Source organism: Halomonas sp. CKK8 (assembly GCF_029625235.1).
GTDB lineage: Bacteria > Pseudomonadota > Gammaproteobacteria > Pseudomonadales > Halomonadaceae > Halomonas > Halomonas ventosae.
In genome coordinates this window covers 3161052-3217833 of the sequence record NZ_CP121193.1, presented here as the reverse complement: position 1 = coordinate 3217833, position 56782 = coordinate 3161052, and the positions used below count along the sequence as shown (strand labels likewise).

General features: G+C 70.4%; 47 protein-coding genes and 1 tRNA gene (2 of these 48 only partly in view). 21 read left to right on the top strand and 27 right to left on the bottom strand.

Annotation, left to right across the window (positions count from 1 at the left end; all coding sequences use genetic code 11):
* The 4 genes in view from hypF to P8934_RS15160 are tightly spaced (at most 13 nt apart) and all read right to left on the bottom strand, a layout consistent with a single transcriptional unit that may run on beyond the window.
* Positions 1-3257, bottom strand: partial view of a carbamoyltransferase HypF gene (gene hypF, locus P8934_RS15175; RefSeq protein WP_278031787.1) — the 5' portion only. The gene continues 286 nt to the left of window position 1, outside the view; 3257 of the gene's 3543 nt are visible here — the first part of the coding sequence; it begins with the start codon at positions 3255-3257; its stop codon lies off the left edge, out of view.
* 3 nt (positions 3258-3260) lie between these two features.
* Positions 3261-4049, bottom strand: coding sequence for a hydrogenase nickel incorporation protein HypB (gene hypB / locus P8934_RS15170; RefSeq protein ID WP_278031786.1), 789 nt, complete (start codon positions 4047-4049; stop codon positions 3261-3263).
* A gap of 13 nt (positions 4050-4062) precedes the next feature.
* Positions 4063-4428: a hydrogenase maturation nickel metallochaperone HypA gene (locus P8934_RS15165; RefSeq protein WP_278031785.1), complete on the bottom strand. Its 366-nt coding sequence runs from the start codon at positions 4426-4428 to the stop codon at positions 4063-4065.
* Positions 4421-4657, bottom strand: a complete 237-nt coding sequence (locus P8934_RS15160; protein ID WP_278031784.1) for a HypC/HybG/HupF family hydrogenase formation chaperone — start codon at positions 4655-4657, stop codon at positions 4421-4423. Before P8934_RS15160 ends, P8934_RS15165 begins: the two co-directional genes overlap by 8 nt.
* A 296-nt stretch (positions 4658-4953) precedes the next feature.
* Here P8934_RS15160 and dbpA point away from each other — a divergent pair, with 296 nt between their 5' ends.
* The 5 genes from dbpA to P8934_RS15135 all read left to right on the top strand — a co-directional run bounded on the left by dbpA (position 4954) and on the right by P8934_RS15135 (position 10807).
* Positions 4954-6348 (top strand): ATP-dependent RNA helicase DbpA, encoded by a 1395-nt coding sequence (dbpA, locus tag P8934_RS15155; RefSeq protein ID WP_278031783.1) that lies wholly within the window; start codon positions 4954-4956, stop codon positions 6346-6348.
* Positions 6349-6413: 65 nt separating this feature from the next.
* Complete coding sequence (locus tag P8934_RS15150; RefSeq protein WP_278031782.1) at positions 6414-7316, top strand: PA4780 family RIO1-like protein kinase; 903 nt, start codon at positions 6414-6416, stop codon at positions 7314-7316.
* 163 nt (positions 7317-7479) lie between these two features.
* Entirely contained in the window at positions 7480-9441 is a 1962-nt protein-coding gene (gene ftsH / locus P8934_RS15145) for an ATP-dependent zinc metalloprotease FtsH (protein WP_278031781.1), read from the top strand.
* 104 nt (positions 9442-9545) lie between these two features.
* Positions 9546-9980, top strand: coding sequence for a DUF4399 domain-containing protein (locus tag P8934_RS15140; protein WP_278031780.1), 435 nt, complete (start codon positions 9546-9548; stop codon positions 9978-9980).
* A gap of 275 nt (positions 9981-10255) precedes the next feature.
* A complete protein-coding gene (locus P8934_RS15135; protein ID WP_278031779.1) occupies positions 10256-10807 on the top strand; it encodes a hypothetical protein in 552 nt (183 codons plus the stop codon).
* A gap of 103 nt (positions 10808-10910) precedes the next feature.
* Here the strand turns inward: P8934_RS15135 and P8934_RS15130 are convergent, their stop codons facing one another.
* Complete coding sequence (locus tag P8934_RS15130) at positions 10911-11639, bottom strand: YebC/PmpR family DNA-binding transcriptional regulator (protein ID WP_278031778.1); 729 nt, start codon at positions 11637-11639, stop codon at positions 10911-10913.
* A gap of 150 nt (positions 11640-11789) precedes the next feature.
* Between P8934_RS15130 and P8934_RS15125 the strand changes: the two genes are divergently transcribed.
* Positions 11790-12980 carry a Xaa-Pro peptidase family protein gene (locus P8934_RS15125; protein ID WP_278031777.1) on the top strand — a complete coding sequence of 397 codons (1191 nt, stop codon included), beginning with the start codon at positions 11790-11792 and terminating at the stop codon, positions 12978-12980.
* A gap of 29 nt (positions 12981-13009) precedes the next feature.
* Here P8934_RS15125 and P8934_RS15120 read toward each other — a convergent pair whose 3' ends face one another.
* From P8934_RS15120 to acsA, 5 genes are read right to left on the bottom strand one after another with little or no spacing between them, the layout of a single operon-like run.
* Positions 13010-13267, bottom strand: coding sequence for an acyl carrier protein (locus tag P8934_RS15120; protein ID WP_278031776.1), 258 nt, complete (start codon positions 13265-13267; stop codon positions 13010-13012).
* Positions 13255-14508, bottom strand: a complete 1254-nt coding sequence (locus tag P8934_RS15115; protein WP_278031775.1) for a dihydrolipoamide acetyltransferase family protein — start codon at positions 14506-14508, stop codon at positions 13255-13257. The genes P8934_RS15120 and P8934_RS15115 overlap by 13 nt, the downstream gene beginning before the upstream one ends.
* The gene (locus P8934_RS15110) at positions 14505-15509 is read right to left on the bottom strand and encodes an alpha-ketoacid dehydrogenase subunit beta (RefSeq protein WP_278031774.1); all 1005 of its coding nucleotides are present in this window, start codon (positions 15507-15509) and stop codon (positions 14505-14507) included. Before P8934_RS15110 ends, P8934_RS15115 begins: the two co-directional genes overlap by 4 nt.
* The gene (gene pdhA / locus P8934_RS15105) at positions 15506-16537 is read right to left on the bottom strand and encodes a pyruvate dehydrogenase (acetyl-transferring) E1 component subunit alpha (RefSeq protein ID WP_278031773.1); all 1032 of its coding nucleotides are present in this window, start codon (positions 16535-16537) and stop codon (positions 15506-15508) included. The genes P8934_RS15110 and pdhA overlap by 4 nt, the downstream gene beginning before the upstream one ends.
* On the bottom strand, positions 16534-18288 hold the full coding sequence (gene acsA / locus P8934_RS15100) for an acetate--CoA ligase (RefSeq protein WP_278031772.1): 1755 nt from the start codon (positions 18286-18288) through the stop codon (positions 16534-16536). Before acsA ends, pdhA begins: the two co-directional genes overlap by 4 nt.
* Before the next feature lie 228 nt (positions 18289-18516).
* Here acsA and P8934_RS15095 point away from each other — a divergent pair, with 228 nt between their 5' ends.
* Complete coding sequence (locus P8934_RS15095; protein ID WP_278031771.1) at positions 18517-18738, top strand: hypothetical protein; 222 nt, start codon at positions 18517-18519, stop codon at positions 18736-18738.
* Positions 18739-18798: 60 nt separating this feature from the next.
* On the top strand, positions 18799-23049 hold the full coding sequence (locus P8934_RS15090) for a TIR domain-containing protein (RefSeq protein ID WP_278031770.1): 4251 nt from the start codon (positions 18799-18801) through the stop codon (positions 23047-23049).
* A 26-nt stretch (positions 23050-23075) separates the two neighbouring features.
* Here P8934_RS15090 and P8934_RS15085 read toward each other — a convergent pair whose 3' ends face one another.
* Together P8934_RS15085 and P8934_RS15080 are read right to left on the bottom strand one after the other, a co-directional pair.
* On the bottom strand, positions 23076-24107 hold the full coding sequence (locus P8934_RS15085) for a hypothetical protein (protein ID WP_278031769.1): 1032 nt from the start codon (positions 24105-24107) through the stop codon (positions 23076-23078).
* Between the two features lie 10 nt (positions 24108-24117).
* The gene (locus tag P8934_RS15080; RefSeq protein WP_278031768.1) at positions 24118-24594 is read right to left on the bottom strand and encodes a glycine zipper 2TM domain-containing protein; all 477 of its coding nucleotides are present in this window, start codon (positions 24592-24594) and stop codon (positions 24118-24120) included.
* A gap of 197 nt (positions 24595-24791) precedes the next feature.
* On the opposite strand from P8934_RS15080, the gene P8934_RS15075 reads away from it, so the two are divergent.
* Both P8934_RS15075 and P8934_RS15070 read left to right on the top strand, forming a co-directional pair.
* Positions 24792-25325: a DUF4231 domain-containing protein gene (locus P8934_RS15075; protein ID WP_278031767.1), complete on the top strand. Its 534-nt coding sequence runs from the start codon at positions 24792-24794 to the stop codon at positions 25323-25325.
* Positions 25326-25349: 24 nt separating this feature from the next.
* Positions 25350-27218, top strand: a complete 1869-nt coding sequence (locus tag P8934_RS15070; protein ID WP_278031766.1) for an ABC transporter ATP-binding protein — start codon at positions 25350-25352, stop codon at positions 27216-27218.
* Between the two features lie 8 nt (positions 27219-27226).
* On the opposite strand, the gene P8934_RS15065 is transcribed toward P8934_RS15070, so the two are convergent.
* Entirely contained in the window at positions 27227-27838 is a 612-nt protein-coding gene (locus P8934_RS15065; protein WP_278031765.1) for a cell wall hydrolase, read from the bottom strand.
* A 156-nt stretch (positions 27839-27994) separates the two neighbouring features.
* Positions 27995-29434 carry an FAD-binding oxidoreductase gene (locus P8934_RS15060; RefSeq protein ID WP_278031764.1) on the bottom strand — a complete coding sequence of 480 codons (1440 nt, stop codon included), beginning with the start codon at positions 29432-29434 and terminating at the stop codon, positions 27995-27997.
* A gap of 193 nt (positions 29435-29627) precedes the next feature.
* On the opposite strand from P8934_RS15060, the gene P8934_RS15055 reads away from it, so the two are divergent.
* Genes P8934_RS15055 through P8934_RS15045 form a run of 3 tightly spaced genes read left to right on the top strand, consistent with a single transcriptional unit; the run spans position 29628 to position 31804 of the window.
* Positions 29628-30650 (top strand): AraC family transcriptional regulator, encoded by a 1023-nt coding sequence (locus P8934_RS15055; protein ID WP_278031763.1) that lies wholly within the window; start codon positions 29628-29630, stop codon positions 30648-30650.
* A 19-nt stretch (positions 30651-30669) separates the two neighbouring features.
* Positions 30670-31293: a sigma-E factor regulatory protein RseB domain-containing protein gene (locus P8934_RS15050; RefSeq protein WP_278031762.1), complete on the top strand. Its 624-nt coding sequence runs from the start codon at positions 30670-30672 to the stop codon at positions 31291-31293.
* A gap of 31 nt (positions 31294-31324) precedes the next feature.
* Positions 31325-31804 carry an SRPBCC family protein gene (locus tag P8934_RS15045; RefSeq protein ID WP_278031761.1) on the top strand — a complete coding sequence of 160 codons (480 nt, stop codon included), beginning with the start codon at positions 31325-31327 and terminating at the stop codon, positions 31802-31804.
* A gap of 9 nt (positions 31805-31813) precedes the next feature.
* On the opposite strand, the gene P8934_RS15040 is transcribed toward P8934_RS15045, so the two are convergent.
* Positions 31814-33094: an MgtC/SapB family protein gene (locus tag P8934_RS15040; RefSeq protein ID WP_278031760.1), complete on the bottom strand. Its 1281-nt coding sequence runs from the start codon at positions 33092-33094 to the stop codon at positions 31814-31816.
* Positions 33095-33267: 173 nt separating this feature from the next.
* On the opposite strand from P8934_RS15040, the gene P8934_RS15035 reads away from it, so the two are divergent.
* The 3 genes from P8934_RS15035 to P8934_RS15025 all read left to right on the top strand — a co-directional run bounded on the left by P8934_RS15035 (position 33268) and on the right by P8934_RS15025 (position 39516).
* Positions 33268-36360, top strand: a complete 3093-nt coding sequence (locus P8934_RS15035) for an EAL domain-containing protein (RefSeq protein ID WP_278031759.1) — start codon at positions 33268-33270, stop codon at positions 36358-36360.
* A gap of 138 nt (positions 36361-36498) precedes the next feature.
* A complete protein-coding gene (locus tag P8934_RS15030; protein WP_278031758.1) occupies positions 36499-36984 on the top strand; it encodes a hypothetical protein in 486 nt (161 codons plus the stop codon).
* A gap of 201 nt (positions 36985-37185) precedes the next feature.
* Positions 37186-39516 carry a choice-of-anchor F family protein gene (locus tag P8934_RS15025; protein ID WP_278031757.1) on the top strand — a complete coding sequence of 777 codons (2331 nt, stop codon included), beginning with the start codon at positions 37186-37188 and terminating at the stop codon, positions 39514-39516.
* Positions 39517-39584: 68 nt separating this feature from the next.
* Here P8934_RS15025 and P8934_RS15020 read toward each other — a convergent pair whose 3' ends face one another.
* Positions 39585-41549, bottom strand: coding sequence for an acyl CoA:acetate/3-ketoacid CoA transferase (locus tag P8934_RS15020; protein WP_278031756.1), 1965 nt, complete (start codon positions 41547-41549; stop codon positions 39585-39587).
* Between the two features lie 160 nt (positions 41550-41709).
* Here P8934_RS15020 and umuD point away from each other — a divergent pair, with 160 nt between their 5' ends.
* The 4 genes from umuD to P8934_RS15000 all read left to right on the top strand — a co-directional run bounded on the left by umuD (position 41710) and on the right by P8934_RS15000 (position 45175).
* Positions 41710-42168 carry a translesion error-prone DNA polymerase V autoproteolytic subunit gene (gene umuD, locus P8934_RS15015; RefSeq protein ID WP_133635802.1) on the top strand — a complete coding sequence of 153 codons (459 nt, stop codon included), beginning with the start codon at positions 41710-41712 and terminating at the stop codon, positions 42166-42168.
* The gene (locus P8934_RS15010; protein ID WP_278031755.1) at positions 42165-43439 is read left to right on the top strand and encodes a Y-family DNA polymerase; all 1275 of its coding nucleotides are present in this window, start codon (positions 42165-42167) and stop codon (positions 43437-43439) included. The genes umuD and P8934_RS15010 overlap by 4 nt, the downstream gene beginning before the upstream one ends.
* Positions 43440-43555: 116 nt before the next feature.
* Positions 43556-44308 carry an SDR family NAD(P)-dependent oxidoreductase gene (locus P8934_RS15005; RefSeq protein WP_278031754.1) on the top strand — a complete coding sequence of 251 codons (753 nt, stop codon included), beginning with the start codon at positions 43556-43558 and terminating at the stop codon, positions 44306-44308.
* A 156-nt stretch (positions 44309-44464) separates the two neighbouring features.
* Positions 44465-45175, top strand: a complete 711-nt coding sequence (locus P8934_RS15000; protein WP_278031753.1) for a bifunctional nuclease family protein — start codon at positions 44465-44467, stop codon at positions 45173-45175.
* Position 45176: 1 nt separating this feature from the next.
* Here the strand turns inward: P8934_RS15000 and P8934_RS14995 are convergent, their stop codons facing one another.
* The 10 genes from P8934_RS14995 to P8934_RS14950 all read right to left on the bottom strand — a co-directional run bounded on the left by P8934_RS14995 (position 45177) and on the right by P8934_RS14950 (position 55417).
* A complete protein-coding gene (locus tag P8934_RS14995; protein WP_278031752.1) occupies positions 45177-46400 on the bottom strand; it encodes an MFS transporter in 1224 nt (407 codons plus the stop codon).
* Positions 46401-46406: 6 nt separating this feature from the next.
* Complete coding sequence (locus P8934_RS14990; RefSeq protein WP_278031751.1) at positions 46407-47339, bottom strand: hydroxymethylglutaryl-CoA lyase; 933 nt, start codon at positions 47337-47339, stop codon at positions 46407-46409.
* Positions 47340-47356: 17 nt separating this feature from the next.
* Positions 47357-49303: an aconitate hydratase gene (locus tag P8934_RS14985; RefSeq protein WP_278031750.1), complete on the bottom strand. Its 1947-nt coding sequence runs from the start codon at positions 49301-49303 to the stop codon at positions 47357-47359.
* Positions 49296-49817 carry a TRAP transporter small permease gene (locus tag P8934_RS14980; protein ID WP_278031749.1) on the bottom strand — a complete coding sequence of 174 codons (522 nt, stop codon included), beginning with the start codon at positions 49815-49817 and terminating at the stop codon, positions 49296-49298. The genes P8934_RS14985 and P8934_RS14980 overlap by 8 nt, the downstream gene beginning before the upstream one ends.
* 11 nt (positions 49818-49828) lie before the next feature.
* Entirely contained in the window at positions 49829-50875 is a 1047-nt protein-coding gene (gene dctP, locus P8934_RS14975; protein WP_278031748.1) for a TRAP transporter substrate-binding protein DctP, read from the bottom strand.
* Between the two features lie 110 nt (positions 50876-50985).
* Positions 50986-52275, bottom strand: coding sequence for a TRAP transporter large permease (locus P8934_RS14970; RefSeq protein ID WP_278031747.1), 1290 nt, complete (start codon positions 52273-52275; stop codon positions 50986-50988).
* Positions 52276-52287: 12 nt separating this feature from the next.
* Positions 52288-53505, bottom strand: a complete 1218-nt coding sequence (locus tag P8934_RS14965) for a CoA transferase (RefSeq protein ID WP_278031746.1) — start codon at positions 53503-53505, stop codon at positions 52288-52290.
* Between the two features lie 24 nt (positions 53506-53529).
* Positions 53530-54249, bottom strand: coding sequence for a GntR family transcriptional regulator (locus tag P8934_RS14960; RefSeq protein WP_278031745.1), 720 nt, complete (start codon positions 54247-54249; stop codon positions 53530-53532).
* 235 nt (positions 54250-54484) lie between these two features.
* Positions 54485-54560, bottom strand: a tRNA-Thr gene (locus P8934_RS14955).
* A 41-nt stretch (positions 54561-54601) separates the two neighbouring features.
* Positions 54602-55417, bottom strand: a complete 816-nt coding sequence (locus P8934_RS14950; protein ID WP_278031744.1) for an acyl-CoA thioesterase II — start codon at positions 55415-55417, stop codon at positions 54602-54604.
* Positions 55418-55501: 84 nt separating this feature from the next.
* Between P8934_RS14950 and tadA the strand changes: the two genes are divergently transcribed.
* The gene (tadA, locus tag P8934_RS14945) at positions 55502-55987 is read left to right on the top strand and encodes a tRNA adenosine(34) deaminase TadA (RefSeq protein WP_278034048.1); all 486 of its coding nucleotides are present in this window, start codon (positions 55502-55504) and stop codon (positions 55985-55987) included.
* Here the strand turns inward: tadA and mltF are convergent, their stop codons facing one another.
* Positions 55988-56782: the 3' portion of a membrane-bound lytic murein transglycosylase MltF gene (mltF, locus tag P8934_RS14940; protein WP_278031743.1), read on the bottom strand. It continues 669 nt past the right edge of the window; only the last 795 of its 1464 coding nucleotides appear in the window; the start codon falls outside the window, past its right edge; the stop codon is at positions 55988-55990.

The window sequence follows — 56782 nt, the reverse complement described above, 5'->3', positions numbered from 1 at the left end:
TCATGTAGGTGACGGATCAGCGGGCGCCAGTCACAGCGTAGCACCCCGTCCGGGTCGCGTCGGTGGGGAAGCTCGAGCGGCTGGCCGTCGCCCTCGGCCAGCGCCTCGAGCCGCATGGCGGCCTGGGCCTCGTGGCTGACCCGGGGCATCGGGACGAGCAGGGCCGCGGCGGCATCGAACAGCCGTCCCACGGCGGAACAGGCGGAGGCGTTGAGGCGCCGCTCCCAGGCCGCTCGCAGCAGGGCCAGCTCCTCGCCGGTGCCCTCGGCGACCGGCCCCTCGAGGCCGCTCTGCCAGCCCAGGGTGGTGGCCAGGCGCCAGGGCTCCCGGATGGCCGCCTCCCCGCCGGGCAGGGCAAAGGGCGCGAACGACGCATGGCGTTGCCAGTGGCCGGGGCGGCCGAGCAGGGCCTCGCCACCCCACAGGGTGCCGTCCGGGCCCAGCCCGGTGCCGTCCCAGGTGAACACCAGGGTCGGTTCCCGGAAGCGGCCGTGCTCCCCGCACAGGGCGGCGGCATGGGCGTGGTGGTGGGCGACCTCCCGGCACGCCAGGCCGCTGTCGCGCGCCCAGCGGGTGCTGTGGTAGCCACGGTGGGCATCATGCAGGACGAGCTCGGGGCGCACGCCATACAGCCCGGCCAGGGTCTCGATCTGCCGCGCGAAGGCCTGCTGGGTGCGCAGCGCCGACAGCTCGCCGATGTGCGGCGACAGCACCAGCCGCGCCTCCCAGGCCAGGCAGGCCGTGCTCTTCTGCTGGGCACCCACGGCGAGCACGGCCCGGGGCAGGCGCCAGGGCAGCTCGAGCTCGAGCGGGCTGCTGCCCCGCCCCGGACGCAGCGGGCTCGCCCTGCCGGCGATGGGCCGCCGGATGCCGTCATCCACAGGGTGCAGGATGGGGCGGTCATGGTGCAGGAAGGCATCGGCCACCCGGCCCAGGCGCTGCTCCGCCATGGCCCGGTCGGCGATGATCGGCTCGCCGGCGACATTGGCCGAGGTGGCGACCAGCGGGCGCGCCAGGGCCTCCAGCAGAAGGTGGTGCAGGGGCGCATAGGGCAGCAGTACGCCAATCTCGTCGAGCCCGGGGGCGAGGCCCGCCTCGAGCCCGTGGTCGGCCCGCAGCGGGAGCAGCACCACCGGCCGCTCGTCGGCGAGCAGGGCCTCGGCGGCTGCCGGGTCCAGCCGGGCATGGCGGCGCACGACCTCCAGGCCATCCTCGCCCTGCCACGGGACCATCACGGCGAACGGCTTGTGCGGCCGATGCTTGCGCTCGCGCAGGGTCGCCAGCGCCGCCGGGTTGCCGGCATCGGCCATCAGGTGGTAGCCACCGACCCCCTTCACGGCGACGATCCGGCCTTCGGCCAGCGCCGCGATGGCGGCCGCCAGCGCCTCCCCGGGATCCGTGAGCGTCCGGTTGCCCTCCACGCCCCCCTCCACAAACGTCAGCCGCGGCCCACACTGCGGGCAGCCGATCGACTGGGCATGGAAGCGTCGGCTCTGCGGGTCGTCGTATTCCCGCCGGCACTCGGGGCAGAGCGGAAAGGCCTTGAGGCTGGTGCGCGCCCGGTCGTAGGGCAGTCGTTCGATCACGCTGTAGCGCGGGCCGCACTGGTCGCAGTGGGTGAAGGGGTAGCCGTAGTGGCGGTCCTGCGGGTCGTGCATCTCCGCCAGGCAGGCCGGGCACACCGGGGTGTCCAGCGGCAGGTGGATCGCGCCGCCCGGGTCGCCGTCGCTCTGCCGGATCACGAACGGTCGAGCCGCGTTCGGTCGGGCCGCGTCCGGCGGGCTCAGCGTCGCCGGGATCGTCTCGCGGCGAGCGAGGCGCGGGCGCGCCAGCCTCGGCGCCTCGGCGAGCAGTGCCCGCTCGAAGGCGTCCAGCCGGTCGGCGCTTCCCTGGGCCTCGATCACCACCTTGCCGCCACTGTTGCGCACCTGGCCCGCGAGGTCCAGCCGGCTGGCCAGCCGCTGGACGAAGGGCCGGAACCCCACGCCCTGGACCACGCCGGCCAGCACCCAGCGTCGTGCCTTCTGGTCGGGGGCGCTCTCGATCGGGGCTGTCTCACCAGGGGCAGTCTCTCCAGGGGCAGCGTCGACCGGGGCAGCGTCGACCGGGGCAGCGTCGACCGGAGTGGCGGCGATCCGCCCGGCGGGCGCGTCCTGCGTCGGCCGAACGCCGTGGCTCCACCAGATCCTGCAGGCGCCCTCCTCGGAGACCATGCAGGGGCCCACCGGGCTCTCGGGCCGGCAGGCGCTGCCGTAGAGCCGGCACTGCGGTGGCCGGATCCGGCCCAGCACCACCTCGGCGCAGTCGCAGCCGGGCGGCATCTCGCCGCGCCGTGCGTAGGCGGCCTCGAACACCCCGGGAAAGTGTCGGCGGGCATCGCGCTCGGCCAGGGTCGCCGTGCAGCCGTAGCCGGAGTCGGGCAGGGGGCCGATGCCGCGCCACTCGGCGTCGGTGATCTCGAACAGCTCGCCCATCAGCGCCTGTGCCCGACGGTTGCCGGCGGCGGTGACGCACTGCGGGTAGGCGTTGTCGAGCCGCGGGGCCCGGTCGAGCGCCTGCCTGAGTACCGCATGCAGGCCCGCCAGGATCAGGCCGGGGGTGAAGCCGGCCACGGCAGTGGGCAGCCCGTGCGCCTCGGGCACGAAGCGCCACTGCTCGGCGCCCATGATGGTGGCCACATGCCCCGGGGCGATCAGCGCATCGAAGCCCGGCGCGCCGTCCGCGAGCAGGTGGGCGATGGCCGGCCAGGTCTGGCGGGCGCTGAGCAGCAGCAGCAGGTTATCCGGCAGGTCCGTGCGGGAGAAGAGGGCGGCGATCGGTGCCGTCGTCGTCTCGAAGCCGGCGGCGAAGAAGACCACTCGCTTTCCGGGATGCTGGCGGGCCAGCGTCAGCACTTCGCCGGGGGAGGCGACCGGGACCACCCAGCCGCCGAGGGCGCGGGCGGCCTGCAGGGAGCGCGGCTCCCGCCGGGGGGCATTGCAGGGCACGCGGACCATGTCGCCGAAGGTGGCGACGATGACGTCGTCCGCGAGGCTCAGGGCCACCGCGGCATGGATGTCCTCCTCGGGGCAGACGCAGACGGGGCAACCCGGCCCGGGGATCAGTTCCAGGTAGTCGGGCAGCACCTTGCGCAGGCCGGCATGGGTGATGGTGCGCTCGTGGCCGCCGCAGACGTTCATGATCCGCAGGCGACCCGATGCCGGCCGGGGCAGGGCGCGGATCCGGTCCAGCCACTCGCCGGGCGTGGGGAGCGCCATGGCTCAGGCGAGACCCTGGGGGCGAGTCAGCAGGCACGCCTCCTCGGCGGGAGGCGCCGGGTGGAAGGCCGGTCGGCGCCGCTCGGCCAGGCCGGCCTCGAGCCATTCCAGCCAGGCATCGAGCGGTCCCGAGCGGCTGCTCAGCGGCATCACCGGGGCCGCAGAGGCGAGCCGGTGCATGTGCGCCGCCACCGCCTCGACATCGAAGTCGTCGAGGACCGGCAGCAGGTCGGTCTTGGTGACCAGCACCAGGTCGCTTGCGCGGAACATCACCGGGTACTTGAGCGGCTTGTCGTCGCCCTCCGGGGTCGAGAGCAGGGTGACGTTGGCATGCTGGCCGAGGTCGAAGCTCGCGGGGCAGACCAGGTTGCCGACGTTCTCGATGAACAGGAGGTCCAGGGCGTCCAGTGGCAGCGCATGGGCCGCGCGATGCACCATGGCGGCGTCCAGGTGGCAGGCGCTGCCGGTGGTGATCTGGACCGCGGGCACGCCTCGGGCGCGGATGCGCCGGGCGTCGTTCTCGGTTTCCAGGTCGCCCTCGATCACTGCCAGGCGGTAGCGGGTGCCCAGCGCCTCGATGGTGGCCTCCAGCAGGCTGGTCTTGCCGGCGCCGGGGGAGGACATCAGGTTGACGACCAGCAGCCCGGTGCGGTCGAAGTGCTCGCGGTTATGGCGCGCGACCTCGTCGTTGTGGACCTTCAGGCCCTCGAGGACCTCCACGGTATGGACGTCGTGCTCGTTCGAGGCGTGCTGCAGGTGGTCGGGAAGGGCGCAGCCGCAGGTCTGGCACACGATGAGGCTCCTGTTATCCGGTGGGAGGGAGAGGGGTGTCGGCGAGGTCGACGCTGACCAGCAGGAGCTCGTCGCCGCCGGTCAGCCGGGTCTGCCAGTGCCCGCAGCGCGGGCAGCTCAGGTCGTTGACGCTGGCCTCGGCCTCCTGCCGGCAGCGGGGGCAGTGCACCCGGACCGGACAGCGGGTCATCTCCAGCCGTGCCCCCTCGGCGAGGGTATGGCGGCTGGCCAGCGGAAAGGCCTCGCGCATCAGCGCGGCCTCGACCCCGGATAGCGGCCCGATGCGCAGACAGACACGGCGGATGCGCAGCGCACCGTGCTCGGCGGCGACCCGGCCGGCCTGGCGGATCAGCGAACGGCACAGGCTCAGCTCATGCATGGTCGAGGGCTCCGTCGTCCATCTCGTCGAGCAGTCGCCAGGTCGCCAGGGCCTCCTCGGGGTCCAGTCGCTGGAGGGCGTAGCCGACATGCACGATGACGAAGTCGCCCACGGCGAGGGCCTGGTCCTGCACCAGCATCAGGTCGATGTCGCGCTCGATGCCGCGGGAGGCCGCGCGCGCCGTGTCGCCGTCGATGCGGGTGATCTGCATGGGAATCGCCAGGCACATGATGCGCGTCGGGCCTCCTCGGCAGGTGGCGTGAGGGTCGCGGATGGCATTGGACCACCCCCTGACACTGACTATAGGAGATGGGTGCCTTTCGGACATGTCCCGCCAGCCAACGGGGCCGCCGCCTGCGGCGAGGCGGGCAGCGAAGGTCACGGCGGCGTCGCCAGGCCGGGTGATGCGCGCCACTTTCTGCTATGCTGGCCGCCTCCATCATCGCTTCCACGGCCCCGGCCCGATGGCGCCCGCCCTCCTCGCGCCCTGTCCCGGTGCCCGCCTTCCCTTGCAGGTCTATCCACGTGTCTGATTCCTCTCCCGATTTCGCCACGCTGTCGCTGGCGCCGGAACTGCTCGCCAACCTCGCCTCGCTGGGCTATCACGCCATGACGCCGATCCAGGCCGAGAGCCTGCCGCCCATGCTGGCGGGCCGCGACGTGATCGCCCGGGCGAAGACCGGCTCGGGCAAGACCGCCGCCTTCGGCCTGGCGCTGCTGTCGCGGCTGTCGGTGGCGGACTTCCGGGTGCAGGGGCTGGTGCTCTGCCCGACCCGCGAGCTGGCGGACCAGGTGGCCGGCGAGATCCGCCGCCTGGCGCGCAGCCTGCCCAACGTCAAGGTGCTGACCCTGTGCGGCGGGGCCCCGCTGGGGCCGCAGCTGGCGTCGCTGGAGCATGGCGCGCACATTGTCGTCGGCACCCCGGGGCGGGTGGAGGAGCACCTGCGCAAGGGCTCGCTGGCCCTGGGGGCGCTCGAGACCCTGGTGCTGGACGAGGCCGACCGCATGCTCGACATGGGCTTCCAGGCGGCCATGGAGGCGATCATCGCCGAGACCCCGGCGGACCGCCAGATGCTGCTGTTCAGCGCCACCTATGCCGAGGGTATCCGGCCCATCGCCGAGCGGCTGATGCGCGAACCGGTCAGCGTGGAGGTAGCCGAACCCCACGACGCCACCACGATCCGCCAGCACTTCTACCGGGTGGCGGACGAGTCGGCCCGCTTCGAGGCGCTGCGCCGCCTGCTGCTGCACTTTAGGCCCACGTCGAGCGTGGTGTTCTGCAATACCAAGCGCGAGACCGACGAGGTCGCCGAGGCCCTGAACGACGCCGGCTTCAGCGCCCTGGCGCTGCATGGCGACCTGGAGCAGCGCGACCGCGACCGCCTGCTGGTGCTGTTCGCCAACGGCAGCGCCTCGATCCTGGTGGCCACCGACGTGGCCGCCCGCGGACTCGACATCGACGCCCTGGATGCGGTGTTCAACTACCGCATCGCCCGTGAGCTCGAGGTGCATGTCCACCGTGTCGGGCGCACCGGCCGGGCCGGCGGTTCCGGGACCGCCTGTACCCTGTTAACCGAGCAGGAGGACTACCGGCTGGCACGCCTCGCCGATCTGCTCGGGGAGCGCCTGGAGACCGAGCCGCTGCCTCCCCGCGCGGTGCTGGAGCGCCAGCCCTTCCGTCCCGCCATGGCGACCCTGCAGCTCGGCGGCGGCAAGAAGCAGAAGCTGCGGCCCGGCGACATCCTCGGTGCCCTGACCGGCGAGGGGGGGATCGCCGGGGATCAGGTGGGCAAGATCAAGGTGCTCGCCAACAGCGCCTACGTGGCCGTGCGGCGCGACGTCGTCGCTGCGGCCCTCGACCAACTGGGCAACGGCAGGCTCAAGGGGCGCACCTTCCGTGCCCGCCGCATCAGCCGCTGACCGCAAGCCAAACGAGATACGCCCGCGGGATACCCAGCCGCCGGGTTCTATGCCAACGTGGTGACATGAAGATACCCAAGAGATTGCAGCCGCTGGTCGATGATGGCCTGATCGACGCGGTCGAGAGCCAGCTGATGAGCGGCAAGGAAGCCCAGGTCTACGTGGTGCGCTCCCACGGCGAGCGGCGCTGTGCCAAGGTCTTCAAGGAGGCCAAGCAGCGCAGCTTCAAGCAGGCCGTGCAGTACCAGGAGGGGCGCAAGGAGCGCAACAGCCGCCGCTCCCGGGCGATGGCCAAGAAGACCCGCTACGGCCAGAAGGAGCAGGAACAGGCCTGGCTCAACGCCGAGGTCGATGCCCTCTACCGGCTGGCGGCGGCGGACGTGCGGGTGCCCAAGCCGTATGGCTTCGTCGACGGTGTGCTGCTGATGGAGATGATCACCGATGCCGAGGGCCTGAACGCGCCGCGGCTGGATGACGTGACCCTGACGCCCGAGGAGGCCCGGGCCCATTACGCCAAGATCATCGGCGACGTGGTGCGCATGCTGTGTGCCGGCCTGATCCATGGCGACCTCTCCGAGTTCAACGTGCTGCTCTCTGACGATGGCCCGGTGGTCATCGACCTGCCCCAGGCGGTGGATGCCGCCGGCAACAACAGCGCCGAGAGGATGTTCGAGCGCGACGTCGACAACATGCGCCGCTACTTCGGTCGCTTCGCCCCGGAACTGCTGGCCACCGATTACGGCAAGGAGATCTGGGCGCTCTATGAGGCCGGCGACCTGCACCCGGACAGCCAGCTGACCGGCTGCTTCGAGCACGACACCCGCACCGTGGACGTGGACGAGCTGATGACCGTGATCGACGACGTCCGCGAGGAGGAGGCCGAGCGGCGTGCCGCGTTGTCCCGCGATTCCGAGCCCGGCGTCGAGGAGGCCGCCGAGGCCTGGCGGGAGTCCCAGGGCGAGCGCTGAGGCCCGTGCCCGGCGCGATCGGTCACCCGATATCGGCCTTGCCGGCCGCTGCCGACCAGGGACGAAATGCCCCATCAGGGCAGCAGCGGGGACGGCGGCCTCCGCCGTGCAGGCTCGGGGGCATGGCCCGGCCCTGACCTTGTAATCCCGGGTGGGCATCGGCATGTTGAAACGGTTTGCCTCCAACGCCGAGCCCGCCATGACCCGCCGCGATAACGACTCCTCCACCGACAAGCACCGCAACAGGACCAAGCGTTCGCCCCTCTGGTATCCCGAGGAGGTTCAGCCCTCCCGTCGGCAGTGGTTGCTCTTCATCTGGGTCGCCCTGGCCATCGTGCTGTTGTTCCACTACCTCGATTCGGCGCAGCGTCACCAGCAGGTCGAGCTCACCTATTCCGAATTCCTGACGGCCGTGGACCAGGGGCACGTCGATTCCGTCACGCTGCGCGGCCAGGCGGTGGAAGGCAGCTTCAGCGAACCGGGCCGTGAGGCACGCGAACTCGGAGAAACCGAGGAGGGCTTCGAGGCCACGCGTCCGGATGTCGAGGGCGAGCGCCTGCTCGAGCGGCTCGAGGCGAATGGCGTGCGCATCGATGCCGAACCCATTGACCCACCCTGGTGGCAGCGGGTTCTCGTCGGCGCCCTGCCATGGATCCTGGTCCTGGGCCTGCTGTTCTGGTTCTGGAACCGGATGCAGCAGCGTGCCATGTCGGGGGGCGGGCTCTTCAATATGGGCAAGTCCAGCGCCCGCCGGGTGAGCAGCGAGGAGAGTCAGGTGCGCCTGAGCGACGTGGCTGGCTCGGAGAACGCGAAACGTGAAGTCCTCGAGGTGGTCGAGTTTCTCAAGGAGCCGGAGCGTTTCCAGGCGCTGGGGGCCAAGATCCCCCGTGGCATCCTGATGATGGGCCCGCCGGGAACGGGCAAGACGCTGATGGCCAAGGCGGTGGCCGGCGAGGCCGATGTGCCGTTCTTCAGCATCAGCGGCTCGGAATTCATCGAGATGTTCGTGGGCGTCGGGGCGTCGCGCGTTCGTGATCTCTTCAAGCAGGCCAAGGAGCAGGCGCCGGCGGTGATCTTCATCGACGAGCTGGATTCCATCGGTCGCTCCCGAGGCGCCGGCATGGGGGGCGGTCACGATGAACGCGAGCAGACCCTCAACCAGATTCTCTCCGAGATGGACGGTTTCCAGGCCGATGAGTCCGTCGTCGTCCTGGCCGCCACCAACCGACCGGACGTGCTCGATTCGGCCCTGCTGCGGCCGGGGCGCTTCGATCGCAAGGTGACCCTGGAGAATCCGCATCGCGAGGCACGTCGGGACATCCTGCGCGTTCACACGCGTGACGTGCCGTTGGCCGATGACGTCGATCTCGAGCGGCTGGCCGAGATCACCATCGGCTTCTCGGGGGCGGACCTGGCCAACCTGGCCAATGAGGCCGCCCTTCAGGCGGGCCGCAATGACCGGCAAGAGGTGGACTGGGCCTGTTTCTCGGCGGCCCGCGACCGCCTGCTGCTGGGCGAGGCCAAGGATGCCGGCCTCTCCGACAGCGAGCGCCACATCGTGGCGTACCACGAGTCGGGCCATGCGCTGCTCGCCTACCTGCTGCCCAAGGCCGACCCCCTCGAGAAGGTCACGGTGCTGCCACGGGGACGCGCCCTGGGCGTGACCGCGCAGGTGCCCGACGAGGAACGCTACAACCATGGCGAAGCCTATCTCCGGGACCGCATCACCGTGATGTTCGGCGGCCGGCTGGCGGAGTCCATCGTCTTCGGAGAGGTGTCCAGCGGCGCCGAGAATGACCTGGAGCAGGCCACGCAGCTGGCGCGTCGCATGGTGGCCCGCTGGGGGATGAGCGAACGCATCGGGCCGGTGATGTTCGCCCAGAGTCAGGAACATGTCTTCCTGGGCAAGGAGATCGCCCAGTCCCGCGAACACAGCGAGGTCATGGCGGGGAGGGTCGATGAGGAGATACAGCGGTTGTTGACCGACCTCGAAGCGCGCGGCCGTGAGCTCCTGGAAGCGCATCGGAGTGACCTGGATACCCTGGCCGCGGCCCTGGAAAGGCAGGAAACCCTGGAGGCCGAGGCGATCCGTGACCTCCTCGGTCATGCCTCCGGCCATCCGTGACCTCCCGAGGACCTGCTCGCGTCGCTCCCGGTGCCTGGCTCGACTACGCTTTAGGCGAGCGTCGCCCGACGCGGGCGACCCCGGCCAACGACGAGGAGACGGCAATGAACAAGTGGATAGCGGGCCTGGCCCTGGCGGGTGGCGTGCTGATGGCCGGTCCGGCCCTGGCCCAGATGGAACGCGCCTCGGCGCCGGAGGGCACCGAGGTCTACTTCATCTCGCCGGAGGAGGGAGCCAGCGTCGAGAGTCCACTGACCGTGCGCATGGGGCTCAAGGGCATGGGCGTGGCGCCCGCCGGTACCCAGGCCGACGGCACCGGCCACCACCACCTGCTGGTGGACACGCCGCTGGACGAGGTGGATCTCGACCAGCCCCTGCCGGCCAATGACGCGATGCGCCACTTCGGTGGTGGACAGACCGAGACCACCCTGGAGCTCGAGCCCGGCGAACATACCCTGCAGCTGCTGTTCATGGATGCCAACCATGTCAGCTTCGACCCGCCGGTCACCTCCGACCCGATCACCATCACGGTGCAATGACCCGCCCCTGTCGGGCGTCCCCGTGGCGCCCGGCTCCGCTCGATCATCAGGCCTCTGCCCTGCGTGATGATGCCGTCTGACCCTCGCGACTGATTTTCCCCCTTCCGGCTGGCACTTGCAGGCCCACGGCACTGTACTGAGGAGTGCATTGGAAAATGAAGCGGCTCAGGGAGGACTCCGGAGTTCCGGGAGGGCGTATGCCCTGCTGGCGATGACCTGACGGAAAGCGTGGCCACCGCCGCGATACTCCCTCCCGCACTGGGAGGATAACGACAATGAAGAACCTGACTGACGGCATGACGCGGCTGGCCGGGCCCGGCCTGGCCGTGCTGCTGGCGAGTCTGGCCGGACACGGCGTGGCCGTGGCCGACCAGGCGAAGATCGACGACGCCCTGGCGGCCGCCTGGCCGGGCATGGCGGAAGGCGCCCAGGTGGTCGACTGGGAAGGCAACGTGCTCAAGGAGGGCTCGAATGGCTATACCTGCCTGCCGACGCCGCCGAGCATGACCGGGACGGCGCCGATGTGCCTCGACGAGGCCTGGCAGGCATGGGGGCAGGCCTGGCAGAACAAGGAGCCGTTCGAGGCTGAGTCGATGGGCATCGCCTACATGCTGGCCGGCGACGAGGGAGCGAGCAACGTCGACCCCTACGCCGAGGGGCCCACGGACGACAACGAGTGGATCGTGGAGGGGCCGCACCTGATGCTTCTCGCCCCGGCGGCGCTGCTCGAGGCCTACCCGACCGACCCGCACAACGGCGGGCCCTACGTGATGTGGAAGGGCACGGACTACCAGCACCTGATGGTCCCCGTGGGAGCGCGAGACTGAGGCAGGGAGCGGTCGCGCTACCACCAACCGACAACGGCCGGCCAGGATGGCCGGCCGTTTTCATCAGGAACCGATGTCGTCAGCCAGGAGTCGGGGCGGTGCCTCACGCCTCGCTGGCGATCTCGGCGTTGTGGAAGACGTTCTGCACGTCGTCCAGGTCGTTGAGGGTATCGAGCAGCTTCTCGAACATCGCCACGTCGTCGCCCTCGACCGGGGTCACGGTCTGGGGCACGAACTGGATCTCGTCGACCTCGAAGTCGAGCTCGCCGAAGGCATCGAGCAGCGCCTGCTTGGCCTTGGCGTACTCGGTATGGGGGGCGAAGACGGTGACATGGCCCGACTCGCTCTCGATGTCGGTGACGTCGACATCGGCTTCCATCAGCGCCTCGAGCGTGGCCTCTTCGTCATCGCCGGGGAAGGCGAGGATGGCACAGTGGTCGAACATGTGGCTGACGCTGCCGGGGGTGCCGAGCTTGCTCTTGGCCTTGTTGAAGCAGGCGCGCACATCGCCGAAGGTGCGGTTCGGGTTGTCGGTCAGGCACTCGACGATGACCATGCAGTTGCCCGGCCCGAAGCCCTCGTAGCGGGCCGGCGAGAAGTCCTCTCCACCCACGCCGGACGCCTTGTCCAGGGCCTTGTCGATCACGTGGCTGGGGACCTGGTCCTTCTTGGCGCGCTCAATCAGCCCGCGCAGGGCCAGGTTGCCGGCGGGGTCGGTGCCGCCCTGCTTGGCGCTGACGTAGATCTCGCGGCCGTACTTGCTGTACACCTTGGTCTTGGCGGCGGCCGTCTTGGCCATGGATTCCTTGCGGTTCTGGAAGGCCCTGCCCATTGCATTGTCCTGTGGCGTCGAAACACGAGGCTGGATTCTACGAAACCGGGGCGGAGGCGAACAGGGATATTTTGCCGTGATTCCGGGAGGACCTGACGCCCGTCATGGCTACACTGGCAGGGAGTCTCGTCCACCCTGGAGCGTCACCCGATGGATCATCACGCCTACCGCCATGCGCTGGCCGACTGCCTCGCCGAGAGCGAGCTGCCCTTTGCCGCCGAGGAGTTCACGGCGCGTCGTCGCCGCGTGCGGCAGGCCATGCAGGCCGCCGGGCTCGAGGCGCTGCTGCTGACCGACCCCGCCGACATCTTCTACCTGACCGGCTATCACACCTTCGAGGTCTCGGTGTACACCTGCCTGGTCGTTTCGGCGGACCGGCTGGTGCTGCAGGTGCCCTCCATCGAGACCGGCCCGGCCGTGGTCACCGCCACGGTGGACGAGATCCTGGGCTATCGCTGGGAGGGCATCGAGGAGGTGATCGCACCGCTGGCCGAGATCCTCGCCCCCTACCATGCCATCGGCCTGGACCTCTTCGGGGCCGGCCTGCGCCATGGCGTCATCCGCGAGCTGCAGGCACGCCTGGGCAGCGGGCGCTTCCGCGACGACGGTGGCGATCTGCTCGACCGCATCCGCATCGTCAAGACGCCGGCGGAGCTCGACTGCCTGCGCGAGAGCGCGCGGATCACCGCCGCCGGCCTGCGGGCGGCCATCGCAGCCATCGCGCCCGGGGTTACCGACAACGACGTCGCGGCGGAGGGCAGCCGGGCGCTGCTGGCGGCCGGCAGCGAGTTCATGAGCCTGCAGCCCATCGTCACCACCGGCCGGCGCATCAGCGTCATCCACGTCAACCACAAGCGGCACGTGATCGCCGCGGACGAGCCGGTGTTCCTGGAGTTCGGCTCGGCCTTCCATCGCTATACCGCGCCGATGATGCGCACCGCCGTGGCCGGCCGGGCGAGCGCCGAGATGCAGGCGCTGCGCGATGTGTGCCGCGAGATGTATGAGGCACTGACCGCGGCGATGCGCCCCGGTAACAGCTTCGATTATGCCGCCCGGGCCGCCGAGGCGGTGCTCGCCCCCCACGCCGAGCGCGTGTTCTTCTCGGGGGTGTTCGGCTATGCGGTGGGGGCGCAGTTCCCGCCAAGCTGGGTCGAGGGCACCGGCTACATCGCCCGCGGCCAGCATCGCGAGTTTGCCGCCGACATGGTCTTCCACCTGCCGCTCTGCCTGAGGCTGCCGGGGCAGTGGGGCATCGGCCTGAGCGACACCGTGCGGGTCACCCCCGAGGGTGGCCAGCCGCTCACCGACAACGACTGGCAGCTGGCCGAGCGTCCCGGCTGAGACGGGGCCTCGCCGCCAGTGGCTCTGGGTCAGGCGGCGAGCCGCCTCTCCAGGTAGCCGATCAGCCCCGCCAGGGTGGCGAGCTCGTGGTAGTCGCTCTCTGGCACGCTGACGCCGAGGCGCTTCTCCAGGTCGACCAGGATGTTGAGGAAGTCGAAGGAGTCGATCTCCAGCGCCTCCCGCCAGGGGCGGTCGGGGGGCAAGGCGTCGATGTCGGCCTCGGGGGCCACCGCCAGGATGGCGTCGATGACGGTCTCGCGGAGGGTGTCGCGGCTCAGGTTGGCCATAGGCGCTCGGGCTCCGTCAGCAGGTCGGTGAGTCGGGTCAGGAAGCGCGCGCCCAGGGCGCCGTCGGTGACCCGGTGGTCGGCGGCAAGCGTTGCGTGCAGGCAGCGGGCGCCCACCACCTGGCCGTCGCGGACCCAGGGACGTTCGCTGATGCGCCCGAACCCCACCAGCGCCACCTGGGGCGGGTAGATCACCCCCTGGACGCTCTCCACGCCCAGGTCGCCCAGGTTGGTGACCGTGAGGCCCGCCGCGGTGAGCTCGGAGCTGCGCAGCCGGTCCTGGCGGGCGCGGGTCAGCAGGTCGCGCAGCGCGGCCATCATGGCGTCCGGCGCGAGCCGGTCGGCGTCGTGCAGTGCCGGCGCCACCAGCCCGCCGCCGCGCAGGGCGATGGCCACCCCCGGGTGCACCCCCTCGGCCGGCTGGAAGGCATCGTCTCGGTACCAGCCGTTGAGCGCCGGCACCGCCCCGAGCGCCAGCGCCACCGCGCGCAGCTGCAGCACCGGGAAGATCAGCCGTTCGGCCACCGGGCGTTCGGCGTTATGGGCCTCGAGCCAGGCCAGGGCCGGCTCCACGCAGAGGGTGTTGCCCAGGTAGTAGTGGGGGATCTCGCGCTTGGAGCGGGCCATGGCGGCAGAGATGGCCTGGCGCATGGCGGCGTGGGCGTCGGCTGCGCGCTCGGAAGGGGCGGCCTGGCGACCCTCGGCCGGCCGGGCCGCGCGCTCGACATCCTCCAGGGTGATGCTGCCGTCGACACCGCTGCCGCGAACGTCAGCCGGGTCGAGGCCCAGTTCGGCGGCCCGCTTGCGCGCGGCGGGGGAGATACGCAGCCGTTTGCCGGAAGATGCCGCTTCCGGGGTCGCCGTCCTAGGCGGCGGTGAGAGGTCGGGCGCCCGTGGCGAAGGCGCCTGGGGCGCTTCGGGTATGGAGGGCTCGGCCGGCGTCTCCCGGCCGGCGGCCTCGCCCTCGGCTTTTTCGCCTTCGGCTTTTTCGCCCTCGGCGTTTTCGCCTTCGGCAAGGATCACCGCCAGCACCTCGCCCACCGGGACCTTGTCGCCTTCCTCTGCCACCAGCCGCTCCACGGTGCCGGTCTCCCAGATCTCCACGTCGATGGCGCCCTTCTGGGTCTCGACCACGCAGACGATCTGCCCACGCTCGACCCGTTCGCCGGGCCGGATGTTCCACTCGACCAGGGTGCCGCTCTCCATGTCGGCCCCCAGCGAGGGCATGCGGAACTCGCTCATGAAGCTCCCCCGCTTCCTGACCCGCCCATCAGCCGATGGACGGCGGCGACGATGTCCTCGACCTGGGGGATCGCCGCGTCCTCGAGGTGTTTGGCGTAGGGCACCGGCACCTCCTGGCTGCAGACCCGCACTGGCGGCGCGTCGAGCTCGAAGAAGGCCTGCTCGTTGATGCGGGTGATGATCTCGGCCGACAGGCTGCCGCTGCGCCAGCCCTCGTCGACCACCACCAGCCGATGGGTCTTCGCCACGCTGGCCATGATCGCCGCGTCGTCCAGCGGGCGCAGGGTGCGCAGGTCGAGCACCTCGGTATCGATGCCTGCCTTGGCCAGCTGCTCGGCGGCCGCGAGGCTCTTGTACAGCATGCCGCCGTAGGTGATCAGGCTGACCTGGCCGCCCTCGCGCCGGATCGCGGCGTGGTCGAGCTCCATGGGGTGGGGCTCGCCCTCGACCGTCCCCTCGGCACCCAGCAGCAGGGCATGCTCGAAGATCAGCACCGGGTCGGGGTCCTCCAGGGCGGCGAGCAGCATGCCGCGGGCATCCTCGTGGGTCGCCGGGGCGACGATGCGCAGCCCCGGGATATGGGCATACCAGCCCTCCAGGCTGTGGGAGTGCTGGGCGGCGAGCTGGCGGCCGCCGCCGGTGGTCATGCGGATCACCAGCGGCACGCTGAGCTGGCCGCCGGACATGTGCCGCAGGGTGGCGGCGTTGTTGATGATCTGGTCGAGGGCCAGCAGGCTGAAGTTCACCGTCATGATCTCGACGATGGGGCGCATGCCGTTGAGCGCTGCCCCGATGCCGGCCCCCGTGAAGGTCGACTCGGAGAGCGGGGTGTCGCGGATGCGTGCCTCGCCGAACTCCTCCAGCAGGCCGTGGCTGACCGCATAGGTGCCGCCGTAGCGGCCCACGTCCTCGCCCATCAGGAAGACCCGCTCGTCGCCGGCCAGGGCCGCGCGCAGCCCCTGGCGCAGGGCCTCGCGGTACGCGATCGTCTGCGTGGTCATGGCCGCACCTCCCGGGCATAGACGTCGTGGCAGAGCTGCTCCACCGGCTCCCAGGTGCCCGCCTCGGCGAAGGCCACGGCGGCGTCGATCTCCTCGGCCACCTCGCGCTCGATCTCGTCACGCATCGTGGCGGCGAGCAGCCCGCACGCTACCGCGTCCCGGGCGAAGGTCTCGACGGGACAGCGCTGCCGCCACTGCTCGACCTCCGCCTTGTCGCGGTAGTGCTCGGGGTCGAACATCGAGTGGGCGCGGAAGCGGTAGGTGCGGTACTCCAGGAACATCGGCCCCTGGCCGGCGCGCACCCGGTCGACCGCCGCCTCGGTGGCCCGGGCCACCGCCACCACGTCCATGCCGTCCACCGACTCGCTGGGCAGGCGGTAGGCGGCGGCCTTGGCGGCCAGGTCGACCTGGGACTGGTGGCGCTCCAGCGCGGTGCCCATGGCGTAGCGGTTGTTCTCGCACAGGAAGAGCACCGGCAGCTGCCAGAGGGCGGCGAGGTTGAGCGACTCGTGGAACTCCCCCTCGGCCACGGCGCCATCGCCGAAGAAGCAGGCGGTGACGCTGTCGCGCCCGGCCAGCCGGTCGGCAAGGGCATAGCCCACCGCCAGGGGCAGGGAGCCCCCCACGATGGCGCTGCCCCCGAAGAAGCGCCGGCTCGCGTCGAACAGGTGCATGGAGCCGCCGCGACCACGGCTGCAGCCCTCCTGCTTGCCATACATCTCGGCCATGATCGCCCCGGCGGGGACGCCGCGGGCGAGGGCATGGCCGTGCTCACGGTAGGTGGCCAGCACATTGTCCCGCTCGGCCAGGGCCGGCATGGCGCCGGCGGCGATCGCCTCCTCGCCGATGTAGAGGTGCAGGAAGCCGCGGATCTTGCCGGCGCTGTAGAGCTCGGCGCACTTCTCCTCGAAGCGGCGGATGCGGATCATCTGCCACAGCAGCGCCCGGGCCCTTGCGGGGTCATCCAGGCCGGCCGCGCCGATGGCGGGGGAGGCGTCGGGGCCATCCTGGGGAGGCGAGGCGTTCATCGGGAGGTCTCCAGGGTCGAGGTGTCACCCTCCGGCAGGCCCAGTTCCCGGGCCTTGAGCAGGCGACGCATGATCTTGCCGCTGCGGGTCCTGGGCAGCGAGGCCTGGATCTCGATCTCCTTGGGCGCCACCGCCGGGCCGAGGCGCTTGCGGGCGAAGCCGAGCAGTTCGCGGCGCAGCGCCTCGTCGGGCGCATGGCCCGGCTTGAGGGCGATGAACGCCTTGACGATCTCGCCGATCACCGGGTCGGGCTTGCCGATCACCCCGACCTCGGCCACCGCCGGGTGTTCCATCAGCGCCGACTCCACCTCGAAGGGGCCGATCAGGTGGCCGGCGGACTTGATCATGTCGTCGGCGCGGCCCACGAACCAGAAGTACCCCTCGGGGTCGCGCCGGGCCAGGTCGCCGGTGAGGTACCAGTCGTCGACGAAGCAGCGACGGTAGCGCGCCTCCTCGTGCAGGTAGGTGCGGAACATCGAGGGCCAGCCGACGCGCAGGGCGAGCTCGCCCTCCTCGTCGTGGTGGGCGACCCGCTCGACGCCGCCGTCGGGCAGGTGGCGCAGCACGGCGGCCTCGATGCCGGGCAGCGGCTTGCCCATGGCGCCGGGGCGGATGTCCATGCAGGCGAAGTTGGCGATCATGATGCCGCCCGTCTCGGTCTGCCACCAGTTGTCGTGGATCGGCAGCCCGAAGGCCTCCACGCCCCAGTGCACGGCCTGGGGGTTGAGCGGCTCGCCGACGCTGGCGATGAAGCGCAGCGACGGATAGGTCCGGGTGCGGGCCCGCTCGGAGCCGCCCTTCATCATCATCCGTACCGCGGTGGGGGCGGTGTACCAGACGCTGACCGCCTCCTCATCGAGGATCCGGTACCAGCGCTCGGCGTCGAACTCCGCCTCGTCGACCACCAGGGTGGCGCCGAGGGAGAGCGGGGCGATGATGCCGTAGGAGGTGCCGGTCACCCAGCCGGGGTCGGCCGTGCACCAGAAGACGTCGCCTGCGCGCAGGTCGAGGGCGAAGCGGGCGCTGGCGTGGTGGGCGACCACCGCCTGGTGGACGTGGAGCGCCCCCTTGGGCGTGCCGGTGGTGCCGCTGGTGAAGTGCAGCAGGGCCGGCTGCTCTGGGTCAGTGGCCGGGATCGCATAGTCGGGCGAGGCCGCCTCGAGCAGCGGCCCCAGCTCCCGGGTGCCCTCGGGCAGCGCCTGGTCGTCGTCACGGACCACCAGCACGTGTGCGAGGCTCACCAGCCGGTCGCGGATCGGGGCCACCTTGCGCCGGTAGAGGCTGGTGGTGGTCACCAGCACCCGGCCCTCGCCGAGGGTCATCCGGGTGGCGATGGGCTCGGGGCCGAAGGCGGAGAACAGCGGGGTGACCACGGCGCCGTACTTGAGTGCCCCGAGCACCGCCAGGTAGAGCTCGGGAATCCGCCCGGCGAGCAGGAAGACACCGTCGCCGCGGGCGACATCCAGCTCGCCGAGCACGTTGGCGAAGCGGGCGCTGAGCTCGGCCAGTTCGCGGTAGCGGATCTCGCGTCGCGCCCCCGCCTTGCCGAGCCAGCGGATCGCGGTGCGCTCGCCGTCCTCACCGGCGGCGTGGCGATCCACCGCCTCGTGGGCGATGTTCAGCCCGCCTTCGTCGGGCAGGCCGTCGAGCCAGGTCCGGGCCTCGTCCCAGGAGAAGCGGGCACAGGTCGAGGGGTAATCGTCCAGCACCGCCTCCCGGGCCTCGCGGCGGCTCTTGCGCAGTATCTCCATTGCCAGCGACCTCGTGGAGTCATGTCCCCCCAGCATAGTTCTCGGACAGGCTTCCGCCCGCCTTCCCTGGCCTCGGCTTGATCCGGGACAAGCGTCACTCGGATCGCCTGGTCGGTGACGAGGGAGCAGCTATAACTACACTGACGGCAGGGGAGGGGCATGCCCCTCTCGTCGCGTCCCGGTGCCGTCCGGTGCCGGACACTCCAATCCCCTGTTGCGGAGGGTGTCATGACACAGACCGTTACGGCTGCCTATGGCAGCATCGACAAGGCCGTCAACGCCTTCGACGAGCTGGTCTCCGAGGGCTTCCCCCGGGAGAAGCTGTTCCTCGACAAGGAGACCAATGAGGTCAAGGTGATCGTCCCCGAGACGTCGCAGCCAGAGGCGGAGGAGATCCTCAATCGCCACGGCCCCGACGAGGTGCGGGCCCGGCCCTACGAGGCCACCTAGGCGGCCGCGCTCCCCCGGCGCCGGGTGACTTCGCCCGGTGCTGCGGGTCGAGGCTAGGCGATGAGCACGCTCTTCATCAGCCACAGCAGCCACGACGCCTCGGCGGCGAGAGAGATGGCGGCCTGGCTGCAGCAGCAGGGGCACCACTCCTTCTTCCTGGACTTCGATCCCGAACTCGGCATTCCTCCCGGACGCGACTGGGAGGCCGAGCTTTACCGGCACCTGCGGGCCTGCCAGGCACTCATCGTGCTGTGCAGCGAGTCGGCCATGGCATCCTGCTGGTGCCTCGCCGAGCTGAGCCATGCCCGGGCCCTCGGCAAGCGGATCTTCCCGGTGCGGATCGCGCCCTGCACCCTGCGTCCCCAACTGGCAGAGCTGCAGGTGATCGACCTGACCCGCGAGCCGGAACTGGGCTACGAGCGGCTGGGCCGGGAATTGACCAGCGTGTTCGACTGGGACCGCAGCCGCCCGCCCTATCCCGGCCTGATGGCCTTCCAGGAGGTGGACGCCGCCATCTTCTTCGGCCGTGACGCCGAGATCCAGCAGTCGATGGACCGTCTCCACCAGCTGCGCGACTTCGGTGGGCCGCGGCTGCTGCTGTTCCTGGGGGCATCGGGCAGCGGCAAGTCGTCACTGGTGCGTGCCGGTCTCATGCCACGACTGCGGGCCGTTCCCGATGCCTGGACGGTGATCGGCCCGATTCGCCCCCGCGACCGGCCGCTGGACGAGCTGGCGGTGCAGCTCGAGCGCGGACTTGCCGCCGCCGGGGTGGACGTCGGGACGCTGCCGGCACTGGCGACCCTGGCCGAGGCGGATCCCGGCGCCTTGCGCGAGCTTCAGCAGGCACTGCGACGCCATCCCGGCAGGGCTCACTCGACCCTGGTGCTGGTCATCGACCAGCTCGAGGAACTGCTGTCGAGCTCGGCCCAGGCCGAGCAGTTCATGCGCATCGTGCGTCCCATGCTGCAGGACACCAGCGCTCCGGTGCTGTGTATCGCCACCCTGCGCTCGGACTTCCTCGGGGCCCTCCAGGAGCATCCCGCCTGGCGTGATATTTCCCTGGTCCCGGTGACGGTGGAGCCGCTGTCGGTGGAGGGGTTCTCGGCGGTGATCGAGGGGCCGGCGGAGCTCGCCGGCCTCGAGCTGGAACCCGGCCTGGTCCGGGCGATGGTGGCGGATACGGCCACCCAGGATGCCCTGCCGCTGCTGGCCTTCACCCTGCGTGAACTCTGGGAAAACGGAGGGGCCGACGGACGCCTCACCCTGGCCGAGTACCGTGACCGTCTTGGCGGGCTGCACGGCTCGGTGGCCAAGGCCGCCGAGGCGGCTCTCGCTGCCGCCGCGCCCACCCGTGAGCAGCGGCGGGCCCTGCGAGCCGCCCTGTTCGATCTGGTTCGCCTCGACGAGGAGGGGCGCTTCACGCGGCAGGTGGTGCCCTGGGAGACGCTGCCTGCCTCGAGCCACCCTCTGCTCGAGCGCTTCGTCCAGGCACGCCTGCTGATTGCCGGCAGCGATCACGGGGTGCGTACCCTGGAGGTCGCGCACGAGGCCCTGTTCCGGGTCTGGCGTCGGCTCAATCGCTGGCTGGAGGCCAATCGAGGGGCGCTGCGGACGCGGGATGCGCTGCGTCGCGCTGCCAGCGAATGGGAGGCAGCCGGGCGCCCCGGCGAGTTGCTGGTCCACCGGGGCAGCCGTCTGGAAGGGGCCCTGGCGCTCACCACGACGGCCGCCTTCACCCTCGATGACACCGAGACCCGCTACCTCCAGGCGTGTCGCCGGCGGGAGCGGCTGAAGCGTGGCTGGATCACCGCGGCCTGGGTTTCCCTGCTGTCGGCGGTCGTCGGTCTGACCTGGCTGGCCTGGTCGCTGCACCAGCAGGAGCGCATCACCCGGCAGGGGCTGGCCGACCTGCACTGGGCCAATGCGGTGAGCGCCCGCGACCGTGATGCGCGCCCTCTCAAGGCGAGCCACCACTTCATGCAGGTCGCGGAGCTGGCGCTGGACCCGCAGCGCGCCGCGAGCGCGTACTGGGCCGGCACGTGGCCGGGGGGCGGGCTCCGGCTGGCGGGCGCGGCGGATCTGGGTCCCGCGCTGATGATGGCCGACTTCGAGGCCGGCGGTGGCGCCCTGCACCTGTGGAGCGGCGACGGCACCCGCCAGGCCTGGTCCTGGGACGATGCCGCGGCGATGCCCGCCCTGTCGGCGGGGCGACACTGGATACAGACCTTTTCCCCGGGAGGGGAGCGCTGGGAGCGCCGATTCGTCCTGCATGACGACAACGGGCAGGCCGAGATACGTGACCGGCGCAGCGGGGCCCTGCTGGCCCAACTGCCCCCGGCGGTGGACAGGGTGTGGATCGGCGGGACCGACGAGACCCTGGCGGTGACCACGACTCCGGCCGGCGACACCCGGATCTGGCACCTGGACAATGGCGAATCACGCCAGGGCTGGCGCCATGCCGCCGGCCTTGCCGGGGTGGCCATCTCGCCGGACGGGGCGCGACTGCTGTTCTGGACCCGAGAGGGGGAGGCCGTGGTCTGGCGTGTCGATGGCGCCAGGGTCGAGGCGCGCCATGATGGTGACATCGTAGGCGGGGCGCTTGGACGCCGGCCGCACGAGGTCGTGCTCTGGAACCGCGATGGCCGGCTATGGCTGCCCAAGATGTCGAACTTCGCGCCAATCGCCGCGGAGGGGGGACGCTGCAGCCCGAGCGCCATCGGGGCCCGGTTCCTCGATGTGCAGCGTCACCTGCTGGTCTGGAACCATGGCGCCTGCGGCACCGCCCGCCTGTGGGATCTCGAGGAGCAGCGTGCCGTCGGCGCGGTGATCCGCCATCGGGATGAACTCGCCCCGCCCGTGCTGCAGGGGGACCGCCTCGTCACCTGGAGCTCGGCAGGCGGGCCCGCCCGGCTCTGGCAGGCAGGCAGCGACGAGCCGGTGGCGACCCTCGACGGCCCGGTGGCCGCTGCCCGTTTCCTGGGCGATGATGCCTTGCTGACCTGGGGGGGAAGCGAGCTACGGCTCTGGTCGAGCCACGACGGCGAGCCCCTCGGGCTGCCGCTGCGGCATGCGGCGCGGGTCGGTGGGGCGTCCGTCAGCGAGGACGGACAGCACCTGCTCAGTCGGGACGGTGAGGGCAGCCTGCGCCTCTGGCAGCTGCCCTCCCGGCGGATCGCGACGACGTGGCGGTTACCGGCCGTCGTGCTCGATGCCACCCCGGTACCGGGCGAGGCGACGGTGAGAGCCGTCACCCTGGACGGGCGGCTGCAGGTCTGGCCGACGGCCAGCGAGGCGGCACCGGAGAGCCGCCCGCTTGATGCCCAGGCCGTGTACGCGGCCTTTGCCCCCGGTGGGCAACGCCTCATGACCGCCAGCGCCGATGGCGAGGTGCGCCTGTGGAGCTGGGAGGAGGGGGGCTTCCGGGCGCTGGCCTCGCCCGGTGGAACCCGGGGGGACGATCCGGTGGCCGGCGTGGCGTGGAGTCCCGACGCCGACCGGCTGCTGTTCTGGGGCGAGCAGGGCTGTATCGCCTGGCTGTGGCGAGTCGGTAGCGCCCGCACGGTGGCGATCGCGCATGGCGATGAGGTGGGATGTCGTCTGCGCGGCGCGACCTTTGCCGCCGGTCAGGACAGCGTGCTGACCTGGGGGGAGGATCGCCGCCTGCGGCGGTGGGACGTCGAGTCACCGGTGCCGACGGCGCCCCTCGTCGAGGGCGTGCTGGTTCGCCATGCCGAGCTCGATGGCGGGCGGCTGCTGGTCGCCGGCGATGATGGTGTCGTGCGCCTGACCCCCTGGCCGGAGGCCGGCGAGGTCGAGAGGCGCTTCCTCCACGATGCCGTCCAGGGGGCTCGACGGCACGCGGAAACCGGACGGCTGCTGAGCTGGGGAGGTGGCACGGTGCGGGTCTGGGAGGCCGACAGCCGCACCCTGCTGGCCTCCCTGGCCCATGATGGCGATATTGCCGGCGCCGCCTTCACTCCCGACGGGGAGCGAGTCCTCAGCTGGCAGCGTGAGGGCCGCGTGCGGCTCTGGGATGCGGTCAGCGGGCACCCCCTGACGCCTGCGTTACAGGGCGCGGGCCGCACCCCACCGGCGATCGATGTCGACTTCACGGCAAAGGCGCAACGGCTGCTGGTCACCTCGGGCGAGGGGGTCACCCTCTGGCGGCTGCCGCCGGTCTCGCCGCCGCCGTCGCGTCCGGCCCTGCATCATCAGGGGCTGACCGGTACCCGGCTCACCGCCCCGGGAGAGGTCGAGGTACTGTCGGCAGCGGCCTGGCGGGAACGCTCGGCCGAGCTTGCCGCGCGATGACCGACGGCCGACCCGGGTGCGGTCGCTCAGGGCGAGACATCGACGCGTGAGTCCGACCAGACGGTCAGCCAGCCTCGTGTCGGTGCCCAGGCGCGGATCTTCAGGCGATGCGTGCCCGTGGAGATGCGCTGGCCGGCGTCGCGCCCATCCCACTGCCGTGGCTCGATACTGCGCCCGGCGCTCACCCCGCCGTCGATGGGTTCCTCGTCGACGAAGAAGTGGCGCTCGCCGTCCTCGGCCGGCTCCACGCGCATGAAGTCGGCCATGGCAGTGGGGAAGTCGGAGTGCGAGAAGAACCGGTAGGAGGCCTGCTCGCGCGCCTGGGCACGGATCAGGCGCGGCAGGAAGGATACCTCCTCGATGGCCACCGAGCCCACGGCGCGAGGACCGCAGCCCAGGGCATGCAGGCGGAACGAGGGCGCCGCCTCCCCGCTGTTGGGGTCGGTAGCCGTCACGGCAATGGCCGCGGGGTGCTCGCTGTCGTCGAAGGCCGGGGGCAACTGGAACTGCAGCCGGTGATGTCCCGTCTCGTGCGCACCGAACGGGATGCGCAGGGTGTAGATGTCGGGCACCCCCCGGGCGCTGATGCGCAGGGTGAGGGTGACCGGCTGCTGGTGGGAGAAATCCAGCACGAAGGGCCATCCGCCCCGCACCATGCCGATGGCCGCGAGGGCGCTGGTGTTGTACTGCGGCGCGAATTCCGGGCCGTGCCGGCGCAGCCGCATCATCACCTCGTCTTCGACGGCGGGGGATGGCTGGCTTCGCTGCTGCAGCCAGCGAACCAGCAGTACCGTGGCCGCGGTACCGGCCACGATCGCCGGTACCGTCCAGTCGTTGCCGTCATCTCCTCCCGAGTCTCCGGTCGTGTCCGGTTCGTCCGGGGGGAGGGGGTCGTAGGGAGAGCCATCATCCTGGCTACTGCTGTCGTCGGGGGCGATGGGGTAGCGCTGGGGAGTCCACTCCTGCGCCACGGCCAGCGGTGATGCCGCCAGCGCGACGGCAAGCAGGCAAGCAACGAGTCGCTTGAAGGGGCGAGGGGGCAAGGCGGGCATGGCCATGGTCGTTCCCCTAGACCGAGGTCCACGCCTGGTCGTCCGGGCGTCGGCAGGCCGTCCCCTGGGTGCGGCGTGGCTCGCCGTCGACCATGACCTGCATCTCGAAGTCGCGGCACTGCTGGTCACCCTGATCGTAGGGGGCCTGCGGCGTCATGGTGTAGACGTTGCCGGTCTCCGGGTTGCTCCAGCTCCGAGACTCGCCGGGCGGGGTCTCGTCGAGGACCGTGCTCATTTCCCGACGGTCCTCGCAGGTCAGCCGTATACCGATTTCCCGACCGATCCAGGCGCCGAGCCCGGCACCGACGAGGGTGGCGGCGGTCCGTCCGGAGCCGCTGCCCACCTGTGAACCGAGAACGCCACCGATGACGGCGCCCAGGCCGGTGCTGATCCCTTCGCAACGGCTGGAGTCGACCGTCTGGCAACCGCCGAGCAGCAGGCTCAGCAGCAGGATGAGCGCCAGGCGCAAGGTGCTCGAATGGGAAAGTACCATGCTGGCCTCCCGTTGGGTGACGGGTCCTCTCGGCGAGGGCCCGCCACCGTGATCGATGAGGCCTGAGCGACATTCCGGGGCAGGCCCCATGCCCCTCTCAGCAGTATTGCACCCACCTCGCACTTGCTCCATGTCGGAGAGCCCGGGCTGCTATCTTTGTTCATCAGGGGTGCCGGCGCACTCCAGGGGCAGGGGCGATGGCCAACGGAGGTGAGGTGGACGATCCCGATATCAGCGGTGGCGGTGAGGTACCTGACGCCGAGGCGGCCCGGGTCGCCGCTGCCCTGCGTGAGCGCCCCGAGTGGCAACGCCTGGAAGACCAGCTCGGCTGGTATGGACAGCGCAGTCGATACTGCCGGCGTTGGCACAAGCGCCTGCGCCTGCTGCAGGTGGTGTTCGCGGCTACCATCCCGGTGCTCTCGATGGCCGATTCGCCGCTCTTCCGCTGGCTGACGGCAGTGCTCGGGGCCTCGATCGCGGTTCTCGAGGCCATCGAGCAGATCAACCAGTTCGGCCCGCTGTGGATCCAGTACCGGGGCACGGCCGAGCAGCTGAAGCACGAGAAGTTCCTGCTGCTTGCCGGCGCGGGCCCCTATCGTGACCTGGAACGCGCCGAGGCGTTGTGCCTGCTCGCGGAACGGGTAGAGGAGCGGGTGTCCAGCGAGCATGCCCGCTGGGTGCGTGCCGCCGAGAAGAGCGTGGCGCCCCGCAAGGACGACAAGCCGCTCTAGGTGTGTCAACCCACCGGTGATGCCATGTTCCGCTTCTTCGAAGACCTGGTGGACCCCTATCCTTCCGGCGAGCCCGGCACGCCGCCGCGGGGGCTGTTCGCCTTCATCCTGCACTTCTCGCGCCCGGTGCTGGGGCTGCTGGTCGCCATGTCGCTGGTCACGGCGCTGGTCTCGGCCGCGGAGGTGCTGTTCTTCCACTACATGGGCGAGCTGGTGGACTGGCTGGCCGATGCCGAGCGCGAGGGCTTTCTGGCCGAGTACGGCTGGCGCCTGGCGGGCATGGCGGCGCTGGTGGTGGTCGGCCTGCCGCTGCTGACCCTGCTCCAGGCGCTGGTGACCCACCAGAGCATCTTCGGCAACTACCCGATGATCGGTCGCTGGCTGGCCCATCGTCACATGCTCGGCCAGAGCCTCGCCTTCTACCAGGACGAGTTCGCCGGCCGGGTCTCCCAGAAGGTGATGCAGACGGCGCTGGCGATCCGCGAGACGGTGATGAAGCTGATGGACCTGATGGTCTACGTGATCGTCTACTTCGCCGGCGCCATGCTGCTGATGGGCCAGGCCCAGCCCTGGCTGATGCTGCCGCTGGTGCTCTGGCTGGCCGGCTATATCGCCATCATGTGGGCCTTCGTGCCGCGGCTGCGGGCGGTCTCCATGGCCCAGGCCGACGCCCGGGCGCTGATGACCGGGCGCATCGTCGACAGCTACAGCAACATCCAGACCATCAAGCTCTTCGCCGACACCCGCCGCGAGCAGGCCTATGCCCGCGACGCCATGGAGGGCTTCATGGTCACCGTGCACCGCCAGATGCGCCTGGCCACCGGCCTCACCGTGAGCCTGACCCTGCTCAACTCGCTGCTGCTGGCCGGGATCGCCGCCGTGGCCATCGGTGCCTGGTACCTGGAGGCGGTGTCGCTGGGTGCCATCGCCGTGGCCATCGCGCTGGTGATGCGCATCCGCTTCATGAGCAACTGGATCCTCTGGGAGGTGGCCGGGCTGTTCGAGAACATCGGCACGGTGCAGGACGGCATCAATACCATCGCCCGGGAGCCCGCGGTCAGGGACCGCCCCGACGCCACCGAGCTGGCGGTGCCGCATGGCGAGATCCGCTTCGAGGGGCTGCGCTTCGGCTATGCCCGCCCCGACGGCGAGGGCGTGCGCGTCTTCGACGGCCTGGACCTGACCATCGCCCCCGGCGAGAAGGTGGGGCTGATCGGTCGCTCCGGGGCCGGCAAGTCGACGCTCGCCAACCTGCTGCTGCGCTTCTATGACCTGGAGGGCGGGCGCATCCGGGTCGACGGCCAGGATATCGCCGCGGTGACCCAGGAGTCGCTGCGCCGCCACATCGGCATGGTCACCCAGGACACCTCGCTGCTGCACCGCTCGGTGCGCGACAACATCCGTTACGGCAGCCCCGGGGCCAGCGAGGCGTCGATCCTCGAGGCCGTGCGCCGCGCCCATGCCGATACCTTCATCGACGACCTGGTGGACCTCCAGGGGCGCCGCGGCCTGGAGGCCCACGTCGGCGAGCGCGGCGTCAAGCTCTCCGGCGGCCAGCGCCAGCGCATCGCCATCGCCCGGGTGCTGCTCAAGGACGCACCGATCCTGGTGCTCGACGAGGCCACCTCGGCGCTGGACTCCGAGGTGGAGGCAGCGATCCAGGAGCAGCTCTATACGCTGATGGCGGGCAAGACGGTGATCGCCATCGCCCACCGCCTCTCGACCATCGCCATGCTCGACCGCCTGGTGGTGATCGACGAGGGGCGTATCGTCGAGAGCGGCACCCACCAGGCGCTGCTGGCCCGGGACGGCCTCTATGCCGCCCTCTGGCGCCGCCAGTCCGGCGGCTTCCTGGGGCTGGATATCGCTGACGCGGCGACGGTGGGCGAGTGAGCGGTGCGCTATCGGGCCATGCCGCCCTCGGGCCGGTAGAACAGGAACTCCCCCGTCTCGGCGGTGCGGGGATAGACGCTGGCCCAGTCGGGCGACACCGTCCGGTGGTGGAAATAGAGGGCGCCCCCGGTGTGGTCGGCCAGTTCCAGGTTGATCGCCTGTCGGGCGACCTCCCTGGCGGCCTCGTAGGCCTCGGGCTCCACGACCTCGTCCGGGCGGTCATCGCACCACCAGGAGAACTGGCAGGGCGGCTGCTCGGAGCCCTCGGTGACCACCTCGCAGATCGAGTTGGGGAAGCCCTCGTGGGCGAGCCGGTTCATGACGACGTTGGCAACGGCCTCCATGTCGCGGCCGGGCACGCCCTTGGCTTCCCAGTAGATGCTGCGCGCCAGGCAGGTGATCGGCTCCTCCAGCGGGTCGCTGCCCGCCGGATCCACGGCCTGCACCTCTCGTTCGGTGATCGGCTCCTCGGGCGGGGTGGCCGTGGCATCGGGGGCGACGACCCGCTCCAGCACTTCGGCCTTGGCGGCGGCGGCCTCCGCCCGCTCCTCCTGCTCGGCGAGGGACCGAGCGCTTACCAGCAGCAAGGCCAGCAGCGCGGCGGTGACCCATGGGGACATGGCAGTACCTCTCGCGATCGGGTGTGCCTCGCTCACCGCGCCGGGGGCAAGGTGTCGGTGCCGGCAGGGTAGGTCGGTCTGGGGAACGTTCTTAGTATAGCGAGTGCGATGAGCGAGATGGGCCCGGGCCGGCAGTGGATACCGGCCCGGGCAGGGTCATGCTGTCCGGGCCAGCAGCGCGGGTGCGATGTTCTGATTGATGCGAAAGAGGTTGTCGGGGTCGTACTGGCGCTTTACCTCCTGGAGCCGGGCATAGTTCTGGCCATAGGCGCTGTCGACCCGGCCCGCTTCATCCTCGGTCAGGAAGTTGACGTAGCCGCCGCCGGTGGCGAAGGGGGCTGTGTCACGGAAGACGCCTCGCGCCCACTCCCGCACCCGGTCATCCTCGGCAGGGTCCTGCCAGCGGCCATGCACGTTCATCACGAAGTTGGCGTCCCGACCGGCGTAGGCGGTGTCCGCCACCGCGACCTCGCCGGCGGCACCGCCGAGCTGGGCGATAAAGAGCTCGCACTCGGGCCCGGGAAGGGCCTCGGCCCCGCGGATCACCGTGTCGATGAGCGCATCGCTGACCGCCTGGAAGTTGTGGGACTTCCAGTAGTTCCGCGCGCCGGCAGTGAGCAGCGGGTCGAAGGCGGTCTGGAAGCCGGCATAGGGTTGGACGCCGAGCATGCTGCCGGCCGGCTCGCCGAACTCGAGCACCCGCGCCGCCAGGCGTTCGCCCTCCTCGAGGGCGCCGCTGTGCACCAGGGCGAAGACCACCACCGGCTGGCCATGGATCGACTCGGGCAGGAAGGGCAGCGGCGGTGCCTGGCGCAATACCGTCCAGACGCTGAGCTCGCGCGGCGCCCCGGCGCTGAAGTCGCGCCAGGCCCTCAACACCTTCTGGGCCTGGGCGAAGGGGTAGGCCACCAGGCCGGCATGCACCTGGGGGCCCACCGGGTGGAGCCGGAACTCGAAGGAGGTGACCACGCCGAAATTGCCGCCGCCGCCCTGCAGGGCCCAGAACAGCTCGGGCTCCTGGCTGGCCGAGACCACGTGCAGCTGGCCGTCGGCGGTCACGATGTCGGCGGATAGCAGGTTGTCGATGGTCAGGCCGTGCTGGCGGGTCAGCCAGCCGAATCCGCCGCCCAGGCACAGGCCGGCCACCCCGGTGGTGGAGTTGATGCCCAGCGGCGTGGCCAGGCCGAAGGCCTGGGTCTCGTGGTCGACGTCGCCGAGCAGGGCGCCGGCGCCCACACGGGCGGTCCGGCCCTGCGGGTCGACCCGCACGCCCCGCAGGGCGGAGAGGTCGATCACCAGGCCGCCCTCGGCCACGGCATTGCCGGCGATATGGTGGCCGCCGCCGCGCACGCTCACCAGCATGCGGTGGTCGCGGGCGAAGTCGATGGCACGGCGCACGTCCTGGCTGCCCAGGCAGCGGGCGATCAATGCCGGATGGCGATCGACCATGCCGTTCCAGACGCGGCGGGCGTCCTCGTATTCGACATCGGCGGGGGTGATGACGCCACCCCGGATGCCGGCGGCGAGTGCTTCGGCCTCCTCGGGGGGCAGCGCGGCCAGGGGGCCGTCCAGGGTGCGATAGGTCAGGGTTTCCATGGGTCTCTCCGGGTCAGGGGCACGACGGTGGCAAGGGCCACTGCTGAAGTATGCGACGCCGGGGGATGGCGCGACTGACCCCGACTCCGACGGACTTGTCCGGGAATCCGGTTTGTCATGGCGATGGGGGGCATCGTCCGCGATACTCAGTGATGCAGGCTTCGACGCACCTTCCCCCACCGACGAGGTGGCCATGAGTCAGGACACGCTGTCCCAGGTATTGCGCAGCATCCGCTTGCGGGGCGCGGTCTTCTACCATGTCGAGGGCAATGACCGCTGGGTGAGCGAGTCGCCCCCGGCGAGGGCCATCGCCGCGCTGATCATGCCGGGCATCGAGCACGTCATGGCCTACCATGTGCTGACCCAGGGGAGCTGCTGGACCATGGTGGTCGGCCAGGCCCCGGTGCAGCTGCAGGCAGGCGACGTGGTCATGTTTCCCCACGGCGACCGCCATGTGATCTCCAGCGAGCCGGGCCTGCGCGGCGAGGTGGACATGCGCCCCTACGGGTTGCCCCACCCGGAGCAGCTGCCGTTCTTCGCAAGCCAGCGCGGCGCCGCGCTGTCGATGTCGCGACTCGACCCGGCCAGCGACCGGCACGGGGCGACCCTGGTGTGCGGCTTCTTCGGCTGCGATGCCCACCCCTTCAACCCGCTGCTCGCCAGCCTCCCCCAGCTGCTGCATGTGCCTGCCGGGCAGGCCGACGACGATGACTGGATCGCCCACTTCATCCGCTTCGCGCTGTCGGAGTCGACCCTCAAGCGCCCGGGCGGAGAGGCGCTGCTCGAGCGACTGAGCGAGACGATGTTCGTCGCGCTGGTGCGTCGCTACCTCGACGACCTGCCCGAGGGGCCGCCGACCTGGCTGGCCGGGCTGAACGACCGCTATGTCGGGCGTGCCCTGGCGCTGCTCCACGCCCGGCCCGCCGAGGCCTGGACGATCGACCGGCTCGCCGATCACGTCGGCCTGTCGCGCTCGTCCCTGCACGCGCGCTTCGCCCGCTTCACCGGCCACGCGCCGATGCACTACCTCGCCAAGTGGCGCATGCAGGTGGCCGCCGGGCTGCTGCGCCACTCCAGCGCACCGATCGCCTCGATTGCGCTGGAGGTCGGCTACGAGTCCGAGTCCGCCTTCAGTCGTGCCTTTCGCCGGGAAGTCGGCCAGCCGCCTGCGGCCTGGCGGCGTCAGCGGGCCCGGCTGGGCGCCGGCGCGGCCTAGGGAGGCCAAGGAGGGAGAGATGCTGCCGGAACTGCTGCTGATGGTGGCCCTCGGCCAGGCGAGCGACCCGGTCTCGGCGGCGCTGGCCCGGGTCGAGCAGGTGCACGCCTACCGCCTGGTGCTGCGCAGCCAGGGACGGCGCGGCGAGGAGGTCATCCGCTATGCCTATCGTCGCCCGGGCTTCATCCGCATGGACCTGGTCTCGCCCTATCCGGGGGCCGTGGTGATCTACAGCCCCGAGACCCGGCGGGTCCGGCTGTGGCCCTTCGGGTCGCCCGAGCGGCGAGCCGGCCTCTCCCTCAGCCCGCTCAACCCGCTGGTGCGCAGCGCCCGGGGACACCGGGTGGACCAGTCGGACGTCGCGTCCCTGTTGCGCAACGTCCAGCGGCTGCACCGGCAGGGGCAGCTGCGCCTGCTGGGCGAGGCGCCGGTCGATGGCCGGCGCAGCCACCACCTGGTCGTGCAGGGCGACGCGGGGCATCGCATTGGGGCGATCGCCGCCTACGAGCTGTGGCTCGACGCCGAGACGCTGTTTCCGCGCCGGGTGATCAGCCGCGACCGCTGGGGGGAGGTGATCGAGCGGGTGCACCTGGAGGAGATCGTCATCAATCCCGACCTGCCGGGCGGCTTCTTCACGCCCTGACGCCCCGGACGCTGCACAGGAGCCTACCCCCATGGCAGAGCTGCGGTTCACCACGACCTGGTGGCTCGAGGCCCCCATCGACGAGGTATACCGGGCGATCGCGGAGGCGCCGTGCTGGCCGGCCTGGTGGAAGAGCCTGTGTGCCGTGGAGGAGCTGGCGCCGGGCAACCGCGAGGGGATCGGCCGCGTCTATCGCACCACCTGGCAGAGCCGGCTGGGCTACCGGCTGCGCTTCGAGGTCCGCGTGACCCGTGTCCTGCCGGGGCGGCTGATCGAGGGCGTGGCCCGGGGCGACGTGCAGGGGACCGGCCGCTGGCGGCTGAGCGAGGAGGGGCGTGTGACCCGGGTGCGCTACGAGTGGCGGGTGCGCCCCGTGCGGCGCTGGATGGCGCTCCTCGCCCCGGTTGCGGGGCCGCTGTTCGCCTGGAACCACCACGCCGTGATGCAGGACGGCGCCGAGGGGCTGGCCCGACGGCTCGAGGCGCGGCTGCTGGCGACGAGCCACGACTGAGTCTGGGCCCTACAGCCACCAGGCCAGCGCCAGTCCTGTCGCCATCGAGGCGACCATCGGCAGGGCGACCCGCTGGCCGAGCCGTCGGGTACCGAAGACGGTGGCCAGGCCCGACTTGAAGAGGTTGTTGACCGCGGCGGCGATGACGATGCCCAGCACCGCGGTGGAGGGAGCGATGCGCTCCAGCGACATGCGGGTCAGCGACAGGGTGATGGCGTCGACGTCGGCCACCCCCGAGGAGGCCGCCAGCAGGTAGATGCCGGCCTCGCCCAGGACGCCGCGCAGCCACTCGCCGAGCAGCATGATCACCGCCAGCAGGCCGCCGAACAGCAGCGCCGTGCGCAGTTCCAGGGGGTTCTGGATCGGGGTCGGGCTGTCGACACTGAGGGCATGGCGGTGGTGGCGCCAGAGGTAGAGCGCCGGCAGGTAGAGCATCACCCCCATCACCGTGACCGGGAGCAGCAGCGCCGGCAGCAGCCCGGGGCTGATCACCGCGGCATAGAGCAGGATGCGCGGGAACATGGTGCCGCAGGCCAGCAGGATGCCGGCGGCGAGCATTGCCTCGATCTCCTGGCTCTGGCGCGACGTGCGCGCGAAGTGCAGGGTCAGCGCCGTGGAGGAGGAGAGCCCGGCGAACAGGCCGGTAAAGAGGATGCCCTTCTCGGTACCGCCCAGGCGCACGGCGAAGTAGCCGACGAAGCTGATCGAGGCGATCAGCACCACCATCCACCAGATCTCGTAGGGGTTGAGCACCTCGCCGGGCCCCATGCCGCGGTCGGGGAGCAGCGGCAGCATCACCACGGTGATCAGCAGCAGCTTGAGGCCGGCATCGAGCTCGTGGGCCTGCAGCTTGTTCAGCAGGCCGTGGATCTCGTGCTTGTTGTCGAGGATCACCGCGGTGATCACCGCGCCGGCGGCGGCCAGGGCCAGGTCGATCGCCACGGCCACCGCGCCGAAGCAGAAGGTCAGCAGCAGGCCCACCAGGCCGGTGATGCTGTAGTCATGCTGCTCGGCGAGCTTGGCCCGCCAGGCGACCAGACTGATGCCGGCCACGGTCACGAAGACCAGCGGGAAGGCCCAGTCGCTGACGGTCTCCGAGAGCAGCGCGGCGATGCCGCCGAGCAGCCCGACCAGCGAATGGGTGCGGATACCGGCGATGCGCTCGCCGGACTTCTGCGCCCGGGCCACCCAGCCGCGCTCGATGCCGATCAGCGCACCCAGCAGCAAGGCCACGCCCAGGCGGATGGCGGGCTCGTTGGCAGTGAGGAACTGGCTGGCGACATCGTCCATGGGCAGGCCTTCCCGACGCCGTCCGGTGGTCGGCGGATACCCTCATGGTGGCCCGCGGTGACGTCTGCTTCAATGGGCGTTGCAGGAAAGCGCACCGCCAAGGCCGCGGGCGCATTCCTGGCGACGAGCCGATACACTGACTCTCTTGATTCAACGCAAGGATTGCCCGTGACATGAGTGACGCGTCGCCCCCTATCGACGAGGCGTCGTCCGAGAACGGCCATCGGGCCACGCAGCGTCGAGCCATCGCCCTCTACCTGCTCGCCCTGCTGGCCCTGCTGCTGCTGTTCGCCGGTATCCTCCTGGACCAGCACCAACGTGACCTCGAGGTGGGGCGAGAGCGTGCCAGCGCGCGGGCCGACCTGGTGGCCGAATGGGTGGCCAGTACCTTCGAGGTCAGCGAGCACACGCTCTCCAGCCTGGTGCAGGTGTTCCAGTCGCCTCTCGGACAGGCATTGCTGGCACGCCGCGGCAATGATGCGGCCCTAGAGGCACTCCTTCGCCAGCACAGCTATCGCCATGCCTTGATCGATGACCTGGGTATCGTCAGTGCCGGGGGGAGGCTGCGGGCCTCTGCCAACCCGGCATTTCCACAGGGGCTCGACGTCACCGGCCTGCCCCATTTCCAGGCCTTCGAGCAGGATGCCGACCGCCAGGAGTGGGTGTCCCCGCTCTACTGGTCGGCCGTCAGCCAGGACTTCCATGTGGCGCATGCCCGTCGCCTGGTCGGGCCGCATGGCGACTTCCGGGGCCTGGCCGTGCTCAGGCTCAATCCCGACATCTTCGGCGAGGCCCTCGAGCGACTGAACATGACCCGGGGCGAGAGCATTGCCATTCTCGATACCGAGATGCGGCTGGTCACCCGGCGGCCGGCCTTCGATGGCAGGGGCGCCATGGGCGTGCTCGGCACCCCGGTCAGCGAGCCGCTGACCCGGGCCTTCCTCGACGGCGGCGAGGCGTCGACGACCCTGCGCACCACCTCGCCGCTTGACGGCAGCGAGCGCCTCTACGCCATGCAGCGGGTCGAGGGACTGCCGCTCCTGGTGGTGGTCGGCGAGGAACTCGAGGTGCTGCTCGCCGGCTGGTGGCAGCGGCTCTGGCTGCTGGGCGCCATCTTCCTGGTGGTGGCGGCGCTGGGCTGGTGGCTGCTGCGCCATTACATGGGACGACTGCGGCTGGAGGGCGACCTGCGCCGGCGTCTGGTGGAGCGTGAGCAGGCCCGTCGGGCGGTGCAGGACCGCGAGGCACGGCTGCAGGCCCTGGTCGGCTCGATCCAGGACATGATCTTCGTGTTCGATGCCGAGGGGCGCTTCGTCTATGTCCATGCCCTGGACCCGGATCAGCTGGTCGGGGATGTCGATGACCTGCTGCAGCGTCACTACCGCGATGTCCTGTCGACGGACGTGGCGCAACGGTTCGACCAGGCCCTGGCCGAGCTCAAGGCCACCGGCGAGCCGGTGGAGACCGAGTATCGCGTCACCCTGGCCGGCGTGCCCCGCGACTTCCAGGCCATCATCAGTCCGCTGGCCGAGGAGGGCGAGGGCTTCAGCGGGGTGCTCGCCGTGGTGCGCGAGGTGACCCAGTCCCGCGCCACCGAGGCCCAGCTGCGCATCGCCGCCACCGCCTTCGAGACTCACATGGGCATGGTCATCACCGATGCCGAGGGCCGTATCCTCAAGGTCAACGATACCTTCACCCGCATCACGGGCTATGCCGAGGCCGAGGTGCTGGGGCGCAATCCGAGCCTGCTCAGCTCCGGGCGCCACGACGAGGCCTTCTACCGGCACCTCTGGGAGAGCGTGCGGGAGAACGGCAGCTGGCAGGGCGAGATCTGGAACCGGCGCAGGAACGGCGAGGTGTTCCCGGAGTGGCTGACCATCAGCGCGGTACGCGACGAGGCCGGCGAGCTGACCCACTATGTGGCCACCTTCAGCGATATCACCCAGCGCAAGGCCGCCGAGGAGGAGGTCCACCAGCTTGCCTTCTACGACCCCCTGACCGGGCTGCCCAATCGCCGGCTGATGCTGGACCGCCTGGAGGGCGCGCTCAAGAACAGCTATCGCAGCGACCAGTTCGGCGCGCTGCTCTATCTCGACCTGGACAACTTCAAGCAGGTCAACGACACCCTGGGCCACCATGCCGGCGACCAGCTGCTGCAGCAGGTCGCGAGCCGGCTGGGCGGTGTGCTGCGCGCCTCCGATACCCTGGCACGGCTGGGCGGCGACGAGTTCGCCGTGCTGCTGCATGACCTGGGGCGTGACCCGCAGCGGGTGGCGGCCGTTACCGAGCGTATCGCCAACAAGCTGCTCGGGGTGCTCCAGGCACCGATCGGCCTGGCCGGAAGCTCGGTGACGATGACCGGCAGCATCGGCATCACGCTCTACCGCGATCACGCCACGACCCTCGACGAGATCCTCCAGCAGGCCGACATGGCCCTCTTCCAGGCCAAGCGGGCCGGGCGCGACACCCTGCGCTTCTTCGACCCGGCCATGCAGGCCCAGCTTCACGCGCGGGCCCGGCTCGAGGCGGACCTGCGCCAGGCATTGGCTCGGGACGAGTTCCTGCTCCACTACCAGCCCCAGGTAGATGCCGACCGGCGGATGATCGGCGTCGAGGCGCTGCTGCGCTGGCAGCACCCGGAGCGGGGCATGGTCTCCCCCGGCGAGTTCATCCCGCTGGCCGAGGAGAACCGGCTGATCATGCCCATCGGCGGCTGGGTGCTGCAGGCCGCCTGTCGCCAGCTGGTGGCCTGGGCCGGGGATCCCGCCTCGGCCGACCTCACGATCTCGGTGAACGTCAGCCCCCAGCAGTTCCGCGAGGCGGATTTCGTCGAGCAGGTGCTGGCCACCCTGGCGCGCACCGGCGCCCGCCCCGAGCGGCTCAAGCTCGAGGTGACCGAGAGCCTGTTCGTCCACGATCGCGACGAGGCCCGCGAGACCATGCGGCGCCTCAGGGAACACGGCGTGACCTTCGCCCTGGACGACTTCGGCACCGGTTACTCCTCGCTCTCCTACCTCAAGCGCCTGCCCCTGGACCAGCTCAAGATCGACCAGTCCTTCGTGCGCGACCTGCTGGAGGACGAGGCCAGTGCGGCCATCGTCGCCAGCACCATCGCTCTCTCCGAGAGTCTGCAGCTGGAGGTGATCGCCGAGGGGGTGGAGACCGAGGCCCAGCGGGCCTGGCTGGTGGCGCATGGCTGCCACGCCTTCCAGGGCTATCTCTTCGGCCGGCCGGGGCCCGTGGACTCGCTTCCCCTTCCGGTTTGACGCATATCAAGGAGTGCGACGCTTACTTTCGCCTGACCCCAAAAGCCATGGCTGCTACTTTAGACTTGGGCTATGCTTAAAACGTACAGTAGTTATTCCATACGGTTTCTGGCTGGTTCGCCAGCAGGAGAGGTAAGCATGGCATCGATTTCCCTCATCACGCGTGGCCTGCGGCTCCTGCCGGTGGCGGCGCTGTGCCTCTCCATCGGCCTCGCCCAGGCCCAGAACGTCGCCGACGAGGAGCGGCTCTACGGCGGCCCGATGCTCAACCAGCAGGAGCGCGACCAGTTCCAGCAACGGATGCGCGACGCAGACTCCTTCGAGGAGCGCCAGCGCATCCAGGCCCAGCACCAGAACCTCATGCGCCAGCGCGCCGAGCAGCGTGGCTTCGACCCGGACGGCATCTACGGCTACCCGATGATGAACCAGCAGCAGCGCCGCGCGTACCACCAGCGCATGCAGGGGGCCGGCTCCGATGCCGAGCGCCAGCGCATCCGCCAGCAGCATCGCCAGCAGATGCGCCAGCAGATCCTTCGGCAGCAGCGCAGCCCGGGTGGCCAGGGCGGCGGCGGCCAGGGTGGTGGCCGCATGATGAACCAGGGCGGCGGTGCAGGGCGCGGCTGAGTCGTAGCCTGTCACAAAGGCGTCATCTGGATCGTGGTATTGGACTATCAGCGTGTCACGCCTGGGCGGCGTGACCCGTCACCAGGCAGGAAGGTGGCGGTCGGACCGCGTTGGGGAGCGGAGAGACTGCCATCGAGTGGGGAGCCAACTCCCCGGCTATGGAAAGCCGCAAGGGCTTTCGCGTTTTTCAAGGGTAATATCATGAAATACAACGCTATTCGCTTCGCCAGGTCACCGCTGGTGGTGGCCATCGCCTGTGCCGGTTTGATGGGTACCGCCCAGGCCGGCGTGATCACCGAGCTACAGACCACGCTGGGAGATGGCTTCATCCTGGTGGATGAAGCGGACGGTCTCCCGGCTCCGGGGGTCCAGGCCGTCACCGGTACCGAGAATACTGAATTCGATACCGATCAACTTGGACTCTCAGGCGTGCAAAACTGCCTGCTCTCCAGCCGTGATGTGACCTGTGATTCGCCGAAGGGGTCGAGCAAGCGGGTCAAGAACAACCTGACCGGCCTGGGCGCCTTCGATACCGTCTACAACGTCAGCTCGAGCAGCGGCACCACCGAGTACTTCAACTACGGCAAGCTGACCAACCGGACCGGTGTGCGCATGACCGGCTTCAAGGTCGTGGTGGGTACCGGCTCCGGGGAGGACTTCGTGCCGGCGACCGCCTCCGGCGAACCCCTGTCCATGGATCAGGTGGTCGAGCTGCTGGACAGCCAAACTTCCACCTGGGAAGGCAATGGGGGCGATCCCGGCCAGACGCCGCTGCAGCGCGCCTTCTTCCCCGGTGGCCTGTTCGGTGATGGCGGGGCGGATGCCGATGCCGGTTTCTTCACCGACCCCGAGCGGTCCGGGTTCGTCTTCGTGCCCGTGGATGCCGAGGGCAATGCGGTCGAGGTCGGCGAGGCCTACGATACGCTCACCACGGAGGGCATCTTCGGGGCGTATGCGACGTTGTTCGGTGATGGCATGCTGGATATCACCCAGGTGCCGACGGGCCTCTTCGAGGGGGATCCCGAGGCGGTGGATGCGGAAACCACGCTGCTCTACTGGAAGGCCGGCGATGCCTGGCTGGATGGTGATGGTAACGTCGTGGACCCTGCCCTGGTCGAGCAGCTGCTGGCCGATGGCAACCACTACACCGACGTCATCGAGGACCTGGCCAACGCCAACCTGAACTACTCCTTCGATATCGGCGATATCAGCCTGGGCGAGTTCACCGTGCGCTTCGTGCCGATGTTCTCGCCCATCGTCACCGCGGCGGCCACCGATTACCAGTTCGCGGTCGCCGGCTCGCTGGACTCCACCGAGATTCCCTTCAAGTTCTATGATGCGCAGGGCAACCTGAAGCCGGAGTACGAGCAATACCAGACCGTCATCACTGCCATCGAGGAGTTACCGACGGTGGCCGCTCGCCAGCAGGCGCTGGAGCGTGCCGGTACCAGCTACCTGCGCAACTACGGCACCCAGGGCATGCTGCTGGGCCGCGACAAGATGGAAGGGATCCTTCAGCACCTGGACTCCGTCCGCGACCCGGCCCTGGGCGTCACCCAGGTCACCGGCACCCAGGCCAACATCAGCGGCCAGGCCGACTACGCCATGATGGCGGCCACCGACTCGGCCGCCGACGTGGCCATGGCGTTCGACGAGAACGGCGATGCTACCTTCGCGGCGAGCGAGCGCTCCACCGTCTTCCTCTCCGGCTCTGCCTCCACCGGTGATCTTGACCGCACCGAGAATGGCGCCGGGGCCGACTACTCCGGGTACTCGCTGACCGTCGGCGCCGACTACAGCTTCACCGACGAACTGAGGGCCGGTGTTGCCGTGGCCTACGGCGAGAACGACGGCGACGTGGAGGATGGCCGCGGCACGCTCGAGGTCGACGGCACCTCGCTGATGGCCTTCGGCGGCTACGGCGGTGCCACCGGCCTCTACGGCGATGCGGTGCTCGGCTACTCCTGGCTCGACTACGACAACGAGCGCAACATCGTCATCGGCGACACCGTCAGCGAGCGGGCCGAGAGCAGCACCGACGGCAATCAGCTGAGCCTTGCCCTGCGCAGCGGCTACAACTTCGTGCTCGGCCCGGTGATCGCCGGTCCCAGTGCCCGCTACCAGTACCTCGACCTGGAGGTCGACGGCTACGAGGAGAGCGGTGCCGGGGTGCTCTCCATGTCCGTGGACGACATGGACTTCGAGTCCAGCACCCTCTGGCTGGGTGGCGAGGTCTCCATGCCCGTGGTGCGCGACGACAGCTTCCTGCGCCCAACCGCCCACGTGCACTGGGTGAAGGAGTTCGAGGATGACGGGACCAGCGTCGACACCAGTTTCACCGGTGGCGCCGTGCCCTTCGTCACGCCCATCGACGGCCGCGACAGCGACTACATTCGCGCCGGCATCGGGTTCGATGGCAGCTTCGAGACCGGCGGCATGCCGACCACCGTGTCGCTGAACTACGATGGCACCTTCGACAACGACGACTACGAGGACCACCGTGCCACCCTGGGAGTCGACGTGCGCTTCTGATGCCCGCGTCCCCTTCCTGACCACGAGCGAGGCGGCCCCACGGGGCCGCCTCCTTCGTTCCCGGGCCGTCATTCCTTCAGGTGCTGGCGGGCCTCCTCGGCGCTCTCGTAGATGTGCGGCGAGACGGCGCGCGCCTCCAGGGCGTGGCCGAGCTTGCGGCGCATGAAGCCGCTGGTGGTGTAGCGGGTCACCCGGGTGTAGAAGCGCTGCTCGAGGCCGCGCACCATCTCGGTGTAGGGGGCGAGCAGGGCGTCGTCGATGCGGCAGTGGTCGTAGTTGACAATGGCCTGGACGCGGCGGCCCAGCGGGGCGAGACGCCGTTCGACCTCCTGCTCGATTGCGTCGATGTCCTCCGGGGAGGCGATGCGCAGGTGCTCGAAGTTGATGAAGAGGATGCCTTCCTCCTCGTCGAGGCTGAAGCGCTGCGCCAGGGGCCGCTCCAGCAGCTCCTCGGCGAGCCCCATGGGTGCCTCGCGGAAGATGCGCGCGTCCATCAGCCGGGGCGGCTCGGGCATCCGCGGGGTGAAGGCCATCAGCGCCAGGACGTCGCGCTCCAGGTCGACCCCCGGGGCGATCTCGGTGAGGACGAGCCCCTCCGGGGTGAGCTCGAATACCGCCCGCTCGGTGACATAGCAGACCGGCTTGCCGTCCGCGGCGGCCAGGGTCCCGCTGAAGGTGCGATGCTCCACCTCGGCGACGAACTTGCCCTGGCCGCCGGGGGGTGCCTCGAGCCGTCCGTCGACGATGGCAAGCGCCTCCCTGGTGGCCACGAAGGTGCCCATGAACACCACCTTGCGGGCATTCTGGCTGATGTTGATGAAACCGCCGGCGCCGGCCAGCCGCGGACCGAAGCGCGAGACGTTGACGTGGCCCGCGCCGTCCACCTGGGCCATGCCCAGGAAGGCGATGTCGAGCCCGCCGCCGTCGTAGAAGTCGAACTGGGCCGGCTGGTCGATGATCGCCTGGGTGTTCAGCGCCGCGCCGAAGTCGAGCCCGCCGGCCGGCAGCCCGCCGATCACCCCGGGCTCGGCGGTCAGGGTCAGGTGCTCGAGCAGGCGCTCTTCGCTTGCCACCGCGCCGACGCCCTCGGGCATGCCGATCCCCAGGTTGACCACACTGTTGGGCCTGAGCTCGAAGGCCGCGCGCCGGGCGATGACCTTGCGCACCGAGAGCGGCAGCGGCTCGGGGCTCGCCATGGGCGCGCGGATCTCGCCGGAGAAGGCCGGGTTGTAGGCGGTGCGGAAGGTCTGCCAGTGGTGGGCGGGATCCTCGCAGACCACCACGCAGTCGACCAGGATGCCGGGGATCTTGACGTCCTTGGGGTGCAGGGTGCCGTGCTCGGCGAGGCGCTCCACCTGCACGATCACCACGCCCCCGGAGTTGCGCACTGCCGTGGCGATGGCCAGTGCCTCCAGGGTCAGGGCCTCGCGCTCCATGCTGACGTTGCCCAGGGTGTCGGCGGTGGTGCCGCGCAGCAGCGCCACCTGCAGCGGCAGGGCCCGATAGAAGAGGTACTCCTGGCCGTCGATGGGCAGCAGCGAGACGCGCTCCTCGAGGGTGACGTCGTTGATCCGGCCGCCGCCCAGGCGCGGGTCGACGAAGGTGCCCAGGCCCACCCGGGTCAGGGTGCCGGGCTTGCCGGCGGCGATGTCGCGGAAGAGGTGCGAGATCACCCCCTGCGGCAGGTTCCAGGCCTGGATGCGCCCCTCGATGGCGAGCTTCTGCAGGGCGGGCACCAGCCCCCAGTGGCCGCCGATCACCTTCGCCACCAGCCCCTCGTGGCCCAGGTGGTTGAGCCCGCGCTCCTTGCCGTCGCCCTGGCCGGCGGCATACATCAGGGTCAGGTCGCGGGGCTCGCCGGTCTCCAGGAAGCGCGCCTCCAGGGCCACGGCGAGCCCCTCGGCGAAGCCGATGCCGACGAAGCCGCCGGTCGCCAGGGCATCGCCGTCACGGATCAGGTTCACGGCCTCGCGGGCGGAGACCACCTTGCCCTTCGCGGTGAAGGGCTGGCGGGAGAGCAGCGGATGGGGCATGGCGGGCGTCCTGGTGATCGTTTCTAGTGAGGGTGCTTTGTGATTGTTGCCTGTGGTGGCTCCTTCACGGTAGCACGCGTCCCCGGTGCCGGCAGGGCTTGCCAGGCAGGGGTGAAGTGTCGAATACTGTCCATATGTACAGTATTCGAGGGAGGGGCCCATGATGTCGCCGCTGTCCACCACGGCTCGGGTGATCGGCCGCGCCGCGCCGTTCCCTGGCGAGACGGCCCAGCCGCTGATGGGGTGCCGGGTGCGGGCGGGCTTCCCGAGCCCCGCCGACGACCACCTGGACGTGGAGATCGACCTGCACGCCCATGTGGTGCGCCGCCCGGCCGCCACCTACTTCGTGCGGGCCGAGGGCGACTCCATGCTCGGCGACGGCATCCACGACGGCGACCTGCTGGTGGTGGACCGCAGCCTGGAGCCGCTGCCCGGGCGGGTGGTGGTGATCGCCGTGGATGGCGAGCCCACCGTGAAGCGCCTGGAGCGCCGCGGCGAGCAGACCTTCCTGGTGGCCAGCAACCCGCGCTTCGCGCCGATCCCCCTGGCGGGCCGCGAGTGCGAGGTGTGGGGCGTGGTCACCCATGTGCTCCATGCCCTGCCGGGAGGCGGGCCGTGATCGCCCTGGTCGACTGCAACAACTTCTACGTCAGCTGCGAGCGGGTCTTCGACCCGCGCCTGGAGGGACGTCCGGTCGGCGTGCTCTCCAACAACGACGGCTGCGTGGTGGCGCGCTCCAACGAGCTCAAGGCGCTGGGCGTAGCGATGGGCGCGCCGATGCACCTGCTGCCGCCGGCCATCCGCCGCCAGGCGGTGCTGCTCTCCAGCAACTATGCGCTCTACGGCGACATGAGCCGCCGGGTCAACCTGATCCTTGACGAGTTCTCGCCGGACGTGGAGGCCTACTCCATCGACGAGAGCTTCGTGGGCTTTTCCGGCTTCGCCCCGGCCGGTCTGGAGGCGCATGCCCAGCGGCTGCGTGAGACGGTGCGCCGCGACACCGGCATCCCGGTCTGCGTGGGGCTGGCGCCGACCCGGGTGCTGGCCAAGGTGGCCAACCGGGCGGCCAAGTCGCTCGCGGCCTACGAGGGCGTCTGCCTGCTCGAGGCCGAGGGGCCCGCCACCCGGGCGCTGCTCGAGGGGCTGCCGGTGACCGAGCTGTGGGGCGTGGCGCGACGCACCGCCGAACGGCTGGCGCTGATGGAGATCCACACCGCCTGGCAGCTTCGCCAGGCCGACCCCAAGCAGGTCCGGCGCTACTTCTCGGTGGTGCTGGAGCGCATCGTCTGGGAACTGCGCGGCCGCCCGGCCATCGTCCTCGATGACCTCCATGAGCCACGCCAGCGCATCATGGTCTCGCGCTCCTTCGGGCGCCTGACCGGCGCCTTCCCGGACCTGCAGGAGGCCGTGCGCCAGCACGCCGCCCGGGCCGCCGAGAAGCTGCGTGGCCAGCGCAGCCAGGCCCGGGCGCTGATGGTCTTTGTGCGCAGCAACCCGCACCTGGCCGGCGAGCGCCAGTACCGCAACAGCGTGGTGGTGCCGTTGCCGGCACCCAGCGACGACAGTCGCGAGCTGCTCGAGGCCGCCGCCCGGGGGCTCGCAGCGATCTTCCTCGAGGGCGTGCGCTACCAGAAGTGCGGGGTGATGCTGCTCGACCTGGTGGAGGCCGACCGCCATCAGCTCTCGCTGCTGGCGCCCCGCAGCGAGGCGGCGCGCGGGCGCAGCCAGCGGCTGATGGCGACGGTGGACCGGCTCAACCGCGAGATGGGCCGCGATACCGTGCGCTTCGGCCTGCCGCGCCGGGGCACTGCCTGGGCGATGCGCTGCGAGCGGCGCACCTCACGCTACACCACCCGCTGGGAGGAGTTGATGCGGGTCAAGACACGCTGAGAACGTGCCGGAATCCGGGGCGATGCGGGGTTTCCGCGCTGGGGCGATTGGCTACACTGGGGGCGCACCGGCGGGCCATTCGTCGCGCCGGAAGGCCATCGACAGGGAGAAGCACCATGCGCATGAAGGGCAAGAACGTCATCGTCACCGGCGGCGCCAGCGGCATCGGCCTGGCCAGCGTGGAGCGCTGCCTGGAGGAGGGCGCCAGCGTGGTCATCGCCGACCTCGAGGGCGGCGACGGCCAGGCGCAGGCCGCACGGCTCGATGACCGCCACGACGGCCGCTGCCTGTTCAAGGCGTGCGACGTCACCGATACCGCCCAGGTCGACCGCCTGTTCGCGGACACCGTGGCCGAGCTCGGCAGCGTGGAGGCGGTATTCAACAACGCCGGCATCGGCGGCATCTGCCCCACCGACGAGCTCGACGACGAGGAGTACCTGAAGGTCATCGACATCAACCTCAACGGGGTCTTCCGGGTGGCTCGGGCCGCGCTGCGGGTGATGTACCGCCAGGGCGGCGGCAGCATCGTCAACTGCGCCTCCATCCTCGGGGTCTTTGGCCAGTCCCAGACCGTCGCCTACACCGCCGCCAAGGGCGGGGTGGTCAACATGACCCGGACCCTGGCCATCGAGGCGGCGCCGAAGGGCGTGCGGGTCAACGCCATCGGCCCGGGCTATATCGACACGCCGCTGCTCGAGGCCCTGGACGACGACATGCTGCAGGGGCTGATCGGCCTGCATCCCATCGGCCGCCTGGGCCGCCCGGCGGAGATCGCCAACGCCTTCCTGTTCCTGGCCAGCGACGAGGCCAGCTTCGTCACCGGGGCCCACCTGCTGGTCGATGGCGGCTTCACCGCCGGCAAGTCCTGACGCGCCAGCAGGCGCTGATGCCGGGCATCACGCCCGCGTTGCACCATCCATCGGGACCGGCCGAGGCGCCCGCCGGGTCGGGCGCTCGCCGTGATCGGCCGGGACTGCCATGCTGGAGAGGTGTTCCCGCGACCGGCCGATGGCCGAGGAGTCCCCATGCGTATCCGCCCGGTGAGGGGGCTGCTGGCCTGCCTGCTGGCCGGCGCATGCCTGCTGGTCGGTCCCGGCGCGGCGGTCGCCCGGCCTCTGGGCGCGGAGGTTGCCGAGATGGTCGAGGTGGAGGTCTCCTCGGCCGGGATCGCCCTGCCGATGGGGCGGCCCGTGGTGCTGCTGCGGGAACCGGATACGCAGCGGGTGCTGCCGGTATTCCTGGGGCCGCTCCAGTTCGTGGCCGTGCTGCGAGGGTGGCGGGGCAGACAGCCACCACGTCCCGACATGCCCGAGCTCTTCGGTGATCTCGTGGCGGCGGCCGGGGGGCGGCTGACGCGGGTCTACCTCGATGATGTCCAGGATCGCCGCTTCCTCGGCATGCTCGAGCTGCGCCTGCCAGGGCAGAGCATGCCCGTGCGCATCGACAGCCGAGCCGGCGACGCCATCACGTTGGCGCTGCGGGCCGAGGCCGTGATCCTGGTGGCCCCCCAGGTCATGGCGTTCACCCACCCGGTGGTGCCCGACGTCCCGGAACCGGATGGCGATGCGGAGGGGCCGTGGGTGACCGTCCCGGACATCACGTTCATGTCGACCACCGCGACACGTCGGGGGGTGCCGACCATGAGGTTGCCGGCCGCGGGTCGCCAGGCCGTGGGTCGCCAGGCCGTGGGGTGGGCACCGCCCGGTGATGGAGTCGCGACCGGAAGGTACCCCTGAATCATTGGCTCGCGCCCGGCGTCGCCGGGGAGGGCGACGGCCCGGCGGCCTCGCGGCGGGCGGCGAGGCGGGCCTGTCGGATCAGCCAGAGGCCGACCAGGGCGATGCCCGCGAGCACGGCGAAGACCGGGGTGTAGCGGCCAAACAGGCCATGCAGCGCCGTGAACAGGGGCAGGCCGAGCAGCACGCCGCCATAGGTGAAGACCAGGCAGCCGCCGGCGGCATCGGCGATGCGCTCGGCCGGCGCCAGCTGGGTGATCTCGGCCATGAAGACGCCGTTCCAGCCCAGCGAGGAGAGACTCAGCAGGCACAGCAGGCCGGTGACCAGTGGCCTGGGCCAGGCCGGCGTCATGGTGGCCACCAGCAGGGCGCCGACCGCGGTGGTGCAGGCGATCAGGGCGAGGGCGGTCAGGCGGTCGCCCAGCAGGTCGCCGACCCAGCCCCATCCGATGCGCCCGACGATCCCGACCACCTGCACGCCGGACATCACCAGCCCCGCCTCGACCAGGCCGAAGGCCAGGTCCTCCACCAGCAGCGCCACGGTGAAGGCCGAGACCGACAGCTGGATCGCCGAGAAGCAGAGGCTGAGCAGCGCCACGTGGCGCAGCGAACGCTGGTGCCAGACGACGGCGAGCCCGGCGAAGGGCGTGGCCAGCCAGGGGGTGTGGGGGTCGCGCTGGTCGTCCCAGCGCGGCCGGGCGAGCTGCAGGGCGGCGATGCCGGCCAGGGCGAGGCCGGTGAGCACCAGCAACCCCGCCTGCCAGCCGATCAGCAGCGCCAGGGCGGGGGCGCTGGCGCCGGCGATCACCCCGCCCAGGGGCACACCGGACTGCTTGAGCGAGAAGATCAGCCCGCGCCGCCCGGGCGGGGTGAAGCGCACCAGCAGCAGCGAGGCCGAGGGGTTGGTCAGGCCATAGCCGAGGCCGGCCACCAGCGAGGCGACGGCGAAGCTCGGCAGGGTGGGGATGGCCAGCAGCCCGGCGCCGCCGCCCAGCAGGGCCAGCGAGAGCTGGCTGGTGCGGCAGGGGCCCAGGCGCCGGGTCAGGGGGCCACCCACCAGCGAGGTCAGCATGGCGCCGGCGAAGATCAGGCTGACCTGCAGGCCCACCGTGGCCGAGGAGACCCCCAGGGCCCTGGCCACCTCCGGCGCGATGGCGGCGGGAAACAGCGCCACCAGCGAGGAGAAGGCCAGCACCAGGGTGGTGGCGAGCAGGACGACCGGCACGGCGGCTCAGGCCACCCGGTCCCGGGGCACCTGCCGCAGATGGCTGGCGGTCTGTCCCCCTGGCAGGGCGGCGATGGCATCGGCCGCCGCCAGCAGCCGCGACAGGTCGATCCCGCTGTAGACCTGGCCCCCGTTGAGGGCGTAGACGAGGTCTTCCGTGGCCGTGTTGCCGGTGGCGCCGGGGGCGAAGGGGCAGCCGCCCAGCCCGGCGCAGGCGGTATCCACCGTGGTGGCGCCGTGGTGGATGGCGAACAGCGCGTTGGCCACGCCCATGCCGTAGGTGTCGTGGCCATGGAAGGCCCAGGTCAGCCGCGGCCCCTGGTGTCGCGCGACCAGCTGGCGGAAGTGTTCGGCCACCTGGTAGGGGGTGGCGCGCCCGGTGGTGTCGCACAGCGCGACCTCCAGGTGGAGGTTCCCGCACAGGGCACGAGCCCGGGAGAGCACGTCGTCGACCTGGTGCCAGGCGATGGTGCCCTCGTAGGGGCAGTCGAAGCTGGTGCCCAGGTCGAGGCGCAGGCAGGCGTTGCCTTCGCGCTCGAGCAGCTCGACGATACGGGCGAGGTCCTCGAGGGACTGGGCCACGCTGCGCCGCACGTTGGCCTGGTTGTGGGACTCGGAGACCGAGACCACGAAGACCAGCTCGCGAATGCCCTGGGCCAGGGCCAGCTCCGCGCCCCGGAGGTTGGGCACCAGGGCCGAGAAGCGCATGGCGGCCCGGTCGGCGAAGGCGGCGACCAGCGCCCCGGTATCGGCCATCTGCGGGATGGCCCGGGGGCTGACGAAGGAGCCGATCTCCATGCGGGTGACGCCGGCCTCGATCAGCAGCTGGATGCAGCGGATCTTCTCGTCCGTGGGCAGCGGCTCGCGGATCGACTGGAAACCGTCGCGCGGGGCGACCTCGACGATGTCGACCCGTTCGGGGGGCGTGAGTAGGGTCATGTCAGCGATCTCGTCGTTCATGGTGGAGAGGAGAGGTAGTTGATCACCCCGCCGGCGGCGAGGATCGCCTGCTGGCGGGGGCTGAGCTCATGGACCAGGGCCAGGGGGCTGCCGTCGTCCAGGGTCGCGGTGACCGCGCGGCCGGCGGCGAGCTGCTCGCGCCAGCCCTCGATACGCACCCGGGTGCCCCGGGTCAGCCGCGCCCGGTCGGCCGGGTCGGCCAGGGTCAGCGGCAGCACGCCGAAGCAGGGCAGGTTCTGCCAGTGGATACGGGCGATGCTCTCGGCGATCACCAGCTGCAGGCCCAGCAGGCCCAGCAGGCGCGGCACCAGGGCGGCATTCTCGCGGCTCGAGCCCTGGCCATAGTTGGCGCCGCCGACGATGGCGTGGCCGGCGTCGCCCTGCTCGCGGGCGCGGCTGACGTAGTCGGGGTCGAGGGCCTCGAAGAGGTGCTCCGCCGAGGCGTGGACATTGCTCCATAGCGGCAGTACCCGTGCGCCGGCGGGCATGATGTCGTCGGTGGAGACGTTGTCGCCCACCGCCAGCAGCACTGGCAGCTCCAGGGTCTCCGGCAGCGGCGCGATCAACGGCAGTGGCGGGGTGTTGTCGGTGGCCAGCAGCTCGACGCCGCGGGCCTGGTCGGCGGGCAAGGGCGGCAGGAACCAGGCATCGTCGAGGGCCATGTCGGCGGGCTCGCGAGGCCGCGGGCAGGGCATGTCGAGGGTGCGCGGGTCGGTGATCACGCCCCTGAGCGCCGAGGCGGCGGCGGTCTCGGGGCTGCACAGGAAGACGCTGTCCTCGCGGGTGCCGGAGCGCCCGGGGAAGTTGCGCGGCACGGTGCGCAGGCTGTTGCGACCCGCCGCCGGGGCCTGGCCCATGCCGATGCAGCCGTTGCAGCCGGGCTGGTGCAGGCGGGCCCCGGCGGCGACCAGGGCGCCCAGGTGGCCCTCGTCGATCAGCGCGGCGAGGATCCGCCGGGTCGAGGGATTGACGTCCAGGGAGACGTTGCCGGCCACGTTCCTGCCCTTGACGATCTCGGCGACTACCGCGATGTCGCGATAGCCGGGATTGCCCGAGGAGCCGATATAGGCCTGGTAGAGTGGTTGCCCCGCGACCTCGGCCACCGCCACCACCCGGTCGGGGCTGGAGGGCAGGGCGATCAATGGCTCGAGACGCGAGAGGTCGAGGCGCTCGGTGCGATCGAAGCGACAGCCCGGGTCGGCGGCGAGCGATATCCAGTCGGCCTCGCGGCCCCGCGAGCGCAGGAAGTCGCGCGTCACCTCATCGCTGGGGAAGACGCTCGCCGTGGCACCCATCTCGGTGCCCATGTTGGCCAGCACGTGGCGGTCCATGGCGTCGAGCGTGGCCAGGCCCGGGCCGTGATACTCGAGGATGCAGTTCTTCGCCCCGGCGACCCCGTGGCGGCGCAGCAGTTCGAGGATCACGTCCTTGGCACTCACCCACTCGGGCAGCTTGCCCTCGAGGTAGACGCCGATGATCTCCGGCATCGGCAGGTAGAGCGGCTGGCCGGCCATGGCCATGGCCACCTCGATGCCGCCGGCACCGATGGCCAGCATGCCCAGCGCCCCGGCCGCGGTGGTGTGGCTGTCGCAGCCCACCAGGCTATGGCCGGGCACGCCGAAGCGCTCCATGTGCACCGGGTGGCTGATGCCGTTGCCCGGGCCGCTGTACCAGACCCCCAGGCGCTCGCAGGCGCTCTTCAGGAAGAGGTGGGAATCGGCGTTGATGTTGTCCTGCTGGATCAGGGTGTGGTCGATGTACTGCACGCTGGGCGAGGTGTGCACCCGCTCGAGGCCCATGGCGTCGAGCTCGAGCATCACCAGGGTGCCGAGGATGTCCTGCAGCAGGGCCTGGTCCATGCGCAGGGCGATCTCGCGGCCGGGCACCATCTCGCCGCCCACCAGGTGGTCGCGGATCAGCTTGTGGCTCAGGGTGTCAGCCATCGGAGGTCACCTCCTCGTCGTGGCCATGGCGCAGGCGCAACAGGGCGCAGCCGGCATCGATCAGGAACTGCAGGCCCAGGGCGGCGAAACCGATGGGCAGCAGCGCATAGGGATAGACCATGGGGGTGCCCAGCGAGCTGGAGACCCGTTCGCCGTACTCCAGCGCCTGCAGGGCCATGATGCCGCCGCGCCACACCAGGATGGTGCAGAAGGCGACTCCCAGCAGCCCGGTGGCCAGGTCGATGGCACCGCGCAGCCGCCACGGCAGCTTGTCCTTGAAGTAGGTGATGCGGATATGGGCGTCGTGGCGCTGCGCCTCGGCGGCGCCGATCACGGCCAGATAGACCAGCAGGAAGGAGTTGATCTCCAGACTCCAGCTGGTCGGGGCCGTGAAGACGTAGCGCATGATGGCGTCGTAGCAGATCGACGCCATCATGAACACCAGCACCGCCATTGACGTCCAGCGCAGGACGGCCAGCAGGCCGTCCCAGCCGCGCAGGGCAGTCATCGTCATGGCACTCTCCCTCAGGCCTCGCCCAGGGCCAGCGCGATGGCGCGACTGCCGACCTCCTCGCCGACCTCGCCCTTCCAGTGGTCCCAGACATCCTGGACGCCGGCATTGAAGGTCTCGAGGTCCTCCTCGGTGGGCTCGACGATCTCGACACCCGCTTGCTCGACCTGGGGCCAGTACTCGTTGGGGTAGATGTCGTTGTTGCAGTGCTCGATGAAGTTGGCGTCGTACCAGTCGGCGGCCTTCTGCAACACGGCACGGACGTCGTCGTCGAGGTTGTCCCAGGTGTCGCGCAGCATGAAGGGCGCCACCGAGAAGCCGGTGATCGGCAGCTTGTAGCAGACCTTGAGCTGCTCCTGGAGGCTGCGGCCGATGACCGTCGAGATGTTGAAGACCCCCGCGTCCACGGTGCCCCGCTGCAGGGCCATGTAGGTCTCGGAGGAGGGAATGCGGGTCGCCCCCACGTTGTAGGGCTCGAAGGCCTGGGTGGCCTCGAAGCCGACGATGCGCACCTTCTTGCCGCGCACCTCGTCGAGGCGGCGGATCGGGCTCGCCTCGGTGCTCCACAGGTATTCCGGCTCGAGGATGCCGCCCCCGGAGGTGAGCATGTAGAGGTTGTCCTCGGCCAGCACCTCGTTGATCAGCTCCATCAGCGGGCTGCCCTGGCGCAGGCGCTCCGGGTGGCGGTAGAGCTCCCCGACCACCCCGGGGAGGCCGGTGACGCCAAGGATCGGGATCGACCGGGTGACGTAGGAGAAGGTATGGAACATGAAGTCGATGCTGCGAGCGCGCAGCGCCGGCAGCTGCTCGTCCACCTTGAGCAGTTGGCCGGAGTCGTAGAAGTCCACCGAGAGGGCGTCGCCGCCGTTCTCCTTGAGCATCTCCACGAAGCGGTTGGAGCCGTAGGTCAGCGCCTTGTAGGAGTCGGGCAGGTAGGTGACGCCGGTGAGGGTGGTGGCGGCGTGGCTGCGGGGCGCTAGCAGGCTCTGGGTGCCGAATAGGGTGGCGCCGGCGGTGGCGAAGGTGCCGTACTTCAGGACTTGGCGACGGGACAGAGTCATGGTGAGTCTCCTGCTTGTTGTTGTGATGGACCGTTGTGATGGGCCGTTGTGATGGACCGTTGCGACGGTCGGTTATGACGATTCACGTCACTGACGTTGAAACACCGGGGCTACATGAGTCCCGGCAACCACAGGCTGATGCCGGGGAAGAACACGAACAGCATCAGCACGAGGAACTGAACGGCGACGAAGGGCAGGGCGCTCTTGATGATCTCCTCCACCGAGAGTTCAGGGCAGACCCCGCGCAGTGCATAGAGGTTGAGCCCCACCGGCGGGGTGACCACGGCGATCTCCAGGTTGAGCACCATGACGATGCCGAACCACAGCGGGTCATAGCCCAGCGCGGTGATCAGTGGCAGCAGCACCGGGGTGGTCACCACGATCAGCGACACGGCGTCGACGATCATGCCGAGCAGGATCAGCAGCAGCATCACCGCCACCAGGATCGCCCAGGCGGGCAGGCCGGTGGCGGTGAGGGCCTCGGTGAGCAGCTGCGGGACCCGCACCATGTTGAGGTAGTCGCCGAAGATCTTGGCGCAGCCGATGATCAGCAGGATGGCGCCGCTGATCCGGGCGGTGGTGGCGAGTATCGACAGGAACTTCTTCCAGCTGAGGCTGCGAAACACCACCGTGGCGATCAGGAAGGCCCCGGCAGCGCCGATGCCGGCCGCCTCGCTGGGGGTGGCCAGGCCCGAGTAGATCGAGCCCAGTACGGCCACCACCAGCAGGGCGGCGTGCCAGATATTGGCGAGGCTCTGGAAGCGCTGCTTCCAGGTGAAGCGCTCGTCGCTTGCCGGTGCCTCGGCCGGGTTGAGGCGCACGCGGAGGTAGATGAACAGCGACAGCGCCAGGGCCAGCACGATGCCGGGCACGATGCCGCCGATGAAGAGGTCGGCCACCGAGACGCTGGAGACCGCCCCGTAGATGATGAAGGGCACGCTGGGCGGGATCAGCATGGCGAGTGCCCCGGCGCTGACCACGGCACCGGCGGCCAGCGAGCGGCTGTAGCCGCGCGCCAGCATCTGCGGCACGGCGATGGAGCCCACCGCGGCGACGCCGGCGAGGCTCACCCCCGAGACGGCCCCGAACATCGCCGACGCCCCCACCGAGGAGATCGCCAGGCTGCCACGCAGCCAGTTGAGCCAGCGCACCGCGGCGGTGAACAGGCTCGAGCCCACCGGCGTGGCGCCCAGGAAGTTGCCCATCAGGATGAACAGCGGGAGGGCGATCAGCTCGAAGGCGTTGAGCTGGCCGAACAGCGACGAGGGCGCGAAGAAGAAGGCCAGCGAGCCGCGGGCCATGTAGAGGCCGACCAGGCCGGAGAGGCCGAGGGCCAGGAAGATCGGGAAGCCGATGGTGATCAGCACGACCAGCACGACCAGCACGATGATGGGATCCATGGGCTGTCGTCCTCAGATCACGCCGTCGGCGCGCAGGGCGTCGAGGGCCTCGGGGGCCAGACCCAGCCAGCCGGTGAGCACCTGCTCGGTATGCTCACCCAGTGCCGGCCCCACCTCGCGGACGCGTCCCGGCGTGTCGGAGAGCCGCGGGAAGACGTTCTGCATGGGGAGCGGCTGGCCGTGGCGATCGGGCACCTCGACGATCGACTCCCGGGCCTGGAAGTGCGGGTCATCGAGCATGTCAGGCGCACGGTAGACGAGCCCCGCCGGGACGCCGGCCTCGGCCAGGATGTCGACCACCTGCTGGGCATCGTGCTCGCGCGTCCAGGCGGCGACCAGATCGTCGATGGCCGCCTGATGCTCGCCGCGGGCGCGGTGGGTGGCGTAGTCGGGGTGGTCGGCGAGGCCCGGTTGGCCCATCGCCTCGCAGAGCCGGCGGAACACCGTGTCCTGGTTGGCGCCGATGATCACGTCGCGGCCGTCGCGGGCCGGATAGGCGTTAGAGGGGGCGATCTTGGGCAGGAAGCTGCCGCTGCGCTCGCGCACCTTGCCGGCGCGGGCGTACTCGGGGACCAGGCTCTCCATCATCGCCAGCACCGACTCGAAGATGCTGCTGTCGACCACCTGGCCGCGGCCACTGCGGTCGCGCTGGTGCAGCGCCATCATGGTGCCGAGTGCCGCATGCAGGCCGGCCAGGGTATCGCCCAGCGAGATGCCCACGCGCACCGGCGGGCGGTCCGGGTAGCCGCTCAGGTGGCGCAGGCCCCCCATGGCCTCGCACACTGAGGCGAAGCCGGCCCGTGAGGCGTAGGGGCCCTCCTGGCCGAAGCCGGTGACGCGCACCATCACCAGGCGCGGGTTGTGGCGGGAAAGCGCCTCGTACCCCAGCCCCCAGCGCTCCATGGTGCCGGGGCGGAAGTTCTCGATGATGACGTCGGCCTGGCTGGCCAGCTCGCGCAGCAGCTCCTGGCCGCGGGGCTGTCGCAGGTCCAGGGTCAGCGACTGCTTGTTGCGGCCGATGACGTTCCACCACAGCGGTTCGCCGGTGTCGCGGTCGGCCTCCCCCCACTGGCGCATGGCGTCGCCCTTGCCGGGCGGCTCGACCTTGATCACCTGGGCGCCGAAGTCGGCCAGTACCTGGCCACAGTAGGGTCCGGCAATCAGCTGGCCCAGCTCGAGGACCTTGATGTCGCTGAGGGGCGTCGGGGAGTGGGTATCGTGCGGCGTCATTGTTGTTGTGGTGCCTCTTGGGTGTCAGTGGGAGGAGGTCCCCGGCGGGGCGCCGTCGGGGACGTCGGTTGACCGGACATGCAGGGCCTGGGCGGCCAGCAGATGGGCGCGCATCACGTGCTCGGCCCACTCGGGGCTGCCGGCGACGATGGCCTCGAGGATCTCGCGGTGATGGCGCATGCTGCGGCGCAGGTTGGTGAGGTCGTAGTTGCCGAAGTTGCGACGGATCACCGAGGTGCGCACCACGCTCTCCAGCACGCTGGCCAGGCGCTGGTTGTCGCTGGCCAGCACCAGCTCGCGGTGAAACTCGTGGTTGAGGAAGGCGATCTCGTTGCGCACGCTGGGGTCGGTCTCGACGCGCTCGGTCAGGGCCTCCATGCGCTCGGCCAGTGCCTCCAGGTGCTCCAGCCGTGCCCGGTCCAGGCGCTCGCTGGCCAGCCTCACCGCCATGGGTTCCAGCACCAGGCGCAGCTCGAAGACCTCGCGGGCGTCCTTGTCCGTCCAGGCGACCACCCGGGCGCCATGGTGGGGGATCGCCTCGAGCCAGCCCTCTGAGACCAGCTCGCGCAGCGCCTCGCGCACCGGCGTGCGGCTCACCGCGAGCTCGCGGGCGACGCTTGCCTCGCGGATGTAGTCGTGGGGCCGGTAGCTGCCGTCGAGAATGCGCTGCTTGATCGCCTCGTGGACCTGGGCGGTGGCCGTTCTGGCGACGGGGGCGGCATCGAGGTGTCGGGGTGTGCTCACGGCGGATGTCCTGGATTGCATGCAATCTGCAAGATAGGAGAGAAACGGGACGCCGTATCACTAGACTTTAGGCTAGAATTGCATGCAACTGGAGGGGCGAGACCTGACCTGGCGCTGAGAGTGGAGAAGGCAGGGCGGCGCTCCGATGGGCGCTGCCTGCTTGCCGCCTGAACCGCCCCAAACGAGAAACGGCCACTGCCTCGATGAGCCAAGTGACCGTTTCTTCAGGAATTTCTGGTGCCGCAAAGAGGACTCGAACCTCCGACCTACGCATTACGAGTGCGTTGCTCTACCAGCTGAGCTATTGCGGCGCAGGGGCATGGTAGCGCCGCTTAGGGCCCGATGCCAGGCGTCAGCGGCGCAGCCGGGTCAGCCCCTCCTGGGCGCTGGAGGCGACCAGCCGGCCCTGGCGGTCGTAGATGCTGCCGCGGGCGAAGCCTCGTGCGCCGCCGGCCCAGGGGCTGTCCATGTCGTAGAGCAGCCAGTCGTCGACCCTGACGTCATGGTGGAACCAGAGGGCGTGGTCGAGGCTGGCGATCTGCAGCTGCGGGTCGCGGAAATCGATGCCGTGGGGCACCAGGGCGGTGGTCAGCAGATTGAAGTCGGAGCTGTAGGCGAGCAGGCTGCGATGCAGCGCCTGGTCATCGGGCAGCTCGCCGACCAGCCGGAACCAGAGGCGCTTGCGTGCCGGTCGGCCCGCCTCGGCCTCGTCGCCCAGGTGCAGGAATTCGATGGGGTGGCCGGGGAAGCGCTCGAGTCGGGCATCGCTGTCCGCCAGCGTCTCGGGCGGGGCGACCTCGGGCATGGCGGGCTGGTGGGCGATGCTCTGCTCCTCGCCGTGGAAGGAGGCGCTGCAGAAGAAGATCGGCCGTCCCTTCTGGATGGCGGTGACCCGGCGGGTGGTGAAGCTGCCGCCGTCGCGCACCGCATCGACCTGGTAGACCACCGGGCGATGCGGGTCCCCCGGGCGCAGGAAGTAGCCATGCAGGGAGTGGGTATGTCGCGCCGGATCGACGGTCTGGCTGGCCGCCGAGAGCGCCTGCCCCAGCACCTGCCCGCCGAACAGCTGGGGCAGGCCCAGGTCCTGGCTGCGGCCGCGGAACAGGTTCTCCTCCAGGGCCTCCAGGCCGAGCAGGTCCACCAGGGCGTTCAGGGCATCGGGCTTCATCGGTCTCCTCCGGGGCGATGGCGTGCCGGCCATCGGTATCATACGATCGTCTGAATGCCATCCAGTCTACGGGAGTTCACGACAGTGCGCAGCGACGAGTTCTACATGCACCGGGCGCTGGACGAGGCCCGGCGGGGACTGTCCGCCGGCGAGGTGCCGGTGGGCGCCGTGGTGGTGGACGCCGCGGGCGAGATCGTCGGCGCCGGCTTCAACGCCCCGGTGGGGGCGCACGACCCCAGCGCCCATGCCGAGATCCGGGCCCTGCGCGATGCCGGCGAGCGGCTCGGCAACTACCGGCTGGACGGCTGTACCCTCTACGTGACCCTGGAGCCCTGCCTGATGTGTACCGGGGCGATCATCCACGCCCGCCTGGCGAGGCTGGTCTATGGCGCCGCCGAGCCGCGCAGCGGCATGGCGGAGTCGAAGGCCAACCTCTTCGCCCAGCCCTGGTATAACCACCGGGTCTCGGTGGAGGGCGGGGTGCTGGCTGGCCGCGCCGCCCGCCTGCTGCGGGACTTCTTCGCTGCGCGACGCGACGCCACCGGGCACGAGGCAGGCGGGGAGCGCTGACTAGAGGACGGGCGGCACCTGCTCGAACAGCGCGCTCTCCTCCTCGTCGGGCAGGCGCGCATTGAGTTCGTGAAACTGCTCCTGGCTGCGGTCCAGGTAGGCCAGGATCTCGTAGTAGCGCCGGATGTTACGCACATAGATCACCGGTTCGCCGCCGCGGGCGTAGCCGTGGCGAGTCTGGCTGTGCCACTCGCGCTCTTGGAGCAGCGGCAGCGACTCGCGCACGTCGCGCCACAGGTCCGGGTCGCCGCCGCGCTGCTCGGTGATCCTGCGGGCATCGTAGAGATGGCCGAGGCCGACATTGTAGGAGGCCATGGCCATGAACAGGCGGTCGTCGCCAGTGATCGACTCCGGCAGCCGCTCGATCAGCTGGCGCAGGTAGCGGGCCCCGCCATGGATGCTCTGGGCCGGGTCGAGCCGGTTGTCGACGCCGAGATCGCCGGCGGTGGCGTTGGTCAGCATCATCAGCCCGCGCACGCCGGTGGGGGAGGTGGCCCTGGGCTTCCAGTGAGACTCCTGGTAACCCAGCGCGGCCAGCAGCTTCCAGTCGAAGCGGGTGTTGCGGGCGGCCTCGCGGAACAGCGCGGTGTAGCGGGGCAGGCGCTCCCGGGCATGGGCGATGAAGGTTCGGGCGCCCACGTACTCCAGGTAGTCGTCGTGGCCGAAATAGCTGGCCACCAGGGCGTCGAGCTCGCCGTCGCGGCGCAGCTCGTCGAGGAAGTGGTTGGCGGCGTCGACCAGGCCCAGCCCCCGTCCGGCGGGGAAGGCCCAGGCCAGGGAGAGCGGCTTGCCGAG

What these genes read in the sequence shown, in the direction of transcription:
- P8934_RS15165 (WP_278031785.1), bottom strand. Translation starts at nt 4,428, where the DNA reads ATGCATGAGCTGAGCCTGTGCCGTTCGCTGATCCGCCAGGCCGGCCGG.
- P8934_RS15160 (WP_278031784.1), bottom strand. Translation starts at nt 4,657, where the DNA reads ATGTGCCTGGCGATTCCCATGCAGATCACCCGCATCGACGGCGACACG.
- P8934_RS15150 (WP_278031782.1), top strand. Translation starts at nt 6,414, where the DNA reads ATGAAGATACCCAAGAGATTGCAGCCGCTGGTCGATGATGGCCTGATC.
- ftsH (WP_278031781.1), top strand. Translation starts at nt 7,480, where the DNA reads ATGTTGAAACGGTTTGCCTCCAACGCCGAGCCCGCCATGACCCGCCGC.
- P8934_RS15140 (WP_278031780.1), top strand. Translation starts at nt 9,546, where the DNA reads ATGAACAAGTGGATAGCGGGCCTGGCCCTGGCGGGTGGCGTGCTGATG.
- P8934_RS15135 (WP_278031779.1), top strand. Translation starts at nt 10,256, where the DNA reads ATGAAGAACCTGACTGACGGCATGACGCGGCTGGCCGGGCCCGGCCTG.
- P8934_RS15130 (WP_278031778.1), bottom strand. Translation starts at nt 11,639, where the DNA reads ATGGGCAGGGCCTTCCAGAACCGCAAGGAATCCATGGCCAAGACGGCC.
- P8934_RS15125 (WP_278031777.1), top strand. Translation starts at nt 11,790, where the DNA reads ATGGATCATCACGCCTACCGCCATGCGCTGGCCGACTGCCTCGCCGAG.
- P8934_RS15120 (WP_278031776.1), bottom strand. Translation starts at nt 13,267, where the DNA reads ATGGCCAACCTGAGCCGCGACACCCTCCGCGAGACCGTCATCGACGCC.
- P8934_RS15115 (WP_278031775.1), bottom strand. Translation starts at nt 14,508, where the DNA reads ATGAGCGAGTTCCGCATGCCCTCGCTGGGGGCCGACATGGAGAGCGGC.
- P8934_RS15110 (WP_278031774.1), bottom strand. Translation starts at nt 15,509, where the DNA reads ATGACCACGCAGACGATCGCGTACCGCGAGGCCCTGCGCCAGGGGCTG.
- pdhA (WP_278031773.1), bottom strand. Translation starts at nt 16,537, where the DNA reads ATGAACGCCTCGCCTCCCCAGGATGGCCCCGACGCCTCCCCCGCCATC.
- acsA (WP_278031772.1), bottom strand. Translation starts at nt 18,288, where the DNA reads ATGGAGATACTGCGCAAGAGCCGCCGCGAGGCCCGGGAGGCGGTGCTG.
- P8934_RS15095 (WP_278031771.1), top strand. Translation starts at nt 18,517, where the DNA reads ATGACACAGACCGTTACGGCTGCCTATGGCAGCATCGACAAGGCCGTC.
- P8934_RS15090 (WP_278031770.1), top strand. Translation starts at nt 18,799, where the DNA reads ATGAGCACGCTCTTCATCAGCCACAGCAGCCACGACGCCTCGGCGGCG.
- P8934_RS15085 (WP_278031769.1), bottom strand. Translation starts at nt 24,107, where the DNA reads ATGGCCATGCCCGCCTTGCCCCCTCGCCCCTTCAAGCGACTCGTTGCT.
- P8934_RS15080 (WP_278031768.1), bottom strand. Translation starts at nt 24,594, where the DNA reads ATGGTACTTTCCCATTCGAGCACCTTGCGCCTGGCGCTCATCCTGCTG.
- P8934_RS15075 (WP_278031767.1), top strand. Translation starts at nt 24,792, where the DNA reads ATGGCCAACGGAGGTGAGGTGGACGATCCCGATATCAGCGGTGGCGGT.
- P8934_RS15070 (WP_278031766.1), top strand. Translation starts at nt 25,350, where the DNA reads ATGTTCCGCTTCTTCGAAGACCTGGTGGACCCCTATCCTTCCGGCGAG.
- P8934_RS15065 (WP_278031765.1), bottom strand. Translation starts at nt 27,838, where the DNA reads ATGTCCCCATGGGTCACCGCCGCGCTGCTGGCCTTGCTGCTGGTAAGC.
- P8934_RS15060 (WP_278031764.1), bottom strand. Translation starts at nt 29,434, where the DNA reads ATGGAAACCCTGACCTATCGCACCCTGGACGGCCCCCTGGCCGCGCTG.
- P8934_RS15055 (WP_278031763.1), top strand. Translation starts at nt 29,628, where the DNA reads ATGAGTCAGGACACGCTGTCCCAGGTATTGCGCAGCATCCGCTTGCGG.
- P8934_RS15050 (WP_278031762.1), top strand. Translation starts at nt 30,670, where the DNA reads ATGCTGCCGGAACTGCTGCTGATGGTGGCCCTCGGCCAGGCGAGCGAC.
- P8934_RS15045 (WP_278031761.1), top strand. Translation starts at nt 31,325, where the DNA reads ATGGCAGAGCTGCGGTTCACCACGACCTGGTGGCTCGAGGCCCCCATC.
- P8934_RS15040 (WP_278031760.1), bottom strand. Translation starts at nt 33,094, where the DNA reads ATGGACGATGTCGCCAGCCAGTTCCTCACTGCCAACGAGCCCGCCATC.
- P8934_RS15035 (WP_278031759.1), top strand. Translation starts at nt 33,268, where the DNA reads ATGAGTGACGCGTCGCCCCCTATCGACGAGGCGTCGTCCGAGAACGGC.
- P8934_RS15030 (WP_278031758.1), top strand. Translation starts at nt 36,499, where the DNA reads ATGGCATCGATTTCCCTCATCACGCGTGGCCTGCGGCTCCTGCCGGTG.
- P8934_RS15025 (WP_278031757.1), top strand. Translation starts at nt 37,186, where the DNA reads ATGAAATACAACGCTATTCGCTTCGCCAGGTCACCGCTGGTGGTGGCC.
- P8934_RS15020 (WP_278031756.1), bottom strand. Translation starts at nt 41,549, where the DNA reads ATGCCCCATCCGCTGCTCTCCCGCCAGCCCTTCACCGCGAAGGGCAAG.
- umuD (WP_133635802.1), top strand. Translation starts at nt 41,710, where the DNA reads ATGATGTCGCCGCTGTCCACCACGGCTCGGGTGATCGGCCGCGCCGCG.
- P8934_RS15005 (WP_278031754.1), top strand. Translation starts at nt 43,556, where the DNA reads ATGCGCATGAAGGGCAAGAACGTCATCGTCACCGGCGGCGCCAGCGGC.
- P8934_RS15000 (WP_278031753.1), top strand. Translation starts at nt 44,465, where the DNA reads ATGCGTATCCGCCCGGTGAGGGGGCTGCTGGCCTGCCTGCTGGCCGGC.
- P8934_RS14990 (WP_278031751.1), bottom strand. Translation starts at nt 47,339, where the DNA reads ATGACCCTACTCACGCCCCCCGAACGGGTCGACATCGTCGAGGTCGCC.
- P8934_RS14985 (WP_278031750.1), bottom strand. Translation starts at nt 49,303, where the DNA reads ATGGCTGACACCCTGAGCCACAAGCTGATCCGCGACCACCTGGTGGGC.
- P8934_RS14980 (WP_278031749.1), bottom strand. Translation starts at nt 49,817, where the DNA reads ATGACGATGACTGCCCTGCGCGGCTGGGACGGCCTGCTGGCCGTCCTG.
- dctP (WP_278031748.1), bottom strand. Translation starts at nt 50,875, where the DNA reads ATGACTCTGTCCCGTCGCCAAGTCCTGAAGTACGGCACCTTCGCCACC.
- P8934_RS14970 (WP_278031747.1), bottom strand. Translation starts at nt 52,275, where the DNA reads ATGGATCCCATCATCGTGCTGGTCGTGCTGGTCGTGCTGATCACCATC.
- P8934_RS14965 (WP_278031746.1), bottom strand. Translation starts at nt 53,505, where the DNA reads ATGACGCCGCACGATACCCACTCCCCGACGCCCCTCAGCGACATCAAG.
- P8934_RS14950 (WP_278031744.1), bottom strand. Translation starts at nt 55,417, where the DNA reads ATGAAGCCCGATGCCCTGAACGCCCTGGTGGACCTGCTCGGCCTGGAG.